The organism is Candidatus Palauibacter soopunensis (genome assembly GCF_947581735.1).
GTDB classification, from domain to species: Bacteria; Gemmatimonadota; Gemmatimonadetes; order Palauibacterales; family Palauibacteraceae; genus Palauibacter; species Palauibacter soopunensis.
Genome location: NZ_CANPVT010000002.1, coordinates 230,308 through 287,978 on the forward strand (window position 1 = coordinate 230,308; position 57,671 = coordinate 287,978).

General features: G+C 68.7%; 45 protein-coding genes (2 of these 45 only partly in view). 25 read left to right on the top strand and 20 right to left on the bottom strand.

Going from position 1 to position 57,671, the window contains the following annotated elements; all coding sequences use genetic code 11:
* The 6 genes from RN901_RS01330 to RN901_RS01355 form a co-directional block, all read left to right on the top strand.
* Positions 1-62: the 3' end of a metallophosphoesterase family protein gene (locus tag RN901_RS01330; RefSeq protein WP_310755021.1), read on the top strand. The gene continues 739 nt to the left of window position 1, outside the view; 62 of the gene's 801 nt are visible here — the last part of the coding sequence; its start codon lies beyond the left edge, outside the window; its stop codon occupies positions 60-62.
* A gap of 148 nt (positions 63-210) precedes the next feature.
* On the top strand, positions 211-1,050 hold the full coding sequence (locus RN901_RS01335; RefSeq protein WP_310755023.1) for an RNA polymerase sigma factor RpoD/SigA: 840 nt from the start codon (positions 211-213) through the stop codon (positions 1,048-1,050).
* A gap of 22 nt (positions 1,051-1,072) precedes the next feature.
* Positions 1,073-2,056: a histone deacetylase gene (locus RN901_RS01340; protein ID WP_310755025.1), complete on the top strand. Its 984-nt coding sequence runs from the start codon at positions 1,073-1,075 to the stop codon at positions 2,054-2,056.
* 39 nt (positions 2,057-2,095) lie between these two features.
* A complete protein-coding gene (locus RN901_RS01345; RefSeq protein WP_310755027.1) occupies positions 2,096-3,331 on the top strand; it encodes a M24 family metallopeptidase in 1,236 nt (411 codons plus the stop codon).
* Between the two features lies 1 nt (position 3,332).
* A complete protein-coding gene (locus RN901_RS01350) occupies positions 3,333-4,370 on the top strand; it encodes a dipeptide epimerase (protein ID WP_310755028.1) in 1,038 nt (345 codons plus the stop codon).
* Entirely contained in the window at positions 4,367-5,038 is a 672-nt protein-coding gene (locus RN901_RS01355) for a phosphoribosylanthranilate isomerase (RefSeq protein WP_345782342.1), read from the top strand. Before RN901_RS01350 ends, RN901_RS01355 begins: the two co-directional genes overlap by 4 nt.
* Positions 5,039-5,058: 20 nt before the next feature.
* Here RN901_RS01355 and RN901_RS01360 read toward each other — a convergent pair whose 3' ends face one another.
* Positions 5,059-6,339 (bottom strand): hypothetical protein, encoded by a 1,281-nt coding sequence (locus tag RN901_RS01360; RefSeq protein WP_310755030.1) that lies wholly within the window; start codon positions 6,337-6,339, stop codon positions 5,059-5,061.
* A 106-nt stretch (positions 6,340-6,445) separates the two neighbouring features.
* Complete coding sequence (gene priA, locus RN901_RS01365) at positions 6,446-8,752, bottom strand: primosomal protein N' (protein WP_310755032.1); 2,307 nt, start codon at positions 8,750-8,752, stop codon at positions 6,446-6,448.
* 72 nt (positions 8,753-8,824) lie between these two features.
* Here priA and RN901_RS01370 point away from each other — a divergent pair, with 72 nt between their 5' ends.
* Positions 8,825-9,373 (top strand): HNH endonuclease, encoded by a 549-nt coding sequence (locus RN901_RS01370; RefSeq protein WP_310755034.1) that lies wholly within the window; start codon positions 8,825-8,827, stop codon positions 9,371-9,373.
* Between the two features lie 33 nt (positions 9,374-9,406).
* Positions 9,407-9,961: a twin-arginine translocase TatA/TatE family subunit gene (locus tag RN901_RS01375; protein WP_310755036.1), complete on the top strand. Its 555-nt coding sequence runs from the start codon at positions 9,407-9,409 to the stop codon at positions 9,959-9,961.
* Here the strand turns inward: RN901_RS01375 and RN901_RS01380 are convergent.
* Positions 9,897-11,474: a hypothetical protein gene (locus RN901_RS01380; RefSeq protein ID WP_310755038.1), complete on the bottom strand. Its 1,578-nt coding sequence runs from the start codon at positions 11,472-11,474 to the stop codon at positions 9,897-9,899. The two genes, RN901_RS01375 and RN901_RS01380, sit on opposite strands and share 65 nt — an antisense overlap.
* Before the next feature lie 97 nt (positions 11,475-11,571).
* On the opposite strand from RN901_RS01380, the gene RN901_RS01385 reads away from it, so the two are divergent.
* Genes RN901_RS01385 through RN901_RS01395 form a run of 3 tightly spaced genes read left to right on the top strand, consistent with a single transcriptional unit; the run spans position 11,572 to position 14,214 of the window.
* Positions 11,572-12,132 carry a 2Fe-2S iron-sulfur cluster-binding protein gene (locus RN901_RS01385; RefSeq protein ID WP_310755040.1) on the top strand — a complete coding sequence of 187 codons (561 nt, stop codon included), beginning with the start codon at positions 11,572-11,574 and terminating at the stop codon, positions 12,130-12,132.
* Positions 12,129-12,698 (top strand): RidA family protein, encoded by a 570-nt coding sequence (locus RN901_RS01390; RefSeq protein WP_310755042.1) that lies wholly within the window; start codon positions 12,129-12,131, stop codon positions 12,696-12,698. Before RN901_RS01385 ends, RN901_RS01390 begins: the two co-directional genes overlap by 4 nt.
* Positions 12,699-12,714: 16 nt before the next feature.
* Positions 12,715-14,214: a serine hydrolase domain-containing protein gene (locus RN901_RS01395; protein WP_310755044.1), complete on the top strand. Its 1,500-nt coding sequence runs from the start codon at positions 12,715-12,717 to the stop codon at positions 14,212-14,214.
* Between the two features lie 28 nt (positions 14,215-14,242).
* Here RN901_RS01395 and RN901_RS01400 read toward each other — a convergent pair whose 3' ends face one another.
* Positions 14,243-14,800 carry an OmpH family outer membrane protein gene (locus RN901_RS01400; RefSeq protein WP_310755046.1) on the bottom strand — a complete coding sequence of 186 codons (558 nt, stop codon included), beginning with the start codon at positions 14,798-14,800 and terminating at the stop codon, positions 14,243-14,245.
* A 92-nt stretch (positions 14,801-14,892) separates the two neighbouring features.
* On the opposite strand from RN901_RS01400, the gene RN901_RS01405 reads away from it, so the two are divergent.
* Positions 14,893-16,461 (top strand): D-aminoacylase, encoded by a 1,569-nt coding sequence (locus tag RN901_RS01405; RefSeq protein WP_310755048.1) that lies wholly within the window; start codon positions 14,893-14,895, stop codon positions 16,459-16,461.
* Between the two features lie 46 nt (positions 16,462-16,507).
* Here RN901_RS01405 and queF read toward each other — a convergent pair whose 3' ends face one another.
* Genes queF through RN901_RS01420 form a run of 3 tightly spaced genes read right to left on the bottom strand, consistent with a single transcriptional unit; the run spans position 16,508 to position 19,238 of the window.
* Positions 16,508-16,912 carry a preQ(1) synthase gene (queF, locus tag RN901_RS01410; RefSeq protein ID WP_310755050.1) on the bottom strand — a complete coding sequence of 135 codons (405 nt, stop codon included), beginning with the start codon at positions 16,910-16,912 and terminating at the stop codon, positions 16,508-16,510.
* Positions 16,909-18,141 carry a dicarboxylate/amino acid:cation symporter gene (locus tag RN901_RS01415; RefSeq protein ID WP_310755052.1) on the bottom strand — a complete coding sequence of 411 codons (1,233 nt, stop codon included), beginning with the start codon at positions 18,139-18,141 and terminating at the stop codon, positions 16,909-16,911. The genes queF and RN901_RS01415 overlap by 4 nt, the downstream gene beginning before the upstream one ends.
* Complete coding sequence (locus RN901_RS01420) at positions 18,138-19,238, bottom strand: hypothetical protein (RefSeq protein ID WP_310755054.1); 1,101 nt, start codon at positions 19,236-19,238, stop codon at positions 18,138-18,140. Before RN901_RS01420 ends, RN901_RS01415 begins: the two co-directional genes overlap by 4 nt.
* Before the next feature lie 120 nt (positions 19,239-19,358).
* On the opposite strand from RN901_RS01420, the gene RN901_RS01425 reads away from it, so the two are divergent.
* The 9 genes from RN901_RS01425 to RN901_RS01465 all read left to right on the top strand — a co-directional run bounded on the left by RN901_RS01425 (position 19,359) and on the right by RN901_RS01465 (position 35,111).
* Complete coding sequence (locus tag RN901_RS01425) at positions 19,359-22,025, top strand: sodium-dependent transporter (RefSeq protein ID WP_310755056.1); 2,667 nt, start codon at positions 19,359-19,361, stop codon at positions 22,023-22,025.
* Between the two features lie 6 nt (positions 22,026-22,031).
* Positions 22,032-23,399, top strand: coding sequence for a TolC family protein (locus tag RN901_RS01430; protein ID WP_310755057.1), 1,368 nt, complete (start codon positions 22,032-22,034; stop codon positions 23,397-23,399).
* A gap of 9 nt (positions 23,400-23,408) precedes the next feature.
* A complete protein-coding gene (locus RN901_RS01435; RefSeq protein ID WP_310755059.1) occupies positions 23,409-25,823 on the top strand; it encodes a molybdopterin cofactor-binding domain-containing protein in 2,415 nt (804 codons plus the stop codon).
* Positions 25,824-25,845: 22 nt separating this feature from the next.
* Positions 25,846-26,265 (top strand): secondary thiamine-phosphate synthase enzyme YjbQ, encoded by a 420-nt coding sequence (locus RN901_RS01440; protein ID WP_310755061.1) that lies wholly within the window; start codon positions 25,846-25,848, stop codon positions 26,263-26,265.
* A gap of 2 nt (positions 26,266-26,267) precedes the next feature.
* On the top strand, positions 26,268-27,503 hold the full coding sequence (locus RN901_RS01445; RefSeq protein ID WP_310755063.1) for a leishmanolysin-related zinc metalloendopeptidase: 1,236 nt from the start codon (positions 26,268-26,270) through the stop codon (positions 27,501-27,503).
* 78 nt (positions 27,504-27,581) lie between these two features.
* The gene (locus RN901_RS01450) at positions 27,582-28,802 is read left to right on the top strand and encodes an efflux RND transporter periplasmic adaptor subunit (protein ID WP_310755065.1); all 1,221 of its coding nucleotides are present in this window, start codon (positions 27,582-27,584) and stop codon (positions 28,800-28,802) included.
* Positions 28,799-32,005: an efflux RND transporter permease subunit gene (locus tag RN901_RS01455; RefSeq protein ID WP_310755067.1), complete on the top strand. Its 3,207-nt coding sequence runs from the start codon at positions 28,799-28,801 to the stop codon at positions 32,003-32,005. Before RN901_RS01450 ends, RN901_RS01455 begins: the two co-directional genes overlap by 4 nt.
* Positions 32,006-32,040: 35 nt before the next feature.
* Positions 32,041-34,068: a cytochrome P450 gene (locus RN901_RS01460; RefSeq protein WP_310755070.1), complete on the top strand. Its 2,028-nt coding sequence runs from the start codon at positions 32,041-32,043 to the stop codon at positions 34,066-34,068.
* A gap of 11 nt (positions 34,069-34,079) precedes the next feature.
* Complete coding sequence (locus tag RN901_RS01465) at positions 34,080-35,111, top strand: class I SAM-dependent methyltransferase (protein ID WP_310755072.1); 1,032 nt, start codon at positions 34,080-34,082, stop codon at positions 35,109-35,111.
* A 3-nt stretch (positions 35,112-35,114) separates the two neighbouring features.
* On the opposite strand, the gene RN901_RS01470 is transcribed toward RN901_RS01465, so the two are convergent.
* Positions 35,115-36,158 (bottom strand): Rieske 2Fe-2S domain-containing protein, encoded by a 1,044-nt coding sequence (locus tag RN901_RS01470; protein ID WP_310755074.1) that lies wholly within the window; start codon positions 36,156-36,158, stop codon positions 35,115-35,117.
* 92 nt (positions 36,159-36,250) lie between these two features.
* Between RN901_RS01470 and RN901_RS01475 the strand changes: the two genes are divergently transcribed.
* Positions 36,251-38,857: a GH116 family glycosyl hydrolase gene (locus RN901_RS01475; protein ID WP_310755076.1), complete on the top strand. Its 2,607-nt coding sequence runs from the start codon at positions 36,251-36,253 to the stop codon at positions 38,855-38,857.
* Between the two features lie 18 nt (positions 38,858-38,875).
* Here the strand turns inward: RN901_RS01475 and RN901_RS01480 are convergent, their stop codons facing one another.
* From RN901_RS01480 to RN901_RS01520, 9 genes are all read right to left on the bottom strand, one after another.
* Positions 38,876-40,030 carry an acetylornithine/succinylornithine family transaminase gene (locus RN901_RS01480; protein WP_310755078.1) on the bottom strand — a complete coding sequence of 385 codons (1,155 nt, stop codon included), beginning with the start codon at positions 40,028-40,030 and terminating at the stop codon, positions 38,876-38,878.
* Positions 40,027-40,839: a [LysW]-aminoadipate kinase gene (locus RN901_RS01485; RefSeq protein ID WP_310755079.1), complete on the bottom strand. Its 813-nt coding sequence runs from the start codon at positions 40,837-40,839 to the stop codon at positions 40,027-40,029. Before RN901_RS01485 ends, RN901_RS01480 begins: the two co-directional genes overlap by 4 nt.
* Before the next feature lie 15 nt (positions 40,840-40,854).
* Positions 40,855-41,502 (bottom strand): class II glutamine amidotransferase, encoded by a 648-nt coding sequence (locus tag RN901_RS01490; RefSeq protein ID WP_310755081.1) that lies wholly within the window; start codon positions 41,500-41,502, stop codon positions 40,855-40,857.
* Positions 41,503-41,524: 22 nt separating this feature from the next.
* Positions 41,525-42,547, bottom strand: coding sequence for an N-acetyl-gamma-glutamyl-phosphate reductase (gene argC, locus RN901_RS01495; protein WP_310755083.1), 1,023 nt, complete (start codon positions 42,545-42,547; stop codon positions 41,525-41,527).
* On the bottom strand, positions 42,544-43,392 hold the full coding sequence (gene lysX / locus RN901_RS01500) for a lysine biosynthesis protein LysX (protein ID WP_310755085.1): 849 nt from the start codon (positions 43,390-43,392) through the stop codon (positions 42,544-42,546). Before lysX ends, argC begins: the two co-directional genes overlap by 4 nt.
* A complete protein-coding gene (locus tag RN901_RS01505; RefSeq protein WP_310755087.1) occupies positions 43,389-43,553 on the bottom strand; it encodes a hypothetical protein in 165 nt (54 codons plus the stop codon). The genes lysX and RN901_RS01505 overlap by 4 nt, the downstream gene beginning before the upstream one ends.
* A gap of 79 nt (positions 43,554-43,632) precedes the next feature.
* Complete coding sequence (locus RN901_RS01510) at positions 43,633-44,337, bottom strand: TIGR02206 family membrane protein (protein WP_310755089.1); 705 nt, start codon at positions 44,335-44,337, stop codon at positions 43,633-43,635.
* A gap of 44 nt (positions 44,338-44,381) precedes the next feature.
* Positions 44,382-46,295, bottom strand: coding sequence for a glucosamine-6-phosphate deaminase (gene nagB / locus RN901_RS01515; protein WP_310755091.1), 1,914 nt, complete (start codon positions 46,293-46,295; stop codon positions 44,382-44,384).
* A gap of 36 nt (positions 46,296-46,331) precedes the next feature.
* On the bottom strand, positions 46,332-49,169 hold the full coding sequence (locus RN901_RS01520) for an insulinase family protein (protein ID WP_310755093.1): 2,838 nt from the start codon (positions 49,167-49,169) through the stop codon (positions 46,332-46,334).
* A gap of 121 nt (positions 49,170-49,290) precedes the next feature.
* Here RN901_RS01520 and RN901_RS01525 point away from each other — a divergent pair, with 121 nt between their 5' ends.
* Complete coding sequence (locus RN901_RS01525; protein WP_310755095.1) at positions 49,291-50,280, top strand: N-acetylmuramoyl-L-alanine amidase-like domain-containing protein; 990 nt, start codon at positions 49,291-49,293, stop codon at positions 50,278-50,280.
* An 84-nt stretch (positions 50,281-50,364) separates the two neighbouring features.
* Here RN901_RS01525 and RN901_RS01530 read toward each other — a convergent pair whose 3' ends face one another.
* Positions 50,365-53,583, bottom strand: a complete 3,219-nt coding sequence (locus tag RN901_RS01530; RefSeq protein WP_310755097.1) for a carboxypeptidase regulatory-like domain-containing protein — start codon at positions 53,581-53,583, stop codon at positions 50,365-50,367.
* 2 nt (positions 53,584-53,585) lie between these two features.
* A complete protein-coding gene (locus RN901_RS01535) occupies positions 53,586-55,109 on the bottom strand; it encodes an amidase family protein (protein WP_310755099.1) in 1,524 nt (507 codons plus the stop codon).
* Between the two features lie 133 nt (positions 55,110-55,242).
* Here RN901_RS01535 and RN901_RS01540 point away from each other — a divergent pair, with 133 nt between their 5' ends.
* Together RN901_RS01540 and RN901_RS01545 are read left to right on the top strand one after the other, a co-directional pair.
* The gene (locus RN901_RS01540) at positions 55,243-56,454 is read left to right on the top strand and encodes a sulfite oxidase (protein WP_310755101.1); all 1,212 of its coding nucleotides are present in this window, start codon (positions 55,243-55,245) and stop codon (positions 56,452-56,454) included.
* A gap of 39 nt (positions 56,455-56,493) precedes the next feature.
* A complete protein-coding gene (locus RN901_RS01545; protein ID WP_310755103.1) occupies positions 56,494-56,874 on the top strand; it encodes a DUF2784 domain-containing protein in 381 nt (126 codons plus the stop codon).
* 38 nt (positions 56,875-56,912) lie between these two features.
* Here the strand turns inward: RN901_RS01545 and RN901_RS01550 are convergent, their stop codons facing one another.
* Positions 56,913-57,671, bottom strand: partial view of a sulfite oxidase gene (locus RN901_RS01550; protein WP_310755104.1) — the 3' portion only. 399 nt of this gene lie beyond the right edge of the window; 759 of the gene's 1,158 nt are visible here — the last part of the coding sequence; its start codon lies off the right edge, out of view; the stop codon is at positions 56,913-56,915.

Here is a 57,671-nt window from a genome sequence, read left to right on the forward strand (position 1 = left end):
GCTGGTGGACGACCTGCCTCGAAGTCCTCCCGGCCCGCGAACGCGCTCGCGGGCGGTTCTGACTCACCCGTCCGGCAATACATTTTGCGGCGTGGCCGATCCGCGTTAGCTTCATTACAGCGTCGGAAGGTCCGCGCGCGCCGGAGCCGGAATCGGCAGATCGGCCCGACAGCAAGGCCGGGTCGACGTCGGCAAAGAGAGGAAGTTGCGATGGATCGCGAGGGTTTGTCGCCCAACATCCTCGAACGCTACCTCGAGGAACTGGGTCGTTATCCGCTCCTGAGCCCCAGCGAAGAACGTGAGACCGCCCGCTCGGCGCGTGGCGGCGACGTCTCCGCCCTCGACCGTCTCATCCGCGCGAATCTGCGCTTCGTCATTTCCATCGCCCGACGTTACCGCAACAAGGGGCTGAGCTTCCTCGACCTCATTCAGGAGGGGAACGTCGGCCTGGTCATCGCCGCTCGAAAGTTCGACCCGGACCACGGCGTGAAGTTCATCAGCTACGCCGTGTGGTGGATTCGCCAGGCGATCCTGTCCGCCATCGCGAAGCAGGGCCGGCCCGTGCGGGTGCCGCTCAACCGGGCGACGGAGCTGGCGCGCATGATCCGCGCGCGGGGCGAACTGCGTCAGACCCTCGACCGTGAGCCCAACGATCGGGAGATCGCGGACGAAACGGGATTGACGATCCCCACGGTCGCGCTGCTGCGGAGGCTGAACGCGCGCGAGGTTCGACTCGATGCGCGGGTCGGGGCCTCCGACGACAGCGATCTCGCGGAGCGGTTTCTCGCCGACGAGACCGACGTCGAGGAAGTCGTCGAACGTCGCCTGCTGAAGCGGCACATCGCCGAGGGTCTGCGCCGCCTCAGGCCACGCGATGCGCGTGTCGTCCGGCTGTACTACGGGCTTCAGGGCGAAGACCCGCATACGCTGGAGCAGATCGGTCGCTTGCTGGGCGTCACGCGCGAACGCGTCCGGCAACTCCGGGATCGAGCGCTCCGGGAGTTGCGGGAAGGTCCGGAGGGACAGAGCCTCGCGACCTTCGCCACCTAGTGTCGCGTCCCGAAAATTCCAGTTGGAGGCGGCGGCGCTGAAGCCGGTCGGCCTGTTCCAGCATCCCGACTGTAGCCGGCACGACACGGGCTGGGGTCATCCGGAGCACCAGGGACGCCTCCGCGCCCTGATGAGTGCGCTCGAGCGGGCGCTGCCCGAGCTTCACGCGGACATCCTCCCCGTCATGCCGCCCCCGGCGGGAATCGCCGAACTGGAGCGGGCCCACACGCCGGGACACGTAGAACGCGTGCGTGCGATCTGCGACCGGTCCGTCGAGAGCGGACAGATCGTGCGGATCGATCCCGATACGCCGGTCTCGCCGGGAAGCTGGGACGCCGCCGTCGCCGCGTCCGGGTGCGGAGTCGCGGCGGTGGACGCGGTCCTCGACGGAACGTGCCGCGCGGGATTCTGCGCCGTACGCCCGCCGGGACACCACGCGACGCCGGACCGGGCCATGGGCTTCTGCCTCTTCAACCACATCGCCGTGGCCGCCCGTCACGCCCTGGCCGGGCCGGAAGTCGAGCGGGTGCTGATCGTGGATTGGGATGTGCACCACGGGAACGGGACCCAGGACATCTTCTACGACGATCCCTCCGTCTTCTTCCTCTCGATGCATCAGCACCCCCTCTTCCCCGGCACCGGGTCCGCCGCTGAACGCGGACGGGGAGCGGGGGAGGGGACGACGCTGAACCTCCCCATGCCCGCGGGTCTCCCGTCCGAACGCTACGTGGAGACGCTGCTCGATGGCGTCGACAGGGCACTGTCCCGCTTCGAACCCGACATCACGCTCATCTCCGCCGGGTTCGACGCGGGAGCGGAGGATCCGCTGGGGGGCTTCACTCTTGCCCCGGCGGACTTCGACACGCTGACGCACGAGGTCGTCGGGCGGACGCGGGCCACGGCCCGGAACCGCGTGGTCTCCTTCCTCGAGGGCGGTTACAATCCCGACGAACTGGGACGCAACGTCGTCTCTCACCTGACGGCCCTGCGCGACGCCACGGGCTGACCGCCCCGGGAGCGCGCCCCGCAGAACAGGAGCCCGGCCTTGCCCGACCTTGATGTCACCTTCCTGAAGACCGCTTCACGGGAGCTCGAACGACAGAAAATCGACGCCTGGCTGCTGTACGACTTCCGGGCCCTCAATCCGCTGGCGGCTCACCTCGTCGGCCTGCCCGAAGGCCAGAAGCGTCGGTACTTCGTCCTCATCGAACCGGGGCGGACGCCGCACGCGCTCGTCCAGAAGATCGAGGTGTCCGGATGGGACGGGTGGCCGCACCGGCTCACGAGCTACGTCGGCTGGGACGAGATGGAGACGGCGCTGCGCGAGATGCTGCAGGGCATGGGAGCGGTCGCGATGGAGGTGAGCCCGCGGGACTCGATCCCCTACGTGGACCACGTCCCGGCCGGCGTCGTCGAACTCGTCGAGTCGCTCGGACCCAGGGTCGTCAGCTCGGTGGACCTGATCTCCGGGACCGCGGCCCAGTGGGGCGCGCACGGGCACGCACTGCACCTCGGGACGGCCGAGATCCTGGCGCGAACCGCGCGGACGGCGTTCGAACTGGCGGTGCGCGCGGCGGGGCTGGCGCCGGAGGCGGATCCCGGGACGGCGGCTGCCTTCGACATCTCCGGCGAGCCGACCCCCGTCACGGAACACGACCTCGCCGAATGGATCCGGGCGCGCCTGCGCGCCGAGGGCCTGACGGAGACGGACACGATCGTGGCGGTGGGCCCCAACGCCGCCAAGCCGCACTACGAGCCGCCGGCCGAGGGATCGTCGGCGCTCACGGCGGACCAGGTGTTCATGGTGGATCTGTGGGGTCGCGTGGCGGGCGAACCCGACGCCGTCTTCGCCGACCAGACATGGATGGGCTTCCTCGGCCCGGAGCCGCCCGCCGAGGTAATCGCCGCCTGGGACGCGGTCGTCGCGGCCCGGGACGCGGCGGTCGATGTGATCCGGAAGGACCCGGGCGCCACCGGCGCCGACGCGGATCGGGCGGCCCGGGACACGCTGATCGCGCGCGGCTACGAGGACGCCATCTTCCATCGCACCGGGCACGGGATCGACCGTGAACTCCACGGCGTCGGTCCCACCCTCGACAGCATCGAGATGCGGGACGACCGGCGGCTCGTGGCGGGCGTCGGCTTTTCCGTCGAGCCCGGCGTCTACCTGGAGGGGCGCTTCGGCCACCGGACGGAAATCGATGTCTACATGCGAGAGGATGGGCCCGAAGTGACTCCGTCCCGCATCCAGTACAATCTCTGGCGGACCACCGAGGGTTGAGATGAAAATCTCGTGGGAGCCGTTCCACGTCGAGACGGCGCACCCCTTCGGCATCAGCCGCGGCGTGAAGACGGGCGACGATCTGGTGTGGGTGCGACTGGAGCACGAGGGGATCGAAGGCTGGGGCGAGGCGGATCCGTCCGGATACTACGGGGAGACGGCGGACACGGTGGAAGCGGCCCTGAGGAAGCTGGCCCCCCGCATCGAAGAGGTGGAAGACCCGTTCCGGCTCGAGAGCATCGAGCGGGATCTCGCGAGCCTCCTCGGCCGCAACGGGTCGGCCCGCTGCGCCATCTCGTCGGCGCTTCACGACTGGGTCGGAAAGCGCGCCGGGCTTCCGCTCTGGAAGCTCTGGGGCCTGGATCCGGCCGACGCGCCGCTCAGTTCGTTCACGATCGGAATCGACGCTCCGGACGTCATGGCCCGGAAGACGCGCGAGGCCGAAGCGTGGCCCATCCTCAAGATCAAGCTCGGAAGCGACGATGACGAGGCGCGGCTGAGCGCCGTCCGGGGCGCGGCCCCCGACAAGATCCTGCGCGTGGACGCGAACGCGGCCTGGACGCCCGCCGAAGCCATCGAGGGGATCGCGATGTGCGCCGAGTACGGCGTGGAGTTCGTGGAGCAGCCGCTCCCGCCGACGGAGAACGACGAACTGGCCTTCGTCCGCTCGCGCGCGGTTCTCCCCATCGTCGTGGACGAGTCGAGCATCGTGGCGAGCGACATCCCGCAACTCGACGGCCTCGTCGACGGCATCAACATCAAGCTCGCCAAGTGCGGCGGTCCGAGGGAGGCGCTCCGCATGGTACACACCGCGCGCGCGTGCGGCCTCTCGGTCATGCTGGGGTGCATGCTGGAGACGAGCCTCGGAATCGCGCCCGCGGCACACCTCGCCTCGCTCGTGGACTACGCGGACCTGGATGGCGCCGCGCTCCTCCGTTCCGATCCGTTCACCGGCCCGCATCTCGAGGAGGGTCGAATCGTCCTGCCCGACGGGCCGGGGCTCGGCGTCGAACGCGCAGCCACGGGGGCGTCCGCCTGAGCCATCGGAAGCCGGCGGTCAAGATCTGCTGCATCGAGAGCCGCGGGGAGGCCGCGCTCGCCGCCCGCCACGGTGCGACGGCGATCGGGCTCGTCTCGGCGATGCCAAGCGGGCCGGGGGTCATCGATGACGCCACGATCCGGCACATCGCGGCCGGCGCCCCGCCCGGCGTCGCGACCTTCCTGCTCACGTCGCGGACGGACCCGGAGGAGATCGTGGGCCAGCAGCGCCACGCCGGGGCCGACACGCTGCAGCTCGTGGACCGGCTGGCGTCCGATGCGCTCCGCACCCTGCGCCGCCTTTTGCCGGGCGTCTCGCTCGTTCAGGTCGTCCACGTCCGGGGAGAGCAGTCGGTCGAGGACGCCGTCGCGGTGGCGCCGCTGGTCGACGCCGTCCTGCTCGACTCGGGCAACCCCGACCTTCCCGTCCGGCAACTCGGGGGCACGGGTCGCGTGCACGACTGGGGCCACAGCCGCGCGATCGTCGAGCGGGCCGACTGCCCGGTCTACCTCGCGGGAGGCCTCCGGCCGACCAACGTGGCCGCGGCCGTGCGCGCGGTCCGTCCCTTCGGCGTGGATGTCTGCTCGGGAGTGAGAACGGACGGGCGACTCGACGAGGAGCGGCTGCGACGCTTCATGCGCGCAGCGAGAGGCAGCGGCGACGGCTAGCCCGTCCGGGTCTCGCGCCCCTAGTCCGTCCGCACGAGGGCGCCGCGCCGGCACGTGAGCGCGAGTTCCTCGGTCTCCGACGCCTCGCACGCCTCACGCCGCCCGGCTTCGTCCGCGTAGAGGGAGTACAGCGCCTGTCCCATCGCTTCGTAACACCGAGGCTTGGCCGAGTCTTCGATGGTGCGGCAGAACGAGAACCCGGCGTCGGTCGTCGCGGTGACGTCCACGAAGTTCCTGACGACGCCCACGTAGCACCAATCGCGGTAGTCCTCCGGCGACTTCCGGCACTCACTGCGCGCATCGTCCTCGTCCTGCAGCGTGCGGCCGCTGATGTCGCGGCCGAGGCTCATGAAGCAGTCGTCTCGCCAGCCGTCCGGCGCCTCGAGACAGGAGGAGGCCGCGTCCGCGACGTCCCAGTCGTTGTGCCAGAGCATGGCGGACGTCTGCATCTGGTAACAGGAGGTCAGGTACCGCGCGTCCAGAATCGAGCAGGGGTAGTGCGGGTCGTCGTCGCGCAGCGGCTCGAAGGGTTCGACGCCCCCGGCCATCGCCATCGCCCCGTGGTCGTGCGCGTCCGCGCCATGGTCCGAGGCCTCGGCCGCTGTCTCCGCCCCGCCCTCCATGGCGGTCCCGTCGGACACCAGTTCGGCGGCCGGATGATGGGGATCGATCGCGTTGACCACGTTCTCCATGAACGCCCCGCCGTAGCAGGAGTTCCGGTTCCATCCGGTCGTCAGCAGGTCGCAGCCCTCGAGGGCCATGAGAAGATGATGGCCGTAGTACATCGTCAGACCGTGTCCGAGACCGTGCAGGCACTGGAAGAGCAGCCAGCGGTCCGCGGGGTCCGCTTCGTAGGGCTCGCAGAGCCCGGCGACCTTCTCCGCGTTCGGTTCGCCCGTGGCGATGAAATAGGCCTGAACGACGCCGTGGTAGCACCCCGACTGGAAGATTTCCGTGCACTCCTCGAAAACGTCGGTGAAGATCTCTCCGGGCGAGTACGCGTTGATGCCGATCGCGTGCGTGAAGACGTGGGATTGCGACCGAACCGCCCTGTCCGCGGCGGCCAACCACTCGAGCGTTTCCAACGCGGCGCCTGTTCCGGTCGCGGCGAGTTCGTCGAGGAGCCGTGCTTCATAGCATACCTGCTTCTCCTCCCACCCCAACTCGCGGCACGCCTCGAACGCGGCCATCGCTTCGGCCGAAGCCCCGGGAGGCATGGACGGCCCCCCGCACGTCGCCGCCACGATCCCGATCGCCATGACAAGGCCTGGCAGCCCGCGGGCCCGGACGTGACGGTTCATTCCCTCTCCCTCGCTTCGCGCCGACTCGCGGCGGGTGGACATCGATGGCACAACCTGACGGAGCGTCATCCTCCCAACAAGCGAAGCGGGCAGCTCGACGGCCCGCTCACAGGAGCGCCTCGGGATCGCGGTCGATCTCGAGCCGGAGGCCCGAGCCGGGCTGGCCCCGCTGCTCCCCGAGAAAGCGGAGAACGCCGCCGAGCGTCGCGGCGCGATCCGCCTTGATCAGGAAATGCCACCTCCACCGCTCCCGGAGCCGATCGATCGGGCAGGGGGCCGGACCGATGACCTCGATCCCGACGAGCCGGCGACCTCGAATCAGCCGTCGCGTCCACTCGGACAGTTCCTCCGCGGCGTCGATCACGCGGGACTCCGTCTTCCCGGAGATGACGAGGTTCGCGAGCCGGCGGTGCGGCGGATAGCCGGGTTCCTCCCGGTCCGCGAGTTCGCGTTCCGCGAAGCCGACGTAGTCGTGCTCGGCAGCCGCGGCGAGCGCGTAGTGCCGCGGGCGCGAGGTCTGAACGAGGACCTCCCCCGGCGCCTCGCCCCGCCCCGCCCGTCCGGCGACCTGCTCCAGGAGTTGGAAGGTGCGTTCGCTGGCCCGGAAGTCCGGCAGGTGGAGACCGACGTCCGCGTTGACGACTCCCACGAGCGTGACCTCCGGGAAGTCGAGGCCCTTGGCGATCATCTGCGTTCCGAGCAGGATGTCGACTTCCTGCCTGCGGAACGCCTCCAGGATCTCGACGTGCGCCCACTTGGAGCCCGTAGTGTCGAGGTCCATGCGGACGATGCCGGCTTCGGGAAAAAGCTCGCCCACGCGGCGTTCGACCTGTTCGGTGCCGACCCCGGCGTAACGCGGCGCGGGGCCGCCGCACTCGCCGCAACCGGAGGGCGGCGGGCTCGTCGAACCGCAGTGATGACACACGAGTTGCCTGCGCCGGCGGTGATACGTGAGGGTCACGGAACACGCGACACAACTCCACACGTGACCGCAGTCCGCGCACTCGGCGAAGGAGGCGTATCCGCGGCGGTTGAGGAAGAGGATCGTCTGCTCGCCCCGTTCCAGGCGCGCGGCGATCGCCTCCCGCAGCCGTTCGGAGAAGACGCGCGGTCCGCCTCCCGGCGGTGCGTCCTCCGCCTCCTGTCCCGGGCTCTCGCCGGCGTCGGCGCGCAGGTCGACGAGTTCCACCGAAGGGAGTCCGTGGCCCGTCACGCGTTCCTCGAGTTCGAGCAGGCGATAGCGCCCGGTCCGCGCGTTCTCCCAGCTCTCGAGGGCCGGCGTCGCGGATCCGAGCACGCACAGACACCCTTCCAGCCGCGCGCGCATGATCGCGACGGAACGGGCGTGGTAACGCGGTACGTCGGACTGCTTGTAGCTGCTCTCGTGCTCCTCGTCGACGATGATGGCGCCCAGATTCCGGACCGGCGCGAACACCGCCGAGCGCGGGCCGATCGCGATCCGCTTCCTCCCCTCGCGCAGGCTGCGCCAGGCGTCGAAGCGTTCCCCGTCGGAGAGCCCGGAGTGCAGCACGGTGACCTCGTCGCCGAAGCGGGCGCGGAAGCGCTGCACGGTCTGGGGCGTGAGAGCGATCTCCGGGACGAGGAAGATGCCGGAGCGGCCCAGCGCGAGTTGACGCTCCAGCACTTCCAGGTAGACGGCGGTCTTGCCCGAACCCGTCACGCCGCGCAGGAGCGCGACGCGCCCCGGCGCATCGAGGCGCTCGAGATCTTCCACGACCTGGGTCTGGTCCGGCGTCAGGGTGAACCGGGCCTCCGGTTCCACCGGTCCGGCGAACGGATCCCGCTCCACCTCGCGCTCCACGAACTCCGCGAGGCGCCGCTCCACGAGCCCGTTGAGCACGCCCCGGCTGAAGCCGAGTTGCTTCAGCAGGTGCCCGACGCCTGCCTGCCCGCCGACCGACTCGAGCGTCTCGTACAACTCGCGCTGCCGCTTCGCCCGCCCGAAGGCGCGGTCGCGTTCGCTCAGCGTTCGCAGTTCGCGCACAAGCCGCAGCACGCGCTCGGTGCGCGGCCGTGCGGGGCTCCCTCCGCCGGCCCGGGACCCGAGCGCACCCGGGGGGAGGGCCGCCCTCAGCACAACGCCGAGAGGCGCCACGTAGTAGTCCGAGATCCACCGGCAGAGATCGAGGAGAGGCGCGGCGATCACGGGGGCTTCGTCGAGGACGCCCCGCAGCTCCCGCAATCGCGGTTTCCGTTCCCGGTCCGTCCTCAGCCCGAGGCGATCCACGACTCCGACCGCCGTCCCGCCGTGGAGCGGCACGCGAACCCGCACGCCCGGTTCCACGGCGCCGACGAGCGAGGCGGGGATCGCGTAGGCGAGCGTACCGAGGAACGTCCGCGCGACCGCCACCTCGCAAACGCCGGCGGAGCCTGCCTCCCGCGGCGCCTTCACGCGGCGGCCTTCGCTTGACACGTCGCGGCCGGGTTGCTTGTTTTCCGCACCGAATCCAATGGGGGGTCGCTCATGGGCTGTCTGGCCCTGAACGCTTCATACGAGCCGCTGACGATCATTCCGGTCCGGCGCGCCGTTCGCCTGCTCATCGACCGGAAGGCCGACGCGCTGGAAGTGGATTCGGCACGTCCAATCCGCTCCGAGCGCGTACAGATGGATACGCCGGTCGTCATCCGTCTCGTCCGGTTCATCCAGATCCCCCGCCGTTTCCGCCGCCAGGTCACGAACACCTTCCTGTTCGCGCGCGACGCCTATTGCTGTCAGTACTGCGGCCGTCACCGACGGGAACTGGGGTATCGCGAGTCGCTGACCCGCGATCACGTGATTCCGATCTCACGCGGCGGAGACAACGGGTGGTCGAACGTGGTCACGGCCTGCAGCAAGTGCAACCTGAAGAAGGCGGATCGTCTGCTGGGCGAATGCGGGTTCTCGCTCCCGGCGGAGCCCCGGGAACCCAACCACGTCGAGTTGATCTGGGCCGTCCGCAGGGTCACGCCGGTGCAGGCCAGGTACATCGGCATGTTCTACGGCGAGGACGTGCTGCGGGCGCTGACCCCCTGAGTTCGGCCCGGCCGGTCGGCTGATCGCACCGTCATGAATATGACCGGGTTCGGAATCGGCGAGATCCTCCTCATCGCGATGCTCGTGCTCATCGTGTTCGGGCCCCGCCGCCTGCCGGAGGTCACCCGCACCATCGGCAAGGGGATCCGCGAGTTCCGGAAGGGGATGAACGAGATTCAGCGCGAACTCGAGGCCGCCGGCCGGGAGACGCAGTGGAAGTCGCCGCCCACGCCTTCGAAACCCGCGACCGCGGGCCAAGCGACGATCGCCGGAACCGCGACCGCCGCCGGAACCGCCGCGGCCACCGGGGCGTCCCCCGCCTCCGCGGACGAAACGGAGGACGAAGAGGACGCCCCCGAAGCGACTGCCGAAGCGACTGCGGGGCCCGTCCTGGAGGAACAGGAACCGCCCACGCCGCGCGATGAAGCGGATCCGGCTCAGGAGTTCATCGATCCCTGGTCCACGGATTCCTCGCGTCCGACGTTCGGCCCGAAGTCGTCCTCGGAGCCCGTGATCGCCCCGCCTACGACCGAGCCGGAGCCGCCGGAGCCGTCTGAAGAGGAGGATCCGGCGACGGCCCCCCAATGAGAGCGCGGTAGCGGCGGTTATCCCCTTCCAGCGCCCTCAGCAACTCGATCGCCGCCGGCGCTCCGGTCCCGGACAGGTCCGGGAGCCCGGGGTCCGCGATGCGCGCACGCGGCGGCTCCGCATCGGTGCCGGCGGTCCCGCGGAACTCGATGGCCAGCCGTCGGCCGCGCTCGCACGGGTCGCACAGGAGGCCGTCCTCCACCGCCGATCCGTCGATCGTCCACGATCCCTCCGTACCTCGGAGCACGAAGCCGGCCAGGGTATCCGGAACCCGCAGCGTGCCGCGCCACACGCCGTCCGTCCCGGCAGCGAGCGCCAACTCCAGCGCGCCGTGGAGCGCTCTCAGCACGGGCGCCGCCGGCATGCGCCCCTCGCCCTCGCCATCTCCGCCGTCCCAGCGGAACTCGCCCTTCATGCCGTCGTTGCGCAGCGCGGCCTCACGGAGCTTCCGGAAGGGGAGAACGCCCTCGAAGGAGAGGGGCACGCCCGGCTCGAGGTCGTTGGAGGCGGCGACGAACGACTCGTCCGCGAGGCGCAACTCCACGGAACCCTGTCTCGGCGCCGGGGCACGGGGTTCCGGCCGGCCCAGCAGCTGAGCGACCATCCGCGCCCGCATTCCTTCCGGGTCGGTCGGGCCGGTCTCATCGTCCCTCTCACCCGCCTCACCCGCTTCGCCCGCCTCGCCCGGGGCGCCGCCGCTCCGGCGGGGGAGATCGAAGGGGTTCCGGAAGCCGGGCGGGAGACGCTGGATCCCCGGGGCGCCGGCACCCTCCACGCCGGCCTCGAACTCGCGACCCCAGCTCGCCAGCTCGTAGCTGATGGCGGCCCGGAGATCATCGTCGTCCGGGTGCCAGGCGAGCCCCGTGATGCGGGGAGTCGAGACCGTCACGACACCCTCGGGCCAGGTCGGCCGCACGCCGGGAGGGCGGGAGGCCTGCACGGTCAACCGGTCGCCGGAGCGGTCGTCGCGCCTCGTCCCCACGTTCGGACCCGCGTCGGCGGAGAGCCGCGCGGTGAGCGAACGATCACACCCGGGGTCGCCGTCGAGCACGACGAGGAGCGTGTTCCAACCCGCTGCCAGCCGCACCTCGCGGGCGGTTCCGTCGTACGCGAGGTGCTGCGCGTTCACCCACGCCTCGAGCCGCGCGCAGGGCTCGACGCCCAGTTCGAGCCGCACGCTGGCGTCCGCGGATGACTTCAGGTACACGTGGGCGAGCGTCGCCTGTCCGGTTTCCGCGAACTCCGAGAAATCCATCGCCGCCTGTCCATCGCGGCGAAAGAGCGACCACGTACCCGCGGCCGTTTCGAGGTTCCGGTCGGGGAATCGGTCCGGCCCCGCCACCGGGAGCGGGGGGGTGCCCGCCGCGTGCTCCGCGCTCGTGACCAGCCAGCGGTCGACCGGGATCTCCTGGGCGCGCACGGCTTCGGGGGCGAGCGCGGACGCTCCCCAGGCGGACAGCACGAGTGAGAGCAGAGTTCGTCGAGCCAGGCGATGCATCGTGTGTTCCCTCATATGGCCGTCATCCACGGGCGGACTCTCTCCAGACGATTAAACATGGGGCTTTCGTCACACGATGCGCACCCGGACCTGGCAGGCCGCCCGATTTCGGTTGCCGCCCGGGAGCGCCCCGAACAACTTGGTCATCATGCACAACGTGGTGGAACTGCGGGTGAACGGAGACCGGCGCCGGGTCGGAGTGCCGTCCCACTACACCCTCCTCGAAACCCTCCGGTACGGGCTCGGCCTCACGGGATCGAAGCAGGGGTGCGACAAGGGGGACTGCGGGGCGTGCACGGTGCTCCGCGATGGCGAGGCCGTGCTCTCCTGCATCATGCCGGTGCACGAGGCCACGGGTCACGAGATCACGACCGTCGAAGGTCTCGCGGACGCGTCCGGCCCCCACCCGCTCCAGGATGCCTTCGATCTCACGGGAGGGGCGCAATGCGGCTTCTGCACACCGGGCATTCTCTGCTCGGCCCATGGACTGCTGACCCGCGATCCGGACCCCGCTCGCGAGGACGTCGCGCGGGCGCTCTCCGGCAATCTCTGCCGCTGCACGGGCTATACGAAGATCTTCGAGGCCGTGGACATCGCCGCCGAAGCGATCCGGACCGGCGAGACCCCCGAGGCGATCGTCTCCCGGCGGCACGATCCGGAGGGAGCCGCATGATCTCGCTCTCACAGCGATCCGGGCGCGCGTCGCGCTCCGTCTTCGGCGCGCTCGCGGGACTCTTCGTCCTCCTGCCCCTGGCCGCCGGAGCCGCCGCCCAGACTCCGGAAGAGCGTCTCGCCGAACTCGGGATCGAACTTCCGACCCCGGATGCGCCGACCGCCAACTTCGTGAAGGCGGTGACGACCGGGAATCTCGTTTTCCTCGCCGGCCACGGCCCCTGCGGCGGCCTGGACGAGAGCAACACCGGGAAGGTCGGCCTCGATCACACGGTCGAGGAGGGCTACGAGATCGCGCGCTGGGTCGGCGTCTGCCTCCTCGCGTCGCTCGCGCGCGAGATCGGCGACCTGTCCCGCGTGAAGCGCATCGTGCGCGTGTTCGGGATGGTGAACACGCCTCCGGACTTCACGCAGCACTCGCAGGTCATCAACGGCTGCTCCGACCTCATGGAACAGGTGTTCGGCCCCGCGATCTCGAAGCACGCCCGCGCGGCCGTGGGCATGGCGTCCCTCCCGCGCGACCAGTCCGTCGAGATCGAGATGCTTGTCGAACTCCACGATCCGTGATCGCACGGCCGCCCGCATGCGTCCGGTAGCCCCCGCCGCCCTCCTCCCGCTCGTCGCCGTCGCCCTGCTCGCCGGGTGCGGAGGCGCCGGAGATCCGGCTTCGTCTTCCGACCTCGCGCGCGGGATCGACGCCGTGTTCGCCGATCTGGACCGCCCGGGCTCGGCGGGCGCCGCCGTGTCGGTCATCCGCGACGGCGAGATCATTCACTCGCGCGGCTACGGCTACGCCCAGATCGAGCATGGCGTCCCCGTCACTCCGCGCACGGTCTTCCACGTCGCTTCCGTGTCCAAGCAGTTCACCGCCATGGCAGTGACCATGCTCGCGGCCGAGGGGGCGCTCTCGCTCGACGACCGTGTACAGGCGCACCTCGGGTTCGTCCCGGAGTTCGAGCATCCGGTCACCGTCCGCCAGATGATCCACCACACGAGCGGGATCCGGGACCAGTGGCAGCTTCTCGGGATCTCCGGCTGGCGCCTCGACGACGTGATCACGACAGAACAGATCCTCGGCCTCATGTCGCGCCAGCGGGAACTCAACTTCGTGCCCGGCTCGGAGTACCTCTACTCCAACATGGGCTACACTCTCCTCGCCCAGACGGCGGCAGCGGTCAGCGGCATGTCCTTTCCGGAGTTCACCGCCGCGAGGATCTTCCGGCCGCTCGGCATGGACCGAACCCACTTCCACGATGACCACGAACACATCGTCCCCGACCGCGCCTATTCCTACCGGCCGGTGCCGACGGACGACGATGGGAGGGGGGAGGGAGGCGGGGTGGGGCGGGAACCGGAGTACACCAAGGCGGTTCTCAGCTACGCGAACGCGGGGGCGACGAGCCTCTTTACGACGGCGGACGACCTCGCCCGCTGGCTCGACAACTTCCGGCACGAGACGGTCGGCGGCACGCAGGTGATGGAGATGATGACGACGCGCGGGATCCTGAACAGCGGAGACACGATCCCGTACGCGCATGGCCTCAGCATCGGCGACCACCGCGGCCTGCGCACGGTGGGGCACGGAGGCGCCGACGCGGGGTTCCGGACGCAGGCGACCTGGTATCCCGAGGCGGACGTCGGGGTCGTCGTCCTCACGAACGTCGCCAACGGCAACCCGGGCGGCCGGGCACGACAGGTGGCGGAAGTCGTCCTCGCCGAGGTCTTTCCCGAGGCGGCTCCGGAGGAGGACGACGATGCGCCTTCACCAGCCGCAGATTCCGTCCCGCCTCCGGCATCCGACCCGGCGACGCTGGCCGAGTATGCGGGCAGCTACTACAGCCCGGAACTTGACGCGCTATACCACATCGAGGTGACGGACGAAGGACTCGTCGCGCGCCACATACGCCACGGCGACATCGCCCTCGAGCCGCGAGCCCGCGACGAGTTCGCCACGGACCGCTGGTTCATGCGCGAGGTGCGCTTCGAACGCGCGCCGGACGGCTCCGTCCCGGCGCTGCGCGTGGGCGGCGGCCGGGTCCGGAACCTGCTCTTCATCAAGCTGACCCGCCCCCTTCCCGGGTAGGGGCCCGGCGGCGTCCGCCGCGCGCGGGTCATGAACCGCCGGGGTCCTCCGCGGCGAGGCGGTCGATGACGAGCGGCGTGATGTCGACGCGTTCGCTGAACAGGATGATGATGGGGCTCGTCGCGTTCAGGATCAGGTCGTACCCCAGTTCCGCCTGGATCGCCTCGATCACCGGCGCGAGTTCCGCGCGGATCCGCTCGCGTCCGTCGTTCTGCAGCGCGGTCGCTTCCTCTTGCTTGTCCTGCTGGTAGCGCTGGAAGGCCGTGAGGGCGTCCTGGTACTCGCGCTCGAGCACCCGCTGCTCATCGACGGTCAGGCTGTCCGCCTCGGCCACGCGCAGCTCGATCGCGCGCACCGCTTCCTGGCGCACCTGCAGCTCGGCGGCGAGTTCCTGCTGGAAGTCCGTGAGTTGCTGTGCGAGCACCTGTCCCGCCGGAGACCCGAACGCGGCCGCGTCCAGATCGATGACGCCGATGCTGAGCGGCGCCTCTGCGGTTTGCACCTCGGCCTGTCCCGCCAGCGTCACGGGCGCCAGCGCCAGGAGCAGCGTGGCGAACGAAAACACAAGACGTGCGTACCTTTCCATCGTTCTCCCTCTATTGGAACCTTCCACGGCGGGTCTACCCTTCGGGGGGACCGCACCGGTTTCATCGTCACGGAACACGAAAGTAACGCGATATGTCTGATCGAACGAAATACACCCGCCACCGCGTGCAAACGCTCCACCTCCTGTCGGCGCTGATGTTGGGAATCGCGGGAGGGGCAGGCGCTCCGGAATGGGTCGCCGCGCAGGCGGCCATCGGTGCGGCGGAAGAACCGGCCACCGTCCTGTTCACGAACGCGACGCTCGTCGACGGGACGGGTGCGCCCGGCTATGTCGGCGACCTGCTCATCGAGGGCGGAACCATCGCGGCGCTCGGCGCCCCGGGTTCCGTCGCGGCTCCGCCCGACGCGGAACGGCGCGACCTCGCGGGTCTCGTCCTCGCCCCCGGTTTCATCGACATCCACAACCACTCCACGACGCGCTTGTTCGACTTCCCGCTGGCCACGACACAGCTCGCGCAGGGCATCACCACGATCGTGGTCGGGGCCGACGGTTCCTCGCAGTGGCCGATCTCGGACTACCTCGGTCGCATCGACGAACTCCGGCCCACGGTGGACGTCGCGACGCTGGTGGGCCACGGCACCGTGCGCAGTCTCGTGCTCGGGGACGACTACCGGCGCACCGCGACCGACGCCGAGATCGCGGACATGACGGTGCGCGTCGAGCGCGGGATGGCGGAGGGCGCGTTCGGCCTCTCGAGCGGTCTCGAATACGACCCCGGCTTCTACTCCTCCACCGGCGAGTTGATCGCCCTCGCGCGGGCCTCCGCCGGCCACGGCGGCTTCTACATGACCCACATGCGCGACGAGGAGGAGGGGCTCCTCGAGGCGGTCGACGAGGCCATCCGCATCGGGCGGGAAGCGGGCCTCCCCGTGCAGATGTCGCACATCAAGGCGGGGAACGCCTCGGTCTGGGGACGCGCTCCGGACGTGCTGGAGCGGATCCGGCAGGCCAACGAGGAGGGGCTGGATGTGACGGCGGACCAGTACCCGTACGCGGCCTGGCAATCCGGGCTCGCGATCGTCGTGCGTTCGAGGATGTTCTCGAACCCCGACTCCGTGGCGGAGGGGATCGCCGCGGCGGGCGGCGGGAACCGGCTGCAGATCGTCGCCTTCTGGTCCGAACCCGAACTGAACGGACTGCGGCTCGACGAAATCGCCCGGCGCAGGGGGATGACGGACGTCGAAGCCTATATGTGGATCATGGAGAACGGAGGCTCCGGGCTCATCGGCCACACGATGAACGAGGAGGACGTCGACACGTTCATGGCGTCGGAGTGGGTGATGACGGCGAGCGACGGCGGAGTGCGGAGCGCGCACCCGCGCGGGGCCGGCACGTTCCCGCGCGTGCTGGGGCACTACGTTCGGGAGCGCGGCATCCTGACGCTGGAACGGGCGGTGCGGCGTGCGACCTCGATGCCGGCGCGGCGGCTGGGGCTGAGCGACCGGGGCGTGCTGCGCGCCGGGGCCCGGGCGGACCTCGTGATCTTCGACCCGGAGCGCGTGGTGGACCGGTCGACGTTCGACAACGGGACCCGGCAGGCGGAGGGCGTGGAGAGCGTGTGGCTCGGCGGCGTGGAGACCTGGTCCGCCGGGGAGCCGACCGGCGCCCGCCCCGGCCGCGCCATCCGCCACACGCCCTGACCACGCCGGTCGGCGCGCACCGCGCCCGGGGAGAAGGGCGGGAGCCTCAGTCGGCGGCAGCCTCCCCGCGCTCCGCCGTCGCGACGATTTCGATGCCGCCGCGCACGTTCTGTTCCACGTCCACCCGCACCCGCCGCGGATCGATCGCGAACACCACGTCGTCGGCGATCCGGGCCGCGAGCGTCTCGCAGAACTCGCCCTCGTCCCGGAAGGACCACAGGTAGAACTTGAGCGCCTTCGACTCCAGGCAGCGGTCGCGCGGCTCGTAGTCGATCGTCACCCGCCCGAAGTCCGGCTGGCCCGTCTTCGGGCACAGCGACGTGAACTCCAGTGCCCGCAGCCGGACGCGCTGGACGTCCGCCGCCGGGATCGCCTCCGCGCGCAGCGTCTCGCGTCCCTCTTCCGGGTCCCGGGGCCGCGGCAGCGGACCCGCGGCGGGGAGCCTCGTCATCCGTCCTCCGTCCCTTCGTCCACCTCTTCATCGTTCTGCGTCATCGCATCGACGGTCGTGGCGGCGGCCATATGGCCGATGACGTTCGCCGCCGAGCGGAAGACGTCGGGCACGCGGTCGATCCCGAGCAGGATCCCGAGTCCGGCCAGCGGCACGCCCACCACGTCGAGCGCGGGGACCATCGACACAATGCTCGCGCTCGGCACCGGCGCCACCGTCATCGCGGCGAGGAAGATCGCGAGGACCGCCGCGGCGATGAGCCCCGCATCGAGCGGGACCCCGTACATGGCGGCGAGGAAGACGAGCGAGGCGCTCTGGAAGAGGGCGCTCCCGGGCCGGTTGATCGAGGCCGCCAGCGGGAGGATCAGCCGGTAGCGGTCCCGCCGGAGCCCAAGCTTCTCCGCCTCCTGCAGCATCATCGGCAGCGTGCCCACGGACGTCGTCGTCGTGAAGCCCACGGTGTACGTCCCCACGGTGCCGCGGATGAAACGCCCCGCCCGCATGCCGCCGACGAAGCGGACGATCGGCAGCAGGATGAGACCCTTCAGAATGAAGAGGCCCACGACGACGGCCAGGATGAAGACGGCGAGGTTCTGGAGCAGCGCCAGACCCGTGCGCGCAACCACCGGCGCCGCGAGGCCGAAGACGCCCACGGGCGCCGTCCACAGGACCCAGTTCATGAGCTTGATGAGCGCGTCGCCGGCCGTCTCCGCGAATCCGGTGAGCAACTCCCGCTTCTCCCGTGGCAATGTCGTCGTGGCCGCCGCGAGAAGGACGGTGAAGATGAGGATCGAGAGCAGCGACCCGTCCGCCGCCGCCTGTACCGGGTTCCTCGGCACGAGGTTCACGAGGAAGTCGATGACGCCCGGCGTCGCCGTGTTCAGTTCCGTCGTCGGGGTCGGAGGCGGCACCGGCGCCGTAAAAGTGAGCGCGAACCCCATCACGCCCATCCCGATGAGGATCGCGGGCAGCGTCGTGATCCAGAAGAAGCCGACCGAGAGACCCCCGATCCGCCCCAGCTTGCGAAGGCTCCCGATCCGCCCCACGCCGACGAAAACGACGGCGGCCACGAGCGGAATCACGACCATCTGGATCGCGCGCAGGAACACCTGTCCGAGCGGTGCGGCGGCCTCGGCCGCGCGCATGAGCGCCGGCGACCCGGTGGCCGAGGCGGCGATCCCGAGCCCCAGTCCGAGCACGAGGCCGATGAGGATGGCGCGCGTGTTCACGGGGCACCCTCCGCGCGCCGCTTACGAAAGGCGAGCCACGCGCCGATGGTGAGGACGGGCAGGACGTAGTAGACGATGAACCCCCAGGTGATCGTCCCGTATCCCTGACGGATGAGGTCGATGAGGCCGAGAGGGGTGAGGGACAGCGCGACCCCGAGGAAGACCGCCGCGACCACCGGCCTCGCCCAGCTCGGCAGCCCCGCGCCCCGCTCGCGCCGCGTGACGGCGAGCCGCTCGTTCACCGCGTGGATCATCCCCGTCCCGGTCTCGATCAGGGTGCCGAAGAGGATGATTCCGTACGCGACCTGGAACGTCGTCGACCCGAGCGCTTCGAGGATGAAGTTCGAGGGGTTGGCGGCGTCGACGATCGCCGGGTAATGCGGCACCATCGCGAGGTAGAAGAAGAAGGCCGGCAGCATCCCGATGACGCCGGCCAGCAGGCCGGCCCACACGGCCTGGTTCCGGGTCTGGATGTGGCGCACGGTGAACAGCGCCACGGCGGCCGCCGAGAGGTTGTAGCCGCCGTACTGGACCCCCTTCACGAGCCAGTCGCTGTTGAGGCTGCTGGCGGCAAAGCTCGGGCCCAGCGTGGACCCGAAGCGCACCAGCGACCACACCACGAGCGCCACGAACACTGCGTAGAGGGCGAAAGACCAGCCGGCGAAGAAGCGCTCGATCGCCACGCTCCCGTAGAAGAGGAGCAGCGCGACCGCCCCCAGCGCCACGATCACGCCCAGCGCGTACGGGAGGCCGAACGTCTCGTTCGCAATCGTGCCCGCCGCCGCCCCGATGACGGCCAGTACGAGGAGTGTCAGCAGCACGTACGTGATCTCGAACAGGACCCAGGACGGACCGAGCAGCCGCTTGAAGAAGTTGCGGTACTCGTAGCTGCGGGACTGCCGCGCGAGTTCGAACGTGACGGCGCACACCGCGCTCCAGATGGCGGTGGAGAGCGCCATCGCCCAGAGGCCGGGCGTGGGGCCGATGGAGAGGAAGAACTCGACATTCTCCCGTCCCGTGCCGTATCCACCGGCGATGACGGCCGATTGGAAGACGAGCCCCGGCAGCAGATAGCGGCGGAACCAGGGAGCTTTCACACTGGCGTCTCTTTCTCTCGGCCGGCCCCTGCCCCAAGGTTTCGCCCGTCAGCGAGGGGCGAGTCACCTGGGCGCCGGGCGCCGGCGGCCACATGCGACCCGCCAAGCTAGAGGCCGGGGATGGAACGAGACAGACGCGAGACGTTCGGCTCCCGCTTCGGGCTCGTGGCCACGATGATCGGCGTCGCCGTCGGTCTCGGGAACGTGTGGCGCTTCCCGTACATGGTCGGCGAGTTCGGCGGGGCTCCCTTCGTCGCCTTCTACGTACTGGCCGTCGTGCTGATCGGCGTTCCCGCGCTCATGGCGGAGTGGACGCTGGGCCGGCACACCCGCCGCGGCCCGGTCGGCGCGTTCGAGTCGGCCGGTCTCCCCTTCGGCCGCGCCCTCGGCTGGATCTTCTTCGTCGGCGTCACCGCCGCCACCGGCTACTACTCGAACGCGCTCGGCTGGGTGCTGTACCACGCCCTGGCCGGGCTGCTCTCCGGCGTCGGGATCGAGATCGACGCCGCAGCGATCCTTCCCCCGGACGAGGGGTTTTCCCTCCGCTCCTTCCTGCTGCAATGTGCCTGCACGGGCGTGGTTCTCCTCACCTGCGCCGCCGTGCTGCGGCGCGGCCTGCGGCGCGGAATCGAGAGGGCAAGCCGCTTCATCGTGCCCGCGCTCCTCGCGGGGCTCGTCATCCTCATCGCCCGCTCGCTCACGCTGCCCGGAGCTGGAGAGGGCCTGCGCTGGTACCTCGGCGCCTTCGATCCCGGCGCGCTCACGCCACCCGTGATGCTGGGGGCGCTGGGCCAGGCGATCTTCAGTCTTTCGCTGGGCGGCACGTTCATGGTCGTGTACGGCTCCTACCTGAACCGCGGCGACTCCCTGCGCGGCAACGCCGTCTTCACCGCGGGCGGCGACCTCTGCGCCGGACTCCTGGCGGGGCTCGCCATCTTCCCCGCCGTGTTCGCGTTCGGACTCGAACCTGCGAGCGGCCCCGGTCTCCTTTTCGTCACGCTGCCCGAAGTGTTCGGCCAGATCCCGGCCGGAGCCGTGTTCGGGACGCTCTTCTTCCTGGCGCTGTTCGGAGGCGCCTACCTGTCGGACGTGGCGGCGCTGGAAGTGCTGGTAGCCGGGGTCACCGACAACACCGGGATCGGCCGCTCGCGCGCCGTCACCCTGACCACCGTGGTCGTGTTCGCCTTCGCACTGCCCCCGATGATCAACATGAACGTGTTCACGCCGTGGGATCTGACCTTCGGGTCGGGCTTCCAGACGCTCGGCGCGCTGCTCTCGGTCGTCGCCGTGGGGTGGGCCCTGGACCGCTCCGAGGTGCTGCGGCAGCTGGCAGCAGGCGATGATCGGCCGCGGAGGCGGCGCGTGCCCACGCTCTGGCTCTACTACTGGCTCCGCTTCGTCATCCCCGCCGCCATCCTCACCGTCGGCGCCTGGTGGCTGGTGAGGGATGTACTGGGAGCCGGCCCGCCGCCCGCCGCCCGGGCCACGCTGGCCATCGAAGACGTTTCGGTCATCCCGATGGATGGCGAGCGCGTGCTCACCGGCGTGACGGTCCTCATCGGCGATGGCCGCGTGCTCGCGGTGCGGCCGTCGGCCGAAGCGGACGTCCCCGACGGCGCCGTCCGGGTCGCCGCCCGCGGTCGCTTCCTCATCCCGGGCCTGAACGACATGCACGTCCACTTCGGGGAGGCGTCGGCGCTCGGGCGGTTCCTGGCGACCGGGGTCACCGGCGTGCGCATCCTGTCGGGTGGGCCGCATACGCTCGACTTTCGCGACCGCGTCCGGAGCGGCGAACTGGCCGGGCCGGACATCCACACGGCGGGGGCCATCATCGAGGGACTGCCGCCACCGGAATTCGCCGCCGTCATCGATACCGCGGGACGCGTGATCGTCCGCGACAGCCTCGACGGCGCTCGCGCCGTGCGCGAGCAGCATGCCGCCGGGTACGACTTCATCAAGGTGTACAACAACGTGCCCGCGGCGGCCTACCGGGGCATCGTCGCCGAGGCGCGCGGACTCGGGATCCCGGTGGCGGGGCACGTGCCCTTCGAGGTGGGCCTCGACGGCGTCCTCGCGGCGGGCCAGGCCAGCATCGAACACCTGCGCGGGTACATCTGGCACCTCGTGCCCGAAGAGGCGCCGGCGCAGCCCGGTCCCGATCTGCGGTCGCGCACGCTCGCCTGGGCCCACGGAGATCCCTCTCGGATCGGGGCGCTCGCCGAGCGTACCCGGGAGGCCGGTTCGTGGAACGTGCCGACGCTCTCGGTGCGCATGATCCACAAGCCGGACCGCCTCCTCGACGCCTACCTCGCCACGGAAGAGGCGTCGCACATGACCGCCGCCATGCGCCGCTTCTACACCGAGCGCATGTCGATCCCGTGGATGAGCAACTTCACGCCGAACGACTTCGAGGCCGCGCTGGATGGTTTCGCGGTGGCGGATTCCCTCATCCGCGCCCTCGTGGCCGCCGGCGCTCCCGTGATGGCCGGGACGGACACGCCGCCCCTCGGCTTCGCCCTCCATCGCGAACTGGAGGAACTGGTCGCGGCGGGCCTGTCACCGTACGAGGCGTTGCGGAGCGCCACGGTCAACCCGGCCCGCTTCCTCGAACGGGGCGAGGGGGCCGGCATGGTGGTGGCGGGAAGCCCGGCGGACCTCGTGCTGCTGGAGGGCAATCCGCTGGAGGCGGTCGGAAACACGCGCCGGATCGCGGGCGTTGTGCGGCGCGGCGAATGGCTGAACCGCGTGACACTGGACGCCCTGCTGCGGGAGGCCGCGGACCGCTGACCGCACTTGCAGCGCGGCGCCGCGACCGGTGAGGTTGGCCGTGAGATCCGGGTGCGCCGCCGGCAGCGCCGCCGACCGCGCCGAGATCCCGCTGGACCGGATCCGGGCCATCGCGACGAGGAATCGAACATCCGCTACATCACGCTTCTGGGCCTTGGCGCCCTTCTCCTTCTGCCGCGCCCGGCCCTCGGTCAGGAAGCCGTCCGCCGGGTCTCGCTTGCGGAGGCCCTCGGGGCGTTCGCGGAAAACAGCTTCGCCCTGAGGATCGCGCGCTCCGAGGCCGCCGAGATCGCCGGAGCCGCGCGCCAGTCTCGAGCCTGGTTCAACCCGTCGCTCTCGGTCAGGCGCGACGACCTCGACCGCAACGGCGACGAGTACTGGGAGGAGAATCTGCTCCTCTTTCAACCCCTGGAGTGGCCCGGTCGAACCGCCGCCCGCTACCGGGCGGCCGCCCACACGATCGAAGCGAGCACCGCCCGCTTCCGCAGTGACTCGACCCGGCTCGCCTTCGAGGTTCGCGAGGCCTGGGCGCTCGCGTGGTTTGCGGAAGCGGCGGAACTCACGGCGCGACAGGCCGCGGCGGTCATCCAGGAGGTGGCCGAGGACGCGGAGATTCGCTTGGAAGAAGGGGACATCTCCGCCTACGAAACGAGGCGATTGCGACTGGAACGGGTGCAGGCCGAGCAGGATGTGGCGGAGGCCGAACTCCGGTCTCGCGGCACCCGCAGGCGCCTCGCCGCACTGACCTTTCCCGGGACCGGAATCGAGGAGGTCGGACCGTCTGCGGCACTCGAAGGGCTTCCGCCCACGGTGACGCGGGAAGCCGCGCTGGGCGCGATGCCCGAACGCCCGGACCTGGAAGCCGCGGCTCGGGATCTCGACGCCGCGCAGGCCGAACTCGCCATTGCGAGGTCTCGCTGGATGCCCGACCCGACCGTCAGTCTGGGATATCGACGGCAGGAGGGCGGATTCCAGGGACTCAGCCTGGGTCTCGATCTCCCGCTGCCGCTGTTCGATCGCGGAGGCGGAAACCGGCAGGCCGCCGACGCCCGGAGCGCCGCGGCCGCCCATCGACTCGACCTCAGACGACGGCTGGCGGAGAACGACCTCCGGATGACCTCGGACCGGTACGCATCCAGCCGCGCCCGTCTCGAAGCCGCGGCCGATGGCCTGTTGGCGGATGCCGAGGCGCTGCTCGCCTCCGCGACGGCGGCGTACGCGGAAAACGAAATGTCGCTCCTGGAGTTGCTCGACGCGGCGAGCGCCTTCCGCAGCGCGCGGCTCAGCGCCCTGTCCATGCGATCCGCCGCGTGGATCGACTACTGGGACCTCCTGCGCGCCATGGGACGGGCCCCGGAGGGGGACCGACACTAGATTGGACGTATGCACCCGCACGAATTGACGCCCCGGCAGCTTGAGGCCGCGGAAGCCCCCGACGGGCTCCCGGATCTGGCCGACGCCGAGTTCACGGCGCTGGGCAGGCGCGCGCGCCGGGTGGAGGGGCTGCGCAAGTCGACCGGCCGCGAGATCTACACGGACGACATCGTCCTGCCGGGGATGCTGCACGGGAAGATCCTCCGCTCCACCGAGGCGCACGCGCGGATCGTCTCCATCGACACCGCCGAAGCGGAGGCCCTCGAGGGCGTGTACGGCGTCATCACCGGACGGGACATGCCGACGCCGTACGGGATCATCCCCTGGACTCGCGACGAACACGCGCTCTGCCTCGACAAGGTGCGCTTCATCGGCGACGCGGTGGCGGCGGTGGCGGCGGTCGACGAGGACACGGCGAACGCGGCGCTGGAGCGGATCCACGTCGAGTACGAACCGCTTCCCGTCTATCTCTCACCCGAGGAGTCGCTGACGCCCGAGGCGGCCGCGGAACCCATCCACGCGCCTCGCAAGCCGGGGGGGAACGGCAACATCCTCAAGCACGTCCACCTCGAGTTCGGGGATGTGGACGCGCAAATGGCGGAAGCGGACGTCACGGTCGAGGGGGAGTACTTCTTCCACGGGACGACGCACACGCCGATCGAGCCCCACTGCGCGATCTCCCGACTCAACCCGGATGGCGTGCTCGAAGTGTGGTCCTCGACGCAGGTCCCGCACTACCTGCAGCGGGACCTGGCGCGGGTGCTCGACCACGACGTCGCGAAGGTGCGGGTCGTGCAGCCGGCCGTGGGCGGGGCCTTCGGCGGCAAGTCGGAGCCGTTCGATCTCGAGTTCTGCGTGGCGCTCCTCGCGATGCGGACGGGCCGCCCGGTGAAGATCCTCTACACACGCGAGGAGCTTTTCTACTCGCACCGCGGCCGCCACCCCATGCGCATGAAGTACCGGCTGGGCGCCTCGCGCGAAGGGAAGCTGCGGGCGCTCGATGCGCACACGATCCTGGACGGCGGCGCCTACGCCTCGTTCGGTCTCGTGACGACGTACTACTCGGGACAGCTGCTCACCTCGCCCTGTCACATCGAGTCCTACCGTTTCGACTCGACGCGCGTCTACACGAATGTCGCGCCGTGCGGTCCCAAGCGCGGCCACGGCTCGGTGCAGCCCCGCTTCGCGTACGAGATCTCGCTCGACAAGATGGCCCGGAAGCTCGGCCTCGACCCGTTCGAACTCCGCCGCCGCAACTTCATGGGCACGGGTCGGACGGTGAACGAGTTCAAGGTCCGGTCCAACGGCTTCCTCGAGTGCCTCGAGGCGGTGGAACGCGCCAGCGACTGGAAGAAGCGCCACCGGCAGCTGCCGAACGGCCGAGGACTGGGGATGGCCGCCTCTTCCTACATCTCCGGCACGAACTACCCGATCTATCCGAACGAGATGCCCCAGGCCGCGGTGCAGGTCCAGGTCGAGCGCTCGGGACGGGTGGCGATCCTGCACGGCGCCTCGGAGATCGGGCAGGGTTCCGATTCCACGATGGCCTACATCGCGTGCGAGGAACTCGGCGTCCCGCTCGAATACGTGCGCGTCTTCTCGGCCGACACGGACCTCACGCCGGTAGACCTGGGGGCCTATTCGTCGCGCGAGACCGTGATGGTGGGGAACGCCTGCGTCGAAGCCTGCCGCACGCTGCGCGCGCAGGTCGCGGAGGCCGTCGCGGAGCAATGGGGCGTGCCGGCCGCCCGGGTGCGCCTGGCGCGTGGCTGGGCCTTCGATGCGGAGGCTCCGGAAGACGCCGGCCGCCGGATCCCGATCTCGGAGGCGTTCAACATCGCCGAGGCGAAGTTCGGCCTGCTCGGCGCCGTCGGCTCCTACGACACGCCCAAGGATGTCCACGGAGACTACCGTGGCGGCACGATCGGATCTTCGCCCGCCTACTCTTTCACCGCGCACGTGGCCGAAGTCGAGGTCGAGGAGGACACGGGCGTCGTCGACGTGAAGAACATCTGGGTGGCGCACGATTGCGGGCGCGCGCTCAACCCGGTGCTCGTCGAGGGCCAGATCGAGGGCTCCGCCTACATGGGCTTCGCGGAGGCGATCTTCGAGGAACAACTCTTCCGCGAGGGAGATGTGGAGGGCGGCCTGCACACGTCGCCGTCGCTCCTCGACTACCGGATCCCCACCTCGATGGACTGCCCGGAGTTCGAGGCGCTCATCGTCGAGTCGGTGGACCCGGAGGGTCCCTACGGCGCCAAGGAGGCGGGCGAGGGGCCGCTGCACCCGTCGCTCCCCGCGATCGCGAACGCGATCCATGACGCGGTCGGCGTCCGCATCGATGCGCTCCCCTTCACGCCGCAGCGCGTGTGGCGGGCCCTGCGTGCGCACGCCGCCGGGGCCGCACGCGAGGACGTGGCCTGACCCCCTCGTGCATCCCGCCGGTTTGAAACAGTTCGTCCGACAACTCGGCGTCGACACGCGGGGGAAGGGTCTGTATGAGATCACCCGTCCGATCCTCGAGTGGGCTGCCGGGCTCGAGATCGAGACGGGCATGCTCACGGTCTACATCCGCCACACGTCGGCGTCGCTGACGATCCAGGAGAACGCGGACCCGGACGTCCTCCACGATCTCTCCAACTTCTTCGCCCGCCTCGTGCCCGAAGGCGACCCCCACTACCGGCACACGATGGAGGGGCCGGATGACATGCCGGCGCACATCCGGTCCGCCCTGACCCAGACGCACCTGGCCGTCCCGGTGCTCGACGGAGCGCCGGCTCTGGGAACCTGGCAGGGCATCTTCCTCTTCGAGCACCGGAGCCGCCCCCACCGGCGTACGGTCGTGTTGCACGTCCTCGGCGAATAGGCGTGCGTAGCGCGGGACGGACAGCGGGAACGCCCGGGTTCCGGGTAGTCGTGGCGCTCGCCGCCGCATCGGCCGGGGCGTGCGGCGACGGGAGCATGGACCTTCCGCTGACGCGGCCGCCGATGGTCATTGACGGCGTCGCCGACTTCGAACTGGCCATCGGGGAGACGGCGACGCTCGAAGCGTCCGGCTACTTCCGGGATCCCGACGGAGACGTCCTCTCTTTCGAGGCGAGGTCGTCCGCGGGGGAAGTCGCGAGCGCCGAAGTCTCGGGGAGCACGGTCCGCGTCGTCGCTTTGACGCGCGGGACGTCGACGGTGGCGATCACGGCGCGCGACCCCGAAGGCCGGGCCGCCGCGCTACGCTTCGACGTCACCGTGCCGCTGCCCCGGACGTTCGACATCGTGCTCAGCTTCGACACCGCGGTGACCGAGCCGCGGCGGGCCGCGGTCGTCGCGGCGGCGGAACTCTGGATGTCGGTGCTGGCCGCCGCGGAACTGCCGGACGTTACGGTCGACGACGACATCGAATGCTACGGCGCGCACACGACGGAGCCCCCGGGGACCATCGATGATCTGCTGGTTCTCGTCGAGTTCCGGGACATCGACGGTCCGGGCCGGACGCTCGCCCAGGCCGGCGTGTGCCGTCTGCGCGAAGGGTCGATGCTGCCGGTCGCGAGCGTGGCGTTCTTCGACGAGTCGGACTTCGACGGCCTCATCGACTCCGGCGACGCGACGGAACTCGCCGTTCACGAAATCGCGCACGCGCTCGGATTCGGCCTGCTGTGGCGTCCTCTCGGGCTCCTTCGGGATCCCGCCCTCGGCGTGGGAGCGATCGACGCGCACTTCGTCGGTCCCCTGGCCCTCGACGCCTTCGACGCGGCGGGCGGCACGGACTACACGGGCGGGGCGAAAGTCCCCGTCGAGAACTTCGGCGGAGCCGGGACGGCGAACCTCCATTGGCGGGGATCCGTCCTCCGGGGAGAACTCATGAGGCCGCTCAACAGGATCGGATCGCGGGAGACGCTCAGCGCGATCACGATCCAGTCGCTGGCCGATCTGGGTTACATTGTCGATGTGAGCCTGGCGGAGCCGTACACGCTTCCCGGCGTCGGCGCCGCGGCCGAGAAGCCCGGCCGCGTGGTCGTCCTGGGCGACGATGTCCTCAGGGGTCCGGTGCAGGTCGTCGATTCGGAAGGCCGCGTCGTGCGCGTGCTCCGCGACCGTTCGCCGCGGTAGGTTCCGTCCCGTTGACCGGATAAACCGTAGATTCCTATGCTCAAGCCGGCGCACTCGACCTCCATGGGATAAGGCACAATGCTGCGCAGATTGCTGTTCGGATCCAGTCTCAGGATCATCGCCGTGATCATCGTCGGTACGATTGCGGTCGCGGCACTAATGCTCTCGCTGGCCCCCGAGCCGGAAAGCCAGGAACCGCCTCCCCAGATCCCGTTCGCGCAAACCGCCGGTGTCGTGGCCGGGTCGGGCGCGATCCCCGTGTTCGGATCCGGCACCGTGCGGCCAAGCGAGGAGATCGATGTCGCGCCGCAGGTGGGCGGCAAGGTCGTCTGGGTAAACCCGCGGTTCCAGAGTGGAGGGCGCGTGGAGGCGGGCCAGACGCTCTTCCGCATCGAAGAAGCCGATTACGCGTACCGCGTGCAGGTAGCGGAAGCGAACGTCGCGGCAAGCCGCGTCGCCTTCCTCGAGGAACAGGAACGGGCAACGATCGCCAGCGCCCAGTATGAACTGTACTCGGAGCGGCGCGAGACGGGGCCCCCGCCGCCCGAGGCGAGTCCGCTCACGCTGAGGGAGCCTCAGCTGGAAGCGGCCAGGGCCGCGCTGAGCCGGGACGAAGCCCGGCTTGAGGAGGCGAGACTTGCGCTCTCCAGGACCCGGGTCACCGCGCCGTTCGATGGTTTCGTGCGCGAGGAATCTGTCGATGCGGGGCAGGTCGTGAACCCCGGGCAGCCCGTCGGACGCCTCTTCGCGTCGGGGGCGGTGGAGGTCGTCGTTCCCCTCGCCGATGCCGACGCCGCCCTGGTCCCCGGATTGTGGGGGCTCGAGGCGGGCGACGGGGCACGGGACGTGGCGGCTCGTGTGATCGCCCACTACGGGGACATGATGTATGCCTGGGAGGGCTACGTGGATCGGGGCGAAAGCTCCGTTGATGCGCAGACACGCACCATCGATGTGATCGTGCGCGTGCCGGATCCGTTCGACGCGGGCGCGCCGGCGGGCCGGTCCGCTGCCGTTGGGGGCGACCCTCCGTTGCTGGTCGGCAAGTTCGTGGAGGTGGAGATCGAGGGACTCTCACCGGAGGACTACTTTCAGGTCCCGCGCGCGGCGCTGCAGCCCGGCAATGAAATCTGGACGGTGGATCGCGACGGCGTCGTGAGCATCGTTCCGGTCCAGGTGCTGCAACGCGCCAACGATGCGGTGTTCGTCACCGGCGCCCTGCGGGGAGGCCAGGCAGTGATCACCGGTGGACTTCAGTTCGCCACCCAAGGGATGCGCGTCCAGACCGACCCGGTGCGATGAATCCCGACGCGGGCCCCGAACCGGGCGACCGCCGCGAGCGGTCCGGCCCGCTCGCCTATATGGCCAGCAACGGCATCGCGGCCAATCTCCTGATGATGGGCATCGTCGCGGCCGGACTCGTGTCCCTGACCGGCCTCGAGCGCGAAGCCTGGCCTGTCACCCCCTTCTACCACATCGAAGTCTCGATGGCCTATCCCGGTGCCACGCCGGAGGAGATCGAGGAGTCGATCGTCGTCAAGATCGAGGACCAGGTCAGCGGGCTCGATGACGTGCAGGCGGTCAAGTCCCTGGCGGCTCCGGGCATCGCCTCCGTGCGGATTCAGATGGATTCCGGCACGGACATGGATCGGGCCCTGGACGACATAGAATCCGCCGTCAATCGCATCCAGTCCTTCCCTGCCGGTGCCGAACGTCCCCGCTTCCAGGAGATGGACAACCGCTTCAGCATGATGCGGCTCATCGTCTACGGCGATGTCTCCGAGCGCTCGCTGAAGGAACTGGCGCATCGGATCGAGGACGACCTTACCACGCTGCCCTCCGTCTCCCAGGTCGAGGTCAGCGGGGTCCGGAACTACGAGATCTCCATCGAGGTACCGCTTCACCGGCTGAGGGCCCTGGGGCTCACTCTTACCGACATCGCCGGCGCGATCCGCCGCAGTTCGCTCGACTTGTCGGCCGGCAGCATCGATACCCGGGAATCCCAGGTTCGAGTGCGGACCCTCGGGCAGAACTACGACCAGCAGGACTTCGAGGAGATCGTTCTGCTCAGCGGCCGCGACGGCACGGTCGTGCGCCTGGGCGATATCGCCGAGGTCCGCGACGGGTTCCAGGAGGCAGACCTGATTGTCCGCCACCAGAACCAGCCCGCCGTATTCGTCGAGGTGTATCGGGCCGGCGGCGAGCAGGTGATGGATGTGGCCACGACGGTGCGCGAGCACCTGGCCAACGAGGTGATCCCGTCTTTGCCGGACGGCGTGGGCATCACCTTGTGGAACGACGAATCCCAGGCCTACGAGGAACGCGCCAATCTTCTTTTGAAGAACGGGATTCTGGGTTTGTTGCTGGTGTTGGTCGCACTCAGCCTGTTTCTCCAGATTCGGCTTGCCCTGTGGGTTGCCGTGGGCCTCGCCGTCTCGGGTGTAGGCGCCCTCGCCGTCATGATGGCACTCGACGTCGCGATCAACACCATCAGCCTCTTCTCCTTCGTGCTCGCCATAGGGATCGTCGTTGACGACGCCATCGTGGTGGCCGAGCACATCCAATACGAACGCAGTCGCGGAACCCCCGGAGTCGCGGCCGCGATACGCGGCGTCCGGCGGATCAAGGTGCCGTTGACGTTCGCGGTCCTCACTTCGGCGGTGGCCTTCGTCCCGTTGCTGTTCATCCCGGGCGGCGTCGGTGACGTATGGCGGGCCCTGCCGATCATCATGATCGCCATGCTGATGGTTTCGCTGGTGGAGTCGCTGTTCGTCCTTCCCAACCACCTGTCCCACCTGCCCGGTCCGGACTGGGTGCCGGGCAATGCCTTCGACCGGTTCTTCTCGCGACTTCAGCGTCGTGTCGACGTCCAGCTGCAGCGGTTCGTGCAAGGCCCCCTGGACCGGGCCCTGCGGTTTGCCACGGCCCGGCCCGGGGTGACGATGACAGGGGCCGTCGGAATGCTCGTGCTGAGCATCTCCCTGGTGCCCGCGGGAATCGTCCCCACCACGCTGGCCGACGACGTAGAGGGCGATATCGTGACGGTCGTGTTGGAGATGCCCGATGGAGCCACCGCGCCGAGAACGTACGAAGTGGCGCGGGAGCTGGAGGCTGCGGGCCACCGGGTCATCGAACGACTCTCTCTCGGCCGGCCCGGGGATGCGCCGCCGCTGCTGACCGGCGTCTCGGTGACCGTCGGACTGGGATCGAGACTCGAGGGCGGACTCAACCCGCAGCCCACCCTCAATCCGCAGGCCAATATCGCCACCATCGAGTTCAAGCTCCTCGGTGCGCAGCAGAGACGGATCTCCACTGGAGACGTCGTGCAGGCGTGGCGGGAGGAGGTGGGTGTGCTGCCCTACGTGCGCGGCATCACCTTCAGCGGCGAGATCTTCACCCTGGGGAACCCGGTCGAGGCCGTGCTGTCCCATCCGGACCCGGAGCGCCTCGCCGGGATCGCCAGCTCGGTGGTCGACGGACTCCGCGGCGTGAGCGGCGTCTACGACATACGGTCGGATCACGCGCCGGGCATCCCGGAGGTTCAGCTCGAGTTGCGGCCCGAAGCGCGGACCCTCGGTCTCACCGTGCAGGAGCTGGCCGGACAGGCGAGGGGGGCGTTCTTCGGCGCGGAAGCCGTCCGGGTGCAGCGCGGCCGGGAAGAGGTACGAGTTTACGTTCGGCTGCCCGCGGAAGAGCGGAACTCGATCACCGATATCGAAGGCTACCTGCTCCGTACGCCCGGCGGGGACGAGGTGCCGATCGTCAGTGTGGCCTCGCTGAGCCCGGGCGTGTCGCCGTCCGCCCTCCGGCGCAGGGATGGCCAGCGCGTCGTCACCGTCACCGCCGATGTGGACGCCTCGGTGATCTCCGGCGACGAAGCCAACGATATCCTCGAAAATTCGATCCTCGCGGATCTGGTCGCGGCGTACCCGGGGCTGACCTACACGTTCGGAGGCGAGCAGCAGCAGCAGCTGGAGTCCATCGACGCGCTCTACCGCGGCTTCGCGGTCGCTCTGATCCTGATTTTTGCGCTCCTCGCCATCCCCCTCCGTTCATACACCAAGCCGTTCATCATCATGGCCGTCATCCCCTTCGGGTTCATCGGCGTCATCCTCGGCCACTGGATCCTGGGAGTTGCCCTGAGCGCCGTATCCTTCATGGGGATCTTCGGTCTGAGCGGGGTCGTGGTGAACGATTCCCTGGTCATGATCGACTTCATCGATCAGAAACTCCGGGAAGGCGCCCCGCCGAGAACCGCGATCATGGAGGGGGCAAAGGGACGTTTTCGTCCGATCATGCTCACTTCCCTGACCACTTTCCTCGGCTTCACGCCCCTGATCCTGGAGCGCGCAATCCAGGCCCAATTCCTGATACCGTTTGCCGCGTCACTCGGTTGCGGCATTCTCTTCATCACGGTCATACTTATGATGGTGGTTCCGGCGCTATGCACGTTGCATCTGCGCTTGATGCCGTCGCGGCGTCCTTCGATTCCGAGCGCCGCGTAGCGCACGTCGACTGCGGCCAAGGCGAGAACCGACAAATGACGGTGGAGAGTCTGAAGGTCGAATCCCTGAGCCTCGTCGACGAACTCATCCTGATGCTTCTCGACGAGAAGGGAGGCTATTTCCACCAGGTACCCGGCTGGCAGCTGAACTGCGCCGTCGTCGGCGGAGTGCTGGCGGAACTCTCCTTCCAGTCGCGGCTCGACTCGGATCTGACATCCCTGTACGTGGTGGACCGGACCGAAACGGGCGACCCCGTCCTGGATCCCATTCTGAAGGAGATCGCGGACGAACCGGTGCAACACACTGCCCGGTACTGGGTCGAACGGCTCGCCCCCCGCGCGGAGTCGATCGTCGACCTGACTCTGGACCGGCTGGTTGAACGGGGGATCCTCCAACACCACGAAGGCGAATTCTGGACGCTGGCTCCCCCCGTCATGCATCGGCAGCAGTACGGGATGTTCGAGGAAGGCGCGACCGACCAGTTCATCAAGGCGCGCATCGGCAACGTCATCTTCGCCGACGAGGTTCCCGAACCGAGAGACGTCGTCATCGTGTGCCTCGTCAACACCTGCGACGTCTTTCGCCTGATCTTCGAACTTGATGAAGCGGCGGAAGAGCGCATCAAGTTCATCTGCCAGCTGGACTTGATCGGCCGCTCCATCGCCGCCGCGGTCTCCGAGAACCTCGTCGGCCCGATCCGCAGACATACCGCTCTCGCCAAGACGATTCCGACGGTTTCGCTGACCCGGCTGCTGCGCAACCCGCATATCCGGGACGGCAACCTGAACGCGCTCTTCGGCAACCTCGCGGAAGAGTACGGCCCGGTGTTCCAGATCCGTCCTCCCTTCTCGGAGCGCATGATCTTCCTGGCCGGACTCGAGACGAACGAATGGATGCAGAAGCGCGGGCGCATGTACCTGAGAACCCGGGATTACTTCGCCGACTTCGAGAAAGTCTACGGCGCGGCCGGCGTTCTGCCCGCCCTGGACGGGGCCGACCACTTCCGGCTTCGCAAGTTCCTGTCGCCGGCCTATTCCCGCACGAGGCTGGCAGGGCAGATGGACGAGCTCTACAGCAGGGGGCGCGCGTACATGTCGACCCTGACGGTCGGGGATTCCTACCGCGCCACGTCCATGAGCCGGGCAATGGTGAACGCCCAGTTGTCGCCGCTGTTCATCGGCGTCGACACGCAGGATCTCATGGGCGACCTGATGGGCTACAAGGAGCGGGCCCTGAGCGTGCACATCGCCAAGGTCCTGCCCGAGTTCACGCTACGTACCCCGGGTATGAGACGTCGGGCGGCAGTCCTGGACACGCTGATGAAACGGATCCTGAGGGTCCATACTCCCGCCCAGCGCGTCGACAGCCCGCGGAACCTGGTGGACGACTACCTCAGCCTGCACGCCAGCGACCCGGGGTTCCTCCCGGAGTCCAACCTGCTCTTCGCCTTTTCCGCGGCCCTGATTGCCAGTGTGTACCTCGGCGATACGTTCAGCCTCGTGGTCTACTCCATGGCGTCGCAGCCGGACCTCTACGACAAAATCCGCGCCGAAGCGGATGCCCTGTTTGCCAACGGCGACCCCAAGAGCGAGGACTTCACCCCCGCCAACATCGACGTGACGCACCGCTTCCTCATGGAGTGCATGCGCATGTACCCGATCGTGTCCATGTCCGTTCGGAACGTGATGAATACCTGCACGGTCGGGAACTACGAGCTGCCCCTGGGGGAACGGATCCACATCGCCATGACCGCCACGCACTACATGAGCGACGTCTTTCCCGAACCCTACAAGTTCGACATCGACCGCTTCCTGCCGTCGCGACGTGAGCATCGCAGCCTCGGGTTCGCCCCGTACGGGCTGGGTACGCACAAATGTCTCGGCACCCGCTGGATGGAGATGCACCTGGCGGTCAACCTGCTGATGCTGGCGCACTACTTCACGGTCGAGGTGACGCCGGCGAAGTACGCCCGAAAGCTCCGCTTCAATCCGGTTCCGTCGCTGAAGCCGAGCAAGAAGGTAAGATTCCGCATCACCGAGCAGAGGCGGGAGCTGCCCGCCTGAGCCCCCCCAAAATGCGACTGGGCAAACTGTCGAAAGCGCTGAGAGATGCGCACCCGGGATCGGGCGTCGCGCGTCGAGTCCGGCACTTCGACGGCTGGCTTGACCGGGCGACACCGGAGGCTGCGGACGCGGGCGCCTACGACCACACGGAAACGGTCAGGGACTACTACGAGCTGTGCAACGGCTTCATGGTGTACGGCTGGGGTGAATCCCTGCATTTCGCGCCCCTCACGCCCCACGAAAGCCTGGAGGAGTCCAAGGTCCGGCACCAGCGGGCGATGATCTCGAAGTTGGAGCTGAAACGGGGCATGAAGGTGGTCGATGTCGGTTGCGGAGTCGGCGGCCCCATGCGCCGAGTCGTCCGTGAGGCGGGTGTCAGGGCCGTGGGAATCAACATCAACGAGATCCAGCTGGCGGAGGCGAAGAAGTTGAACGCCGAGGCGGGGCTGGAGCACATGACCGATTTCAGGAAATGCAGCTTCGAGGACATGAGCGCCATCGAGGCCGACGCGTTCGACGGGGGCTACGCCATAGAGTCGACGTGCCATGCGCAGGACAAGCAAGGCGCGTTCGCGGAGATATTCCGCGTACTGAAGCCGGGCGCCCTGTTCTGGGGTCAGGAAATGTGCCTGACGGACCGGTTCGATCCGCGGGACCGCCGGCACCGAACCATCAAGCGGGACCTCATGCGCGGTATCGCCCTGCACGACATCGCCACGTTCGGGGAAGTGAATCGCGCGCTCGAAGGGGCGGGATTCCAGGTCATCGAGGGGAGCGACTGGGATGTCCGGGAAGGACCCTCCACGCCCTGGTATCAACCCATGGAGAGCCGCCACGGGACGTTGGGGAACGCCGTGCGCAGGCTTCCCTGGGGCCGCAAGGCGTTCATCGCGGGATCGAAGCTGGCCGAGTTGCTGCGGCTCTTTCCGAACGGCTCGGCGGAGGTCGTGCGACTCCTCGATCGAACCGCGGAGGCTTACGTCGCGGGCGGCAAGACGGGCATCTTCACGCCTCTGTATTGTTTCCTGGCCCGTAAACCCTAGCAGCTAATCGGCGTGGCGGTCCGGGCTTCGAGGCGCCATCGCCGGCTCCGGATAGAACTGTCGGCAGTGTCGGCGGTATTTCCCGATGGGGCCGTCCGTCCGGCACAGCCGGGGGGGAGACCGGTAGCGCTTCCTGTCCCATATCACGATGTCCTGCAGGACGAACCGCCTCTCCTCGCGCAGGATGAAGACATTCAGCAGCCGGTGGCGCAGCGGCACGGGGAGGAAGCCCAGGCCCGAGATGAACCGCCCCGGCTTACGGACCTCCCGCACCTGATTGACCATCGTCAACTCCACGAATTCGCCGTCGACGGGCGTTGTGAGCACCCACATGCGCGACTTTATGCCGACCGTTGTCTCGTGAATCTCGACGAAGGAGTAGCCGACTCCGTGGACGTGCGTGATGACCGAGACTTCGGAATGAATGTCCACCAGACCCAGGATCCGGCGAACCGCCTTGAAGTCGAAGCAACTCTTCAGGTAGGCGCCGTCGACCGAGAAGTCGGTCGGCTTCACGTCGTGGTATCCGTGCGTGTACTCCAGGTGTTCCACGTCGACAGAGTTTTCCGTCGTTTCCTGGGGGTGGCCCCGGAACCGGAGGATCGTGGAGCGCAATCCCGTCCATTCCGCGCCGGTGGGAGGTTCATCCGGCAGGTGCCACTGAGGCGCTCGGCCGCCGCTCCCCCACCATGCGAAGATCATGCCGAGGATCTCCCGGGTCTCGTACAGCTTCAGCCTCGCGGCCTTCGGGGGCGGGGCATTGGGCGTCGCCACGCACTGGCCCGTCGTATCGAACTCGAACCCGTGGAAGGGACAGACGAGACAGCCGTCGCGCACCAGGCCGCCGGTCGTCGGTCCCATATGCGAGCCCAGGTGCGGACAGAAGGCGTCCGCCACGCAGATGCGGCCGTCTTCGTCGGCCCACGCGACGATTTCCTCGCCCATCCACGTCTTCTCGATGAGCTTCGCGCGCTCGATGGACTTGCGGTGTCCGATGAAATACCAGCCTTCGGGAAACGGCGGCAGTTCATCGCTGTAGGTAGCCATGCGGGCGAACTTGGTTTCGGTCCGGCCGGTGCGTCAACTAGAGTGGTGGCGGCCCGCCGCAACGGAATTCGCGAAAGTGAGGAGTACGGGCGATGACTCTGGATCCTGCGCCGCGCATCTCGCTTCCCATGCTCCTGGCCGCGATTGCGGCCGGCCTGCCGGCGAACGGTTCCGGCCAGACGGCGGCCGGGGTTCCGCGCTTCGAGATCGCATCGTCGCCGATCGAACTCACGGGCCCCGTCCGTCCCGGCGAATACCTGGGCGTGACCGGCCCCCGGTCGGCTTGGCTCGGCCTCGAGACCGGAGAGGCGGAGTTGTGGATCCACCCCCTCAAGGTCGGAAACCGGTTCCGGCTCGGCTTCTCCACGCCGGCGTACGGGACGCCGATGCCGGGAAACGAGGTCGCGCGCACCGTGCGGGTGCGGCCCGAGCTCACGACGATCGTCTACAGCCACGCGGCCTTCCAGGTGCGCCAGCACATCCTCGCGCCCGCGGAGATCCCGGGGCTCCTCGTTCTGCTCGAGGTGGACAGCCCCGAGCCGCTCGAAATCGTCGCGGAGTTCGAGCCCGTGCTGAACTACATGTGGCCGGGATCGCTTGGGGGGCAGTACGCCTACTGGGACGCCGGCCGTCGCGCCTTCGTGCTGTCCGAGAGTCTGCAGGAAACGAACGCCGTCGTCGGATCTCCGTGGGCCGTGAATTCCGTGGAACACCCGGCGCATCAACTGGGCGAGGCGCCGCGCACCATGGTGATCCCGGTCGACCCGGAACGCGCGCGGCGGGAGTTTATTCCCATTGCGGTCGCGGGCGGAACGGCGCCCCGCGATGAGGTTTTCGCCAGCTACGAACGCCTGATTTCCGAGGCCCGCTCGCTGTACGACGCCAAACGGGCGTGGGCCGACTCGGTGCTCGCCTCCACCGCCTCCATCGAATCGCCGGATCCATGGCTCGACCTGGCCCTCGAGTGGGCGAAGATCAACCTGGAGGAGCAGCGCGTCTGCAATCCCGACCTCGGGTGCGGGTTCGTGGCGGGCTGGGGGCTTTCGCGCAACGGGACCCGGCCCGGCTTCGGGTGGTTCTTCGGCGGCGACGCGGCGCAGACGGCCTTCGCCATGGATGCGCTCGGACAGTGGGAGCTGGTGGCGGAGGAACTCGCCTTTCTCGCGAGATACCAGCGCGAGGACGGCAAGATCACGCACGAAATCTCGCAGGCGGCGGCGCGCATCCCGTGGTTCGACGTGTACCCGTACGCCTACTACCATGCCGACACGACCCCCTACTGGATGGTCGCGCTGTACGAATACTGGCGCGCGAGCGGGGACGATGAACTGCTGCGGGAGCTGTGGCCGGCCTACCGGCGCGCGTGGGAATGGTGCCTCAGCGCCGAGACGGACGGCGACGGCCTCCTCGAGAACACGGTGGGCGGGCTGGCCGCGGTCGAGGTCGGCGGCCTCGGGGCCGCGCTCCACCAGGATATCTACCTGGCGGGGATCTGGGTCGCGGCGCTCGAGGGGACGGGGGTGCTCGCCGAGCGCATGGGCGATACGGAGGTGGCGGGCCGGGCGCGGGAGATGGCTCCGCGGGCGCGGACGACCCTCAACGATGCGTACTGGCTCGAGGACGCGGGGTACCACGCGTTCGGGATCCTCGCCGATGGCGGCACCAACGACAACCTGACCGTGTGGCCCGCCACAGCGGCCGCCTTCGGCCTGTTCGACGCGGCGCGCGCGCGATCGACCCTGACGCACCTCGCAGGCGACCGGATTTCGTCGGATTGGGGCGCGCACATGCTCTCGACGGAGAGCGAACTGTATCACCCGCTCCAGTACAACATGGGCACGGTGTGGCCCTTCGTGACGGCGTACGTGTCGTGGGCCCAATACCGGTACCGGCGGCCGTGGGCGGGCTTCCACCTCGTGGATGCGGTGAAGCAGATGACGTTCGACTGGAGCCTGGGGCGGCACCCGGAGTTGCTCTCCGGCACCTTCTACCAGCCCCTCGACCAGACCGTCCCCCATCAGTTCTTCGCGACGTCGGCGCTGGTGACACCGCTGCTGCGCGGTGTGGTCGGCTGGGAACCGGACGCGCCGCTCGGCAAAGCCCGACTCGCCCCGCAACTCCCGCCGGACTGGCCGACCGTCGCGGTGAGGCGCCTCAGAGCCGGGGAGACGACGACCGATATCGAAATCCTGCAACGGTGGACGGCGGAGGGCGGCGGGCGGCGGACGACGCTCACGGCATCCGGACCGCCCCTGACCTTCGAGTTCGAGCCCGATCTCCCCGCGGGCGCGCGCAACGCGACGTTCCGGGTGAACGGGGTCGCTGCGGAGCTGTCGCCCGACGGAAGCCTCGAAGTGACCGTCGGGGACGCGACACCGGCAGGCAACCGCGCGGAGATCGTCGTGGCGTGGGAAGATGGACTCGCGGTCGCGCCGCCGCAGATCGACCTCGAGGCCGGCCGGACGAGCGGCGGCCTGCGGATTCTGGACTTCAGCGCCGCCGCGGATGGGTGGAGTCTGTCTGTCGAGGGGACGGCGGGCCGCACTTACGACATCGCGCTCTTCGGCACTCCGGTGGTGTCTGCCGTCATGCAGGGCGCGGCGCGAGTCTCGGATCGCGGCGCTGGTGTCGTTGAGATCGAGTTTGCCGAGGGAGAGGGGCGCGTCCCGGCGACCGTCCGCCTGACACCGGCCGGATAAGCGGGTCGCGCCGCAGCGTCAGTCGGCCAGTACCCGGGCGAGCGTGTCCGCCACCTCGTCGATCTGCGCTTCGGTGATCACGAGCGGCGGTAGCAGCCGGATGACGGTGGTGCCGGCCGGGAGCGCGAGGACGCCCCGCTCCGCGAGGGGTTCGAGGTAGGGGCGGCAGCGCTCGCGGAGTTCGATGCCGATCATGAGGCCGACCTGCCGCACGGCGCGTACGCGCGCCGGCCGATGTCGGTCGAAGCGCTCGCTGAAGCGGGCGCCCAGCGCCTCGGCCCGCTCGTCGAGCCGCTCGTCCCGCATGAACCGGATCGCGGCCAGGGCGGCGGCGCAGGCGAGCGGGTTGCCGCCGAAGGTTGTGCCGTGCCGCCCGGGCGGCGGCTGCAGCCGTTCAGGCGCCAGGACCGCCCCCAGCGGCACGCCGCCCGCGATCGCCTTGGCGAGGCAGAGCACGTCCGGGGCGACGCCGTAGCGATCGCAGGCGAACATGCGGCCGGTGCGGCAGAAGCCCGTCTGGATCTCGTCGAACACCAGCACCGCACCGGCCTCGTCGCAGATGCGGCGCGCCGCCTGCAGATAGTCCGGGCTGGCCGGCCGCACCCCTCCCTCCCCCTGCACCGGCTCGATGATCACCGCCGCCGTGTCCTCGCCCACGGCCGCGCGCAGCTTTTCGACGTGATCGAAGGGCACGAACGAGAACCCCGGCACCAGCGGCCCGAACGGCTCCCGGTACTCCTTCTTGTGCGTCGCGCTCAGCGCTCCCAGCGTTCGCCCGTGGAAGCCGCGCATCGCCGACACCACGCCTGTCCGTCCTGTCGCGAGGCGCGCGAACTTGATCGCCGCCTCCACCGCCTCCGCCCCGGAATTGCAGAGGAAGGCGCGCGTGAGCCCGGCCGGCGCGATGGAGGCGAGTTCGGCCAGCAAGCGCGCGCGGACGTCGTTGTAGAAGATGCCCGGACAGGACACGAGCACGCCTGCCTGCTCCGCCACCGCCTCGGCGACGGCCGGATTGGCGTGGCCGACGCTCGCCACGCCGATTCCGCCCACGCAATCGATGTAGCGCCGACCCTCGTCGTCCCAGACACACGCGCCCTCGCCCCGCACGACGGTGACGTCCCGCTTGGGAAAGACTTCCAGCGCGTACTCCCGTTCCGTCTCGCGTGCGTTCATCCGATCACCGTCCCCCGTCCGGCCAGCGCCTCCTTGACTGGCCCTTCGATGCGCCCGTCCGCGATCACGACGCGCGCCGTGCCGGATTCCACGAGTCGCCGCAGCGCCAGCAGCTTCCGCTTCATGCGTCCCGTGACCTCGCCCTCGCGACGCGCCAGTTCCGCGCGCGACAGCCGCGCGACAACCGACGCCGGATCGTCGGGGTCCTCGAGGAAGCCGGGCGCCTCGATCAACTGGATCACGCAATCCGCCCGCAGTTCGGCACTGAGCAGCGTCACGACGTCATCGTTCTCCGAGTTGATCGCCACGTGGTGTTCGTCGATCAGGGGCACGGTCACGACGGGCGTGAAGCCACCGCCGAGGAGCAACCCCAGCAGCTTGCGGTTCACCTCCACCGGCTTCCCGGACAGGTCCCGTCTGATCAGCGTCTTGCCGCCTTCTCTTACGCGGATTCCCCGGTTGCGGCGGCCGCGCACGAGCGCCCCATCGAGCCCGGTGAGTCCGACCGCGTTCACGCCGTGGCCCTGCAGCAATTCCACGATGCGCTTGTTGCGCAGGCCCGCGTACGCCATGAGCATCACGTCGATCAGGTCGCGGTCGGAGTGTACGCTCTCGTGTCCGGACACCGACGTGAGGATGCGCTTCTCGACCCCGAGCCTCCGGGCCAGGGAATCGCGCAGCGCGTTCGCCCCGTGCACGATGACGAACGGACGGGGCAGGCCCGCGAGGTCACGGGCGATCCCGTCCACATTGATGGACTCTCCGCCGCCGATCTTGACGATAAGCAGTCCGTTGGACTCGCCTGGCATGGGCCCCGGCATCCGTCAGAACTTCCCGATGGTGCCGTTCGCGACCGGCGTCCACGTTCGCCGCCGGTCCGAATCCGGATAGGGCGCCGAGCACAGGATCCGCGCGCCGTCCCCGTGGGAGGCGTGCATCCGGAAGTAGTCCGGATCCTCACTGAACCGGGACGCGAAGTGGACTCGCCGCGAGGCATCGGCGACGATCAGATTCATCGCCCGCACGTAACGCGTGCGCTTCTCTATCGCATCGAGCCCCCGCTCCAGCGCGAGACCCATGTCTCCGTCGCCGAAGCGCTTGACGAAGTTGAACACTTTCTCCGCTCCGATCCGCCCCCGCTCCTTGATCCGCACGCCGTGCAGCTCCCCGTTGAAGATGAAGGCGCGTTCCCCGTCGAAGAACGGCATGTTGTTCTCGACCCGTATCCCTTCGCCGCGATAGGCGCTCCGCGCATGGGCGAGCAGAAGCGTCGTCCGGCCGGACGGCGCCGCGGCGTCCTCCCACACCGGCGAGATGTCGCGATAGACGCGCCACCCGTCGGCATCGATCCAGGCGCACCCCCACCCGTCGCCCTGATACTCGGGACTCTCCCGGGCGAGTTGCGCGAAGGCGGCGAGGTGCGGCTCCATGTCGAAGCGCTCATCGCTCCGGACGCAGAGGATGCGGCACACGATTCGGCTCCGGGGGCCGGGCTCAGGCCGGGTGCAGCCCGGGGAACTCGAGCCCCCGCGACTCCGGCACCCCGTGCATCACATTGAACGCCTGCACCGCCTGTCCCGCCGCTCCCTTCATGAGATTGTCGATCGCGCTCATGACCACGACCCGGTTCGAGAGCGGATCGCGCTCGAATCCCACGTCGCAGTAGTTCGCGCCCGCCAGGAGGTTGGGGTCGGGATAGCGGTGGATGCCGCTCCGCTCCTTGACGATGCGCACGAACGGTTCGGCGGCGTAGGCGCTCCGGTAGATCTTCCACAACGCCTTCTCGTCGAGCTCCCGGTTCAGGAATACGTGGCAGGTGGCGAGGACGCCGCGCACCATCTCGACCGCCGTCGCGGAGAAGTGCACATCGCCGCCGAGCACCGCTGCGATCTCCGCCGCGTGGCGGTGGCCGGTCGGCCGATACGACCGCATGGCGCCGCTGCGCTCCGGGTGGTGGCTGCCCTCGCTGGCGCGGTTGCCGGCCTCGCTCGATCCCACCTTCACCTCGATCACGGCTGAATCCGCGACGCCGGCCCGATAGAGCGGAAGGAGCCCGAGAATGGAGGCCGTCGCGTTGCAGCCCGCGCACGCGACAAGGTCCGCGGCCGCCAGAGCCTCGCGGTTCACCTCCGCGATCCCGTACACGAACGATCCCAGGAGTTCCGGCCGCGCGTGCGGACGGCCGTAGAAGCGCTCGTAGTCCGCGCCGTCCCGAAGCCGGAAATCCGCGCCCAGGTCGACGATCCGCCCGGCCAGGGCCCGCAACTCGTCGATGCGGCGGGACGACTCCCCGTGCGGGAGACAGAGGAAGAGCACGTCGCACTCCGACAGCTCGTCGAGCGCGCTGAAGCGCAGTCGCGTGACGCCGCGCAGGTTGGGATGGACCCGGTGCGCGAACCGCCCCGCGAAGCGCTCGGAAGTGACCTGCCGCACCTCGACATCCGGATGGCCGAGCAGGAGCCTCAGCAGTTCCCCGCCCGCGTAGCCGGATCCGCCCGCGATCGACGCGCGGATCATCGGTCCGAAAGACGGTCCGGCGAGACCGTGTACGAAACGATCCTCTCGGGAATGTTCACGCCCGTCGCCTCGATGCTGTTTCTGAACTCCATCGTGTAGTTCACTTCGTTCACGAGCAGTCCGCCGTCGCTCTCGAACAGATCCACGGCCACCACGCCCCCGCCCACGGCCTCCGCCGCGCGCAGGGACAGTTCCCCGATCTCACTCGTCACGGGACAGTTCGAGGCCGTTCCGCCGCGGGCCGTATTCGTGATCCAATGCTCGGACGACCGGTAGATAGCGGCCACGCAGTCCTCGCCCACGACGAACGCACGGATGTCGCGCTCGCCCTTCTCGACATACTCCTGGACGAAGAAGATCGAGTGATGGTAGCTGCCCAGGATCGCCTTGTGTTCCAGGACCGTCTCCGCCGCGTGCCGATCGTTGATCCTCGACAACAGGCGCCCCCAGGAACCGACCGCGGGCTTGAGTACCACGGGATAGCCCAGTTCCTCAATGGCCTCGAGCGCGGATTCCTCGGTGAACGCGACCCTGGCCTCGGGCTGCGGCACGCGGCATTCACGAAGCGATGCCGCTGTGAGGATCTTGTCCCCGCAGCGGCGCGACACCTCGTATCGGTTGACGCAATCGAGACCGCCCCCCTCGAACAGCCGCAGCGCGTGCATGGCCCGCGAATGGTTGATGCAGCGCTCGAGAACAACATCGACGTCCGGGACGCTCTCGAAGTCGAACGCGAGCTTGCGGTCGTCCAGAAACACCAGTTCCACATCACTGCGCCCGCGCAACTCCGCGATCAGCAGCTTCTCGTCCTTGCGGATGAGGGAATGAAGAAAGCCGACTCTCATTCGCCCCAGTCCTCCTCCGCGTCCGGCGCTTCACCGAGCGTGACCGGGTCGAGAGCGAGGATCTCCAGTTCGACCCCGCACTCCTCGCATTCGAGCAACTCACCCTCGACGGGGTCGTCGGAGATCATCGGTTCTGCGTCGCATACGGGACATTCCGGCATGCCGTCCATCCTCTATTCGGGTTCTTCGCGTGGGATTCTTCGCACAGGGCTCTTCGTACGGAGAGAAACCTGAGTACCGTCAACCGGCCGCGGGGTTCCGGAACGGAAGCCGCAGGAGCAGGAAGAGTCCGATCGCCAAAGGTTCGAGGAGCGGAATGTACCATGGCCAGCCGGGAAAGAAATCGAGCAGCGTGGACCCCGGCGGCTTGTCGACGAGGTAGAGATAGTTCGACCCGAGGACCCGGTTTATCGGATAGACGACGGCCGCGTACAGGTTCAGCAGTCCGAACACAATCCACGGATCGCGGGACGTCGGCCGATAGCCTTCCACCATCACGGCCCACACGCCGGCGATGACGACCGCCCCGTGCGATCCCAGCGACTCGAAGAAGGTGAAGTGGATGACGCCGAACTCGGCATCCGGGGTCAGGACGGCCTGCACCGCCCCCGCCACCCCCAGGAAGTACATGAGACGGAGAACCCGGGGGCCTCGCGTCCACAGCCCGTAGATGGTCATCCACGCCATGGCGCTGCAAAGGTGCAGCGGTATGTCGTTCTGCACCGACCAGAGCCCCGTCGCGGCCTTCCAGATGTGCCTCGCAAGGAGGAGAACGAAAATCGTGAGGCCCAACGCCACGCGGAGGCGGCGGCGGCCCCGCTCATCGGCCCCCAGACCGACGCGAATCAGACAGGCGCCGACGACCGCCAGGGCACCGATGGTGGCAAGATGAACCGGGCCGAAAAGGTCGAACGGCACCCGCTCCGTTCCGAAGAACTCGCTCATGTCAGCCTGTCGCGCCGCGCCGTCCGACCGGGGGCGTCACGGGTTCACGCCTCCTCGTCCGCGAGGGAGGAGGTGGGAATCTCCGGACCCTCGACCCGCTGCCCCTCCCGCAGCGTCACATACGCCTCAATGGCGTAGTAGGCGGGCAGGCCCAGGGCGGCCAGCCGGTTGGCCGTATTACGGTTTCGCTCGACGACGCGCTGCCAGAATTCGCGCGGATCCGGTCCGGGAAACGGGGCCAGGTCCTTCTGTGACTCGTGTCGGAAAATCGCCTGGACCTTGCCGTGCAGTTCGCCTTCGGAGAGCGGCACGAGGACGGTCGCTTCGTCCAGATTCCACTCCTGCCATGCGCCGCGGTAGAGCCAGAGCCACGGCGGGTCGCCGCGGTAACGGGCGAGCGCCGCATCCACCGTCTCGAGGCACATGCGGTGTGTGCCATGCGGGTCGGACAGGTCCCCGGCGGCGAACACGATCGTCGGCCGCACTTCCTCCAGAAGCCGCTCGACGATCTCCACGTCCTCCGAGGTGATCGGGTTCTTTCTCACCGCTCCCGTCTGATAGAACGGCTGGTTCAGAAAGCGGGCGCGGTCCGCGGAGAGCCCCAGCGATTCGATCGCGGCCGTGGCCTCGGTCTCGCGGATGATCCGCTTGAGTTGTTGAACCACGCCGGGATCGATGTCCCCCGGCTCCTTGCGGGCGAGCCGGTCTTCGAGAGATCGCAGCACCCCCCCGAGGTTCGCGGCGTCGCCGAGGTCGATGATGCCCGCCGCGCGCCGCAGGAAGTCGAGGTACCGGCGCACCTCGTGGTCGAAGACGGCGATGTTCCCGGACGTCTGGTACGCCACGGTGATGTGGTTGCCGTTCTCGACGAGCTTGCGCAGCAGTCCGCCCATCGAGATCACATCGTCGTCCGGGTGAGGTGAGAAAACGACGATGTTCTGGCCGCGCGGCAGCCGGCTCTTCCCCCGGATCTTGGAGATGAGCGCGTTGAAGACCTGTCCGTTGAGCGGCTCGGCCGAACCGTGCCGGGAGGTGAGCGGGGCGAGGTGGTTCGCGCGATAGTCGTCGGTCGCGAGGTGCAGGATCGACTTGTCGGTGCGTTCGCTCAGCCAGACGACGGCGGCGGTCTCGCGCTCCGCCGTCCACTCCACGTCACCCACGAGCCACGGCGTGCGGACGCGGGTGAGATCGGAAGCGGCGGCCGGATCGAGATAGACGGTCGCATGGGCGTGCTGTTGGAGGAAGGTCGCCGCGACGTCCGCGTGGACCTCTCCCTCGACGGCTCGACGCACGATCCCGGCCTTGTGTTCCCCGGTCGCGAGCAGGACGACCTCCCGCGCTTCGAGGATCGTGGCCACGCCCATCGTGATCGCCTGCGGGGGCACGTTCTCCTCGCCGAAGAAATCGGCCGCGGCATCGCTCCGGGTGACGGTGTCCAGGTAGAGCCGCCGGGTGCGCGAGTCGCGCTCGGACCCCGGCTCGTTGAAGCCGATGTGACCGCTGCGCCCGATCCCGAGAATCTGGAAGTCGATCCCGCCCGCCTCCCGGATTCGGCGCTCGTAATCGACGCAGTGTCCCTCGACCTCCGCTTCCGGTACGTCGCCGCGAGGGATGTGACAGTGCTCCGGCGCAATGTTCACGTGGTCGAACAGGTGCTCCCGCATGTAGCGGTGATAGCTGTGGAGGCTGCCGGGCCGCATCGGGAAGTACTCGTCGAGGTTGAAGGCGACCGCGTTGGAGAAGTCGAGTCCTTCGTCGCGGTGCAGGCGGATGAGTTCCCGATAGACGCCGACGGGCGTGGCGCCGGTCGCGAGGCCGAGAACGGCGGGGCGCCCGTTCTCGGCCCTCTCCCGCAGGAGCGTGGCGATCCGCCCGGCGACTTCGGCGGCGATGCTGTCGTGGTCCGGCATGACCCGGACGGGCACGCGTTCCCTGCGCGCGTGCGCGGCGCCGCTCATCCGATCACCCGCCGGCCGTGGCTCCTCCACATGACACTAGGGGACCTTCTGCTCCGGGAGCAGCACGAACCGGGCGTACTGGTCGGTGCGGAGGTAACGGACGGCGGCCTCCCGCACCTGCTCCGCGGTCCAGCGTTCGATCCACTCGTAGCTCGGGATCCCGTTCAGGTCCCGGCCGGCCCGTTCGAAGGAGGCCAACTGCGACAGCCAATACCGGTTCTCCTGCAGGTTCGTCTCCTTCGTGCGCCGCTGCGTTTCCCGGACCTTGTCGACGGTCTCCGCGTCCGGTCCCTCCGCCTTCAGGCGTTCGATCTCCTCGAACACGGCGTCGGACAACTCCTCGGCGCGTTCCGGATCCGAGCCGAAGGAGATCGTGAAGCGGTACTCCTCATCGGGCCGGTAGCTCAGCGATCCGCGGACGCCGACGCCGTACGTGCCGCCCATGTCTTCGCGCAGTATTTCCCGGAGGCGGATGTCCAGGACGTCCGCCATGGCCGAGATCGCGTTCGACTCCTCCAGCGAGTATGCCGCTTCGCCCGCGAAGATGATCTGCGTCCGGCTCTGCGGCTCCAGACCCTTGTACACCGTCGTTTCGATCGTCCCGGCGGGCGGATCGATTCCGAGATCGCGCCAGTCCTCGACGCGCCCGAGATTCGGAAGCGCCCCGAGATACTGCTCCACGAGCGGCCGCATCGTCGCGAGATCGAAGGCCCCCGTGAAGTAGAACGTGAAGTCGCTGGCGTCCGCGAACCGGTCGCGGTAGAGGTCGTAGGCCGCGTCGAGGTCGGCCTCTTCGAGGTTGCTCGCGAGCTGCGACAGCCGAAGGACCCTCGGGTGCCCCTGGGACATGGTGGCCGAGATCGTGTCGGAGAACACGAAGTTGGGATTCGCGCCCACGTTCGCGAGCACCGCCATCTGCTGGGCCTTCATCGCCTCGAACATCGTCTCGTCCCGGCGCGGCGCGGAAAAGTACAGGTACATGAGTTGGAACGCCGTTTCCACGTCCTGCGGAGACGCCGATCCTCCCAGCCCCTCGGAAAGCGACCCCACCGACGGCGAGACCCGTACCGCCTTCCCGGCCAGCTTCTTCCCGAGCGCGGTCTGATCGAAGTCGCCGACGCCGGACTGGCCCACCACGTTCAGAGCGAACGAGACTCTCCGGAAGAGATCGTCGGAAACGGTCGACGTACCGCCGGGACTCGTCGCGGAGAAGAGGATCTCGTCGTCCTTGAAGTCCGTCGGCTTCAGAACGACCCGGACGCCGTTCTCGAGCGTCCATATCGTGACGCCCACCTCGTCGAGGACCTCCTCGCTCGCCACGGGCATCCCGTCGGGAGCGACGGGAAGGAGCGGGGCGTCGGCCGCCTCGTCCTCGTAGGCCTCGACCTCTCGCCCACCCACCGCGGCGAACACATTCAGGAGGTCTTCCTCCGCGGGAGGTTCCAGTCCCTCCTTCGCCGGCGCGCTGGCGAGGACGACGCGTCCCTGCTCGGCCAGCCACGCCTGGGCGATGCCGTTCGTCTCCTCGAGCGTGATGCCGGGGAGGAAGGCGTCCACCAACTCCATCTGCGTCTCGAGACTCGGGTAGGCGCTCCCCTGGAGAAACACCTGTATATAGCGGCTCGCGAGCGACGCGGACTCCTGGTTCTCCCGCTCGGCCAGACGGCGTTCGTATCCCCGCCGGGTGTTGGTCTTTTCGCGCTCCAGCTCGCTCGCGGTGAACCCGTTCTGAACCACGCGCTCGGCCTCGGTGAGGAGAGCTTCGAGCCCGCGCTCGATCCCGCCCTCGGCGACGAGCGCGACGAGTTGATAAGCATCCACGCCGCGCGCGAACTGCCCCTGGCCCGAAAAACTGAACATGAACGGCGGGTCGGCCTGGAGCCGGAGTTCGTTCAGCCGCGCGTTCAGCATGCCGGAGTAGAGCCCTTCGACCAGGCCGCGGCGGAAGTCGCCGATCGTGCCGCGCGGGGCGGGCGGCTGCTTGTACAGGACGCCGACCTGACTCCCCTGCGCCTCGGGGTCGGTCACAATTGTGACGAGCGGCGGATGGTCAATCGGGACTTCGGCCGCGATCCGGGGACGCGGCTCCGCGGGCCCGGTCAGCCCTCCGAACCGCTCGCGAATCGTCGCTTCGATAACGGCGCCGTCGAAATCGCCGACGGCGATGATCGCCATCAGATCCGGCCGGTACCAGTCTTCGTAAAAGCTGCGCAGCCGCTCGGCGGGGGCCGTCTCGAGGATCTCCGTCTTCCCGATCGGGAGTCGCTCCGCATACAGCGACCCCTGGAAGAGGACCGGGAACTGCTGGTCCTGTATCCGCGCTCCGGCTCCTCGCCGTCCGCGCCATTCCTCGATCACAACGCCGCGCTCCTTGTCCACCTCCTCCGGGTCGAAGAGCACGCCCTGGGCCCAGTCCTCGAGGATCCGGAACGCGGTGACCAGCATCTCCGGGTCGTCCATCGGCACCTGGAGCATGTAGACCGTCTCGTCGAAGCTCGTATACGCGTTGATATCGGGGCCGAACTGCATCCCGATCGACTCGAGATAGTCGACGAGCGCCTGCTTCTCGAAGTTCTCCGTGCCGTTGAACGCCATGTGCTCGACGAAATGCGCCAGCCCGAGCTGGTCCTCGTCTTCGAGGATGGAGCCGGCGTTCACGACGAGGCGCAGTTCCGCCCGGTTCTCCGGCTCATTGTTCTCGCGCACGAAGTAGCGCAGGCCGTTGTCCAGCGTGCCGGTAATGACGGCCGGGTCCGGCGGAATCGGATCCGCCGGGGCCGGCGTCTGCCCGGCCGCTCCGGGGGCGGAGAGGGAGGAGACAAGGGTGACGGCGATCAACACAAAAGCGAAACGGAGCAAGCGGGACGTCTTCATCGATAACTCTCGGCAGAGGGAGTGGCCTCCAGTGTGGAAGCCGCCAAGATAGCCGACGTTCCCTGGGAGCGCATATAGTACGGGAAGGGGAGGAACGCACAGTGCTCAACCTCGGTTCGACATGAGATGGCGCAGCGTCTTCACGCTGGCGAAGGTCGTAGGCTGTATCCTCGCCACCGTGGCCGTCATCGCGGTGCTCGCCTGGACGCAGGCCCAGCCCTCCACCTCGACGGTGGTTGACGAAACGGGCGGGGTCGGGACGGAATCGGCCGCGCCCTCGGAGGGAGCCGCCTGGATCCCGGAGGACTGGGCGATTTTCGAGGAGAAAGTGCGCTTTGCCGCGGAGCGCGGGCTCGCGGAGATGGACGTGGGCGACGCCATCGCGCAGCTTGCCGAGACCTTCGTCGGGACGACGTACGAGCCCGGCACGCTCGAAGTCCCCGGACCCGAGCGGCTCGTGATCAACTTCCGCGAACTCGACTGCGTGACCCTCGTGGAGACCGTCCTCGCCCTGACGCGGTTCGTCCGCGAGGAGGGCGTCAACGTCCTCTCGGATCCTCCCGCCGCGCAGGCCCGCTACGAGGCCCATCTGACGGCGCTCCGATACCGCGGGGGCCAGCTCGACGGATACCCGAGCCGGCTGCACTACTTCTCGGAGTGGCTCGCGGACAACGACGCCCGGGGAGTCGTGCGCATCACGACCGGGGAACTGGATCCCGCCCTCGATCCGGAGCCCGTGAACTTCATGTCCCGGCACCCCGAAGCGTATCGGCAACTGGCCGAGCCCGGCGTGCTCCGGGCCATCGCGGCCACCGAGGCGCGGCTCGACGAAGGACCCGGCCGGGAGTACGTGCCGCAGGACCGGATCGCGCAGGTGGCCGACCGGATCCGCGACGGCGACGTGATCGCGGCCACTTCGACCGTGGAAGGGCTGGACGTGGCCCACACCGGATTCGCCGTGTGGCGCGACGGGGCGCTTCACCTCCTTCACGCCCCCCTGGTCGGCAAGTCCGTGGAAATCTCGGAACGCCCGCTCGCGGAGCGGATCCTCTCCATCGACTCCCAGGACGGCATCATGGTCGCGCGCCCCGTCGACCCGCCGCGCCGGTAGCCCGGGCGGCCGCAACGGTAGTGCACGCGGCCCCGCCATCATGGCCGGGGCCGCCCCGCGCCCGGGCCGCCCCGCGCTCGACGGCTAGTTGATCGTGTACGTCACCCCAACCTTGATCCGCCGTCCCTTGGGATCGTGCGTGAAGCCATCGTACGAGGTCTCCCAGTTGACGAGGGGCGGAGGCGTTCCCAGCAAGTTGAACCCTGTGACGAAACCATCGATTTGGTCGGTGACCTTCATCATCAGCGTCGCGTCCAGCGTGCCGAAGGAATCGATCACGCGATAATTCTCGTCGGCGGAGTCCGGATCGTCGTAGGAGGAGATGTAGTAAAAGGATCCGATCGCCGAGAGACGCTCCGTGTGGAACCCGACGGAAGCCGTCCACTTCCACTGCGGAAGAGGCCACGCGATGGGGTTGTTCCGGTTGAGAAGTCCGGCCCCGCTGGTCGCCGCCTGCAGCTCCACGCCTCCTCGCGTGAGCGCAAGGATGTCGTACTTGTGCGTGTAGGTGCCATCGATCCCGAATGACATCTCGGCGCTCCCCACCGGCTGGCGCGTCGACAAACTCCAGTCCAGGCCGGATGTCTTCATGCCCGGCCAGTTCACGAGGTCGATCCGAATACGTTCGATGAAAGCCGCGTCGCACGTTCCCGTCCCCCAACCGTCCGGACACCTGATGAACTCCTTCACGGCCTCCCGGCTGGCGCCGCCCTCGTCGTAGAGCCTCGTGACGGCCGTATAGGGAACGACGTTGATGATGTCCTTGAAGTCGTACGTCCAGTAGTCGAACGTCGCCTGCGTACGACTCGGGAAATGGAAGAGGACGAGGCCAACGTTCCCCGTGGTGGCCCGTTCCGGCACCAGATCCTCGCTCCCGTACGTATCCACCGCCTTGTAGACATCCGTCTCCCACACATACTCGAGAGCCGTGATCTTGTCCGTGTTGACATCATCGACGGACGGGACGCGGAACGTGGATTGCAGGGATGCCCGCGCCGAGAGCTGATAGTCGTCGGAGTCCAGCAACCGGATGGCGAGGGCCGCCTTCGGGTCGAAGCTGCTGGCAACATCGTGGAACTCATAGTTGGCGGCGAACTGAAGATCCACCCGATCGCCGAGGTTTATCGGCAACTCACCGTAGAACCGATGGACCGTCTGGGAACTCGCGTAGGGGAAGTACCCGGTCGTGAACGTAAACGGCCCCGCCTGGTCGAGGCAGCTCCGGTCGCCCGGCACCTGACACGGATTGAGACGCTGGTTCCCCGGATCGTTGGGTTGGCCGGTCACATCGAACCAGCGGAACTGGTAGCCGATCGCATAGCCGATCGCGTCGGTCAGCGAATTGGTGAACGTAGCCTCGGCCGTAAGAAGCTCGGCGGTACTGAAGAGGTCCACCTCCTCGTTGATCCAGTCGATCAGCGCGGGCGAGTTCGCGACCGAGGGGTCGTAGCCCGGATTGTCCGCGTTGGTGTACGTCGTGCCCGGCTGCTGCGCGCGAAGAATCGCATTGCTGAACGGATTGTAGAACATGCAGTTGCCCTGGCCCGCCACGGCGCCGCCCGTGTCTCCGAGGCTCATCCCGGCTGCCGACGTGGGGTCGACGACTACGCCGACTCCGCAGTCCGGCCCCCCGAAGCCGCGAAAAGCCAAGTACTTCCGGTAGGCATACTCCGCGGGCTGGTTCACGTTGCCCGCCGCCCGAGAGTAGCCGACAGCCACGTCCACCTCGCCCGTCGTGCCGATGTGGTGGTCCAGCGAAGCCGCGATCCTCTGAGTACGCGACGAACGGCTCAGAGTTCGTCCGGGACCGCTGTTGCCCACCAGGCGCCCGAAGAAGAACCAGTCGTCCTCGAGGCACGCCGCCTGCGAGGCAAAGCCGGCCGCGCCCGCATTCGAGCTGCAGAACGCCTGCCTGCCCGGATTCTCGGGCATGACCACCTGAAGGCCGTCGTATAGCGACGTAGGCGGGAAGGAGGGGGTCGTGTACCAGTCGGGGATGGCGGCCTCCGACCACAGCCCCTCGACGTGAACCGTGGTGTTGTCGCTCAACTCGCTGTTCAGCTCGCCGAACACCCGGGCGTGCCACTGGTTCTCGATCAGGTTGTCCCACGGCCCGTATCGGAACCGGCAGGTGACGCCGGCATCCGTTCCGCCCAGACCCTCGCATCCCGGGTCCACGAACAGACGGGCATCTCCCTGGCTGTCCCCGTAGTGGGAGCGGATCAGCGCGCTGATGAATTCGCCGGGAGTCTCGGTCCCGGTCAGTGTCGGCCGCAGAAAGGCCCCGGGGTTCCCGTAGTAGGACCAGCCGCCGCCGCCCGGCCCGGGATAGGGGCGCAGCACCCAGTCGCGCTCCTCGGCTTCCAACTGCCGGCGCATGGCCCAATCGGCCGAGAGGACCGCGGTTGTTCCTTCGCCCAGACTCGTGCCCCAGATCGCGCCTATGTTCGTGTCGCCGGCACCGCTGAAGTAGTCGTGCGAAGCGGACAGCTCGAATCCCTGGAAATCTCTGCGGGTCACAAAGTTGGCCACGCCGGCTACGGCGTCGGAGCCGTAAATGGCCGAGGCGCCCTCCTTCAGGACTTCGATACGGTCGAGCGCGATGGCGGGGAAGGCGTTGATGTCCACGAACCGGCCGCCGGGAAGTCTGGCCGGGGTGTACACCTGCCGGCGACCGTTCAACAGCGTCAACGTTCGCGAGGCGCCCAGACCTCGCAGATTGACGTTGGTCGCGGTCTCCGGCACGAGCGTCCCGCTCTGGTTGTACCAGCCGTTGCGCTCGCCGATCGTGCCGTGCGCGGCGCCCAGTTTCTTGAAGAAGTCCACTGCTTGCGGCGCGCCCTGCTCCTGCAGCGACTCGCGGTCGGTCACGTCGACCGCATACGGCAGATTCTCAGGCGGCGCCGAAAAGTGCGTCCCGGTCACCACGGCCGTCAGCTCCTCCAACGCGATGGTTCGCTGGGAAGCCAACTGCATGTCGACGTTCGTACGCTCTCCGGCCCGAACGACCACGCCCGAACTCACTCCCGCGACGAAGCCGGGAAAGGTGAAGCGCAGCGAATATGTACCCGGCGGGAGGCCGGCGATCGTGTACACGCCCTGCGCGGACGTCATTGCGGTGCGCGATTCGTCGCCGAGAGGCGCCCCCGTCGCCGTGACCGTCACGGTGGGCATCGCGAGGCCCTCCTCGTTGGTCACGGTTCCGGTGACGGCTCCGTCCTGCGCGAGGGCGGCCGCCGGCCACACAAGCGCGAGCGCGGTAACGAGGCTGGCTCTGAACATGGCTTTTCTCTCGATCTTCATGGTCATCGGATCTCCGGGAAGCCGTCCGGGGGACGGCGGTGTCGTGTCGCCTGTTCGTATCCGTACGCGAGTCGGAAGAGAACCCCCTCGTCGTAGGGACGCGCGAGAATCTGAAGTCCGGCGGGCAGCGTGCCGTACGCGAACCCCATCGGAACCGTGATCGCGGGCATCCCGGTAGCGGGAGCCACGCGCTGGCTGTTGTCGCCGCAGTATTCCTCGTCGCCCCTGTCGATATGGGCGGGCACGCAAAGCCAGGAGGGGTATATGACAGCGTCGAGGCCGGCCTCATCCATCGCCGCGACAAGGTTGGCCAGGTAGGCCTGCCGGCCGTCGTTCTCCGCGTAGTCGGGGCAGGGTTCGTCCCAGTCGGCCGGATGTACATCGAGCGGCGCCCCCTCGTTCCGCCGCAACGACGCCTGCGCGTAGTCCGAGTAGCGCCCGTCCTCCAGTACCTCGAGGACGTCCGTCATCGGCGCCGCCGGGCCCAGCGACCGCAGGTAGACCCACATGTCGTAGCGGAAGCGGCGGCAGAACATCCCCTCCCGCCCCAGTTCCGCCGCGACGTCGAACTCGAAGGGGTCCAGGATCTCGGCTCCGAGCGCCGCGAGATCGTCGATGGCCGCTTCGAAGAGCGCGAGAATCTCCCCGTCGGTCTCCTCGGGATCCGCCAGCGCGCGCAGGACGCCGATCCTGGCGCCCCGGGCCCCGTCGGCGTCCAGGAAGGCCGTGTAGTCCTCCTCCGCGCGCCCGCGCCCCGCCTCGGTGTACGAATCCGCGGGGTCATGGCCGGCCACGACGTTGAACACGCGCGCGACATCCTCCACGGTCCGGCCCATCGGGCCCGCGATATCGCGGTCGAAGGAGAGGGGGATGACCCCATCGCGGCTCGTGAGGCCGATGGTCGAGCGGATCCCGACCAGGGCGAGATGGGAGCTGGGTCCGCGGATCGAGTTGCCGGTGTCGCTGCCCAGCCCGATGACGCCGAACGAGGCGGCGACCCCCGAGGCCGTTCCGCCGCTGGATCCGGCCGGAACGCGGTCGAGTGCGTAGGCGTTGCGCGTCGTGTCGAAGGAGGAACTGACGGACTGGCGCGGACTGAACGCCCATTCCGCCATGTTCGTCTTGGCGAGCACGATCGCGTCGGCCTCGCGGATCTTCCGCACCATGAAGGCGTCGTCGGGCGGAAGGTTGTCCGCGAGCGCGATGGACCCCCCGGTCGTGACCATGTCGTGCGTGTCGAAGTTGTCCTTGACGAGCATCGGGACGCAGAAGAGCGGTCCCGTCGCCTCGCCGGCGGCCAGCGCGGCGTCCAGCCGGTCCGCGCGCTCGAGCGCTCGAGGGTTGAGCACGGTGATCGCGTTGATCGCGTCTTCGTAGGCCGCGATCCGGGCGAGGTGCCGCTCCACGACCTCGCGGCAGGTCGTCGTCCCATCGCGGATCGCCGCCTGCACGTCCCCGATCGTCGCCTCCACGACCTCGAAGGCCGCGCCGGAGCCGTCGTCGGGATTGCATGCCGCCCACTGCATCCCCAGCGTAACACACAGGAACGCAGGGAGCGTGCGTGTGTTTCTCCTCGGTGGCATACATCTAATATGCCTCATCGCGCGGCCCTGCCAAGCGTCTGGGGGGCCCGCAGCCTGCCAAGTGGAGGTGCCGTCGATGAAGCAGACCAGCGAGACGTATCGCCTCACCCGGCGGGATTTCGTGCGTGCCGCCAGCGTGGCACCCGCCGCGGCCTGGCTCGCCGCCTGCGACCGCGCGGGAGACGCCGGGTCATCCGCGGAAGCGGAAGCCGCCATCGCCTCCCGGATGGAGTCGGAGCAGCCGCCGAGGTGGGCGAAGGACCCGTCGCCCTTCATCCAGCGCGTCACGAACCTGGAGACGCGGCTCGAGCTCATCGACGGGTTCATCACGCCGAACGATCTGTTCTTCGTCCGGAACCATTCGCCCACGCCGACGATCGACCCGGAGGGCTACGCGCTGCGGGTAGAGGGGGACGGCGCCGAGACCGAGCTGCGGCTCGATCTGTCCACCCTCGAGTCGCTGCCGCAGCACACGATCACCGCCTACCTGGAGTGCGCCGGCAACTGGCGCGGCCTGTACCCGGAACTCACGGGCACCCGCGCGAGCGGCGGGCAATGGACGACCGGAGCCGTGGGGTGCGCGGAGTGGTCGGGGCCGTCGCTCGCCACCGTGCTCGATATGGCCGGCGTGCGGCCGGAGACGGTCGACGTGAACCTCGTGGGGCTGGACGGCGGCTTCGAGCGTGCCATGCCGCTCGCCAAGGCGCGGGATCCCGACACCATCATCGCGCTGCGCATGAACGGCGACCCGCTCCCCGCGGATCACGGATTCCCGGCGCGGTCCGTCGTTCCCGGCTGGTCCGGGTCCAACAGCATCAAGTGGCTGGGGTCCATACAGGTCTCCACCGAGCGGGTGTGGAACCGGAACAACACGTCGTCCTACGTCCTCATCGGCGACCAGTGGCCGGAGGCCGACCACGCGCCCGCCCAGGGCCAAGTGATCACGGAACTCGTGGTGAAGAGCGCGCTGGCCCTTCCGAGACCCGCGCGGCTGGCGCCGGGGTCCCGCGTCCTTCACGGGTTCGCTCACGCGCCGGCGGGACCGGTGTCCGCCGTCGAATGGAGTCCGGACGGCGGAGCAACCTGGCTGGAGGCCGAGATCGTGGATCCGATTCTGCCCCTGGCGTGGCAACGGTTCGAGTTCGAGTGGGACGCGACCCCGGGAACGCACACGCTGGTCACGCGCGCCACGGATGCGGCCGGCAATACGCAGCCGGATGAACCTCTGATGAACGAAAAGGGCTACCTGCTGAACGTCCCGCTCCCGCACCCCGTGCAGGTGGGATGAGCCGGCACCGGCCGAGTTCCTGACGCGCGCCGGATCGCCTTGATTTACCGGGTGCTCGCGGATCTCGTCCTCGTCGTCCACTTCCTCTTCATCGCCTTCGTCGTCGCCGGCGGGTTCGCGGCGGTCCGCTGGCCGCGGCTGGCGTGGGCGCACATCCCTTGTTTCGCGTGGGGGGCGTTGATCGAGTTCGCTGGCTGGATCTGTCCGCTCACGCCGCTGGAGAACGACCTGCGGATCGCGAGCGGCCAGGCGGGCTACTCCGGGGGGTTCATCGAGCACTACCTGTTGCCGGTGATCTACCCCGGCGCGCTGACCCGGGATATGCAGATCTGGCTCGGCCTGTCCGTGCTCGCGCTGAACGCGGTGGCGTACGCGTGGCTCGTGCGCCGACTACGCCGGGGCGCCCGCGGCCGTCGCTGAGCCCCCCGCTCGCTCGCGCGCCGGGGGGAAGGGGGCTGTCAGTCGATCACGATGTCCCGGGTGAGCTGTCCGTTGCTCTCCCAGTATGTCCTCTTGTTCACGAGCATCGGGTCGTCCGCCGCCGGCTGGACGTTGCCGTCCGCGTCGATCGCCCTCGAGACGATCGCATGCCGCCCCGGCGTCGCGTCCCATTCCGTGCGCCAGAATGTCCACGTGTGCGGGTCGCCCCGGCCTTCGCCCAGCGTCGCCGGCTCCCACGGCCCCTCATCCACGCGGACTTCGACGGTGGCGATGTCCGCGCCCCACGCCGCCCCGTGAATCGCGTACGCATCGCCGCTCCGCGTGACCTTCGCGGGGACGGAGTTGATGTTCACGCGCCCCACCGAGGTCTCCGTCCACACGGTCTCGCCGTCGCGTTCCTCCGCCCGCAGCGTCACGTAGTCGCGGGCCATGAACTTGCCCATGAAGCGGCGGTCGCGGAGTTCGATCCGGGTCAGCCACTTCACGTTCGCGATCCCGTACCAGCCGGGGGCGATGACGCGCAGCGGGAACCCGTGCGCGGTCGGCAGCGGCTCGCCGTTCACGTCGTACGCGAGGATGATGCCGGGGTCCATCGCGTCTTCGAGCGACAAACTGCGCGCGAAGTTCTGCGTCACCGTGTTGCCCCGGATCTCCTCCTCGCCCTCGTCCGCCCCGAAGAAGACGACCTCGATCCCCGTCTCCTGAACGCCGGCCTCGGTCAGCAGCGCCGCAAGCGAGGTCCCCGCCCAGCGCGCGTTGTGGACGCCGCCGATGAA

What these genes read in the sequence shown, in the direction of transcription:
- RN901_RS01335 (WP_310755023.1), top strand. Translation starts at nt 211, where the DNA reads ATGGATCGCGAGGGTTTGTCGCCCAACATCCTCGAACGCTACCTCGAG.
- RN901_RS01350 (WP_310755028.1), top strand. Translation starts at nt 3,333, where the DNA reads ATGAAAATCTCGTGGGAGCCGTTCCACGTCGAGACGGCGCACCCCTTC.
- RN901_RS01360 (WP_310755030.1), bottom strand. Translation starts at nt 6,339, where the DNA reads ATGAACCGTCACGTCCGGGCCCGCGGGCTGCCAGGCCTTGTCATGGCG.
- RN901_RS01370 (WP_310755034.1), top strand. Translation starts at nt 8,825, where the DNA reads ATGGGCTGTCTGGCCCTGAACGCTTCATACGAGCCGCTGACGATCATT.
- RN901_RS01375 (WP_310755036.1), top strand. Translation starts at nt 9,407, where the DNA reads ATGAATATGACCGGGTTCGGAATCGGCGAGATCCTCCTCATCGCGATG.
- RN901_RS01380 (WP_310755038.1), bottom strand. Translation starts at nt 11,474, where the DNA reads ATGAGGGAACACACGATGCATCGCCTGGCTCGACGAACTCTGCTCTCA.
- RN901_RS01390 (WP_310755042.1), top strand. Translation starts at nt 12,129, where the DNA reads ATGATCTCGCTCTCACAGCGATCCGGGCGCGCGTCGCGCTCCGTCTTC.
- RN901_RS01395 (WP_310755044.1), top strand. Translation starts at nt 12,715, where the DNA reads ATGCGTCCGGTAGCCCCCGCCGCCCTCCTCCCGCTCGTCGCCGTCGCC.
- RN901_RS01400 (WP_310755046.1), bottom strand. Translation starts at nt 14,800, where the DNA reads ATGGAAAGGTACGCACGTCTTGTGTTTTCGTTCGCCACGCTGCTCCTG.
- RN901_RS01405 (WP_310755048.1), top strand. Translation starts at nt 14,893, where the DNA reads ATGTCTGATCGAACGAAATACACCCGCCACCGCGTGCAAACGCTCCAC.
- queF (WP_310755050.1), bottom strand. Translation starts at nt 16,912, where the DNA reads ATGACGAGGCTCCCCGCCGCGGGTCCGCTGCCGCGGCCCCGGGACCCG.
- RN901_RS01425 (WP_310755056.1), top strand. Translation starts at nt 19,359, where the DNA reads ATGGAACGAGACAGACGCGAGACGTTCGGCTCCCGCTTCGGGCTCGTG.
- RN901_RS01435 (WP_310755059.1), top strand. Translation starts at nt 23,409, where the DNA reads ATGCACCCGCACGAATTGACGCCCCGGCAGCTTGAGGCCGCGGAAGCC.
- RN901_RS01450 (WP_310755065.1), top strand. Translation starts at nt 27,582, where the DNA reads ATGCTGCGCAGATTGCTGTTCGGATCCAGTCTCAGGATCATCGCCGTG.
- RN901_RS01455 (WP_310755067.1), top strand. Translation starts at nt 28,799, where the DNA reads ATGAATCCCGACGCGGGCCCCGAACCGGGCGACCGCCGCGAGCGGTCC.
- RN901_RS01460 (WP_310755070.1), top strand. Translation starts at nt 32,041, where the DNA reads ATGACGGTGGAGAGTCTGAAGGTCGAATCCCTGAGCCTCGTCGACGAA.
- RN901_RS01465 (WP_310755072.1), top strand. Translation starts at nt 34,080, where the DNA reads ATGCGACTGGGCAAACTGTCGAAAGCGCTGAGAGATGCGCACCCGGGA.
- RN901_RS01470 (WP_310755074.1), bottom strand. Translation starts at nt 36,158, where the DNA reads ATGGCTACCTACAGCGATGAACTGCCGCCGTTTCCCGAAGGCTGGTAT.
- RN901_RS01475 (WP_310755076.1), top strand. Translation starts at nt 36,251, where the DNA reads ATGACTCTGGATCCTGCGCCGCGCATCTCGCTTCCCATGCTCCTGGCC.
- RN901_RS01480 (WP_310755078.1), bottom strand. Translation starts at nt 40,030, where the DNA reads ATGAACGCACGCGAGACGGAACGGGAGTACGCGCTGGAAGTCTTTCCC.
- RN901_RS01485 (WP_310755079.1), bottom strand. Translation starts at nt 40,839, where the DNA reads ATGCCAGGCGAGTCCAACGGACTGCTTATCGTCAAGATCGGCGGCGGA.
- argC (WP_310755083.1), bottom strand. Translation starts at nt 42,547, where the DNA reads ATGATCCGCGCGTCGATCGCGGGCGGATCCGGCTACGCGGGCGGGGAA.
- lysX (WP_310755085.1), bottom strand. Translation starts at nt 43,392, where the DNA reads ATGAGAGTCGGCTTTCTTCATTCCCTCATCCGCAAGGACGAGAAGCTG.
- RN901_RS01505 (WP_310755087.1), bottom strand. Translation starts at nt 43,553, where the DNA reads ATGCCGGAATGTCCCGTATGCGACGCAGAACCGATGATCTCCGACGAC.
- RN901_RS01510 (WP_310755089.1), bottom strand. Translation starts at nt 44,337, where the DNA reads ATGAGCGAGTTCTTCGGAACGGAGCGGGTGCCGTTCGACCTTTTCGGC.
- nagB (WP_310755091.1), bottom strand. Translation starts at nt 46,295, where the DNA reads ATGAGCGGCGCCGCGCACGCGCGCAGGGAACGCGTGCCCGTCCGGGTC.
- RN901_RS01520 (WP_310755093.1), bottom strand. Translation starts at nt 49,169, where the DNA reads ATGAAGACGTCCCGCTTGCTCCGTTTCGCTTTTGTGTTGATCGCCGTC.
- RN901_RS01525 (WP_310755095.1), top strand. Translation starts at nt 49,291, where the DNA reads ATGAGATGGCGCAGCGTCTTCACGCTGGCGAAGGTCGTAGGCTGTATC.
- RN901_RS01530 (WP_310755097.1), bottom strand. Translation starts at nt 53,583, where the DNA reads ATGAAGATCGAGAGAAAAGCCATGTTCAGAGCCAGCCTCGTTACCGCG.
- RN901_RS01535 (WP_310755099.1), bottom strand. Translation starts at nt 55,109, where the DNA reads ATGCAGTGGGCGGCATGCAATCCCGACGACGGCTCCGGCGCGGCCTTC.
- RN901_RS01540 (WP_310755101.1), top strand. Translation starts at nt 55,243, where the DNA reads ATGAAGCAGACCAGCGAGACGTATCGCCTCACCCGGCGGGATTTCGTG.